Genomic DNA, 50,386 nt, shown 5'->3' on the forward strand with positions numbered 1-50,386 from the left:
CGGCCTGCGCCGGAGCACGACTGTGCATCAGCCCCGTGGAATCAGACTCGCGCGGAACGGACGCGTTCGCGAACGACAGCCAAGAAAAAGGGCGCTCCCCGCAACCGGGAAGCGCCCTCGATCTCGTCCAAACCTGAACGGTTTGGAAGCCGATTACTTGACGTCGGTCTCGTTGTCGGCGTTCTCTTCCGCCGCATCGGCCTTGGCGTGCATGTTGTCGGCAGCGTTCTCGAGCATCGCTTCAGTCGACTCGTTGGTGGCGTTGTCAGCCATCGCTTCGAGGTTGTCGGCCTGCGCTTCGATGTTGTCGGCGACCGCTTCCGCGTTCGACTCGTTCATCTCGGCCTGCTTCGAGTTGCACGCCGCGAGCGACATCAGGCCGGCAGCAGCGGCGACGATGAGAACCTTCTTCATGTATTGCTCCCAAGCAAAATTTCGGTCGCGGACCGGCCTGATTGCCGACGCGAATTTGCCGCATTACCGACGCTGGCTCCCGCGTCAACGCTCAAATTGGTCGGCTCGTCGCAGATTGCTACCGTTGAACGGATCGATTTAGGGCCTTACCGTGCCGGCGCGACGCGGCCGATCGTTTCGGGTGCGTCCGCAACGATCGCCAACATCGCGGTCCATGCCGCTACGTTTTGACGCAATTTCGCCGGGTCGACCTTGTCCAGCGTGTCGTCCGGCGTGTGGTGCAGATTGAAGTAATCGAGCCCTGATTGGTTGAGGTCGATTGCTGCAACGCCCTTCGCCATGATCGGCCCGACATCGGCGCCGTCGCTGGCCTTGCCCGGCCCCTTGGCGATACCGAGCGGGGCGAGCGCGGTCGCCAATCGGTCGCCGACCGCCTTTGCGCTGTCGGGCAGATTGGTTTCGAATCGCCAGATGCGGTCTGCGCCGAAGTCGCTTTCGGCCGCGGCGACGTGATTGTCCGTGCCATGCGCCTCGGCATAGGCGCGGCCGCCGAACACCCCGACCTCTTCTGCGCCGAACCAGACGACACGGATCGTCCGGCGCGGGGTGCCGGCGTCCATGATGCGCTTGGCGGCGGCGGCGGTGATCGCGACGCCGGTCGCATCGTCGATCGCGCCGGTGCCGAGATCCCAGCTGTCGAGGTGCCCGCCGACCAGCACGATCCCGGCCGACGGGTCGCTGCCGGGGACCTCGGCGATAACGTTGCCTGATTCCTTGATCCCGGTCTGACGCGGCGTCAGGGTAAGCTTGATGCGGACGGGTTCACCGCGCTTCAGCACGCGCTCCAGCTGCTCGGCATCGGGGATCGACAGGGCGGCGGCGGGGATCGCTTTCACGCCTTCGGGGAAGTTGGTGCCCCCGGCGTGCGGGTTACGGTGATAATCGGTGCCGATCGAGCGGATGAGCATGGCCGCCGCGCCTTTCTTCGCCGCCAGCGCCGGCCCCGAGCGACGCACGCCGCCGAAATAGCCATAGGACGATCCGTCCTGGGTCGGCATCATCGCATGGCTGACGAAGGCGATCTTGCCCTTCAGGCTTCCGTCGGGTGCGGCGTTCAGGTCGGCCAACGTCGGGAAATAGACGACTTCCGCGGTCATGCCCGTCGCCGGCGTCGCGCCCGAATTGCCGAGTGCGGTCAGATAGAGCTTCTGCGGGAAGGGTGCGACGATCTCCGCCGTCTCTTCGCCGCGGACCCAGACCGGCATCTTGAACGGCTCGATCCGGACGTTCTTGAAGCCGAGCGTGGTCAGCTTCCTGACCGCCCAGGCGCGCGCCCGTGCCTCCGCCTCCGTACCCGCCAATCGCGGGCCGATTTCGGTCGTCAGCCCTTCGGTGATGTCCCACGCGATGTCGTCCTTCAGCGCGGCGTCGCGCAGCTGGGCGGCGTCCATCGTCTGGGCGGCGGCGGGGAGGGGAAGGGCGAGGGCGGCGACGGCCGCGAGCAGGAGGCGCTTGGTCATGGCGCGAGTGGTAGGCGCGTTGCCAATCGCGCGTCCAGCCATTACATCGCAAGCGAAATTTCCCGCATTCAAAGCTCTCGAACGGAGACCCCAGGTGGCCGCCCAATACGCGTTTGTCATGAAGGACATGACGAAGACCTTCCCCGGTGCGCAAAAGCCGGTGCTGAGCAACATCAACCTGCAATTCTATCAGGGCGCCAAGATCGGCATCGTCGGCCCGAACGGCGCCGGCAAGTCGACGCTGATGAAGATCATGGCCGGCGTCGACACGGATTTCACCGGTGAAGCCTGGCCGGGCGAGAACATCACCGTCGGCTATCTGGAGCAGGAGCCGCAGCTCGATCCGTCGAAGACGGTGCTGGAGAACGTCAAGGACGGCGCGCGTGAAGTCGCCGACATGGTCGATCGCTTCAATGCGATCTCGGCCGAGATGGGCGATCCGAAGGACGACACCGACTTCGACGCGCTGATGGAGGAGATGGGCGAGCTTCAGGGCAAGATCGACGCGGTCGATGGCTGGACGCTCGACAACCAGCTCGAGGTCGCGATGGAAGCTTTGCGCTGCCCGCCGTCGGACTGGTCGGTCGAGAACCTGTCGGGCGGTGAACGCCGCCGCGTCGCACTGACCCGGCTGCTGATCCAGAAGCCGTCGATCCTGCTGCTCGACGAGCCGACCAACCACCTCGATGCCGAAAGCGTCAGCTGGCTGGAGCATCACCTGAAGGAATATGCCGGCGCGGTGCTGATGATCACCCACGACCGCTACTTCCTCGACAATGTCGTTGGCTGGATCCTCGAAATCGACCGCGGCAAGTATTTCCCCTACGAGGGCAATTACTCGACCTATCTGGAAAAGAAGGCCAAGCGCCTGGAGCAGGAGGATCGCGAAGAGAGCGGTCGCCAAGCTGCGATCCGCAACGAGCTGGAGTGGATCCGCCAGGGTCCGAAGGGCCGCCAGACCAAATCGAAGGCGCGTATCGCCAAGTTCGACCAGCTGGTTGAGGCGCAGCAGAATCGCACGCCGGGCAAGGCGCAGATCGTCATCCAAGTGCCCGAGCGGCTGGGCGGCAAGGTCATCGAGGTCACCGACGTCAGCAAGGCCTATGGCGACAAGCTGCTGTTCGAGAACCTGAGCTTCACGCTGCCGGCCGGCGGCATCGTCGGGGTGATCGGGCCGAACGGCGCGGGCAAGTCGACGTTGTTCAAGCTGATCACCGGCCAGGAACAGCCCGACACCGGCAAGATCGACATGGGTTCGACCGTCCGCCTGGGCTATGTCGACCAGAGCCGCGATCACCTGAACGACAAGAACAATGTCTGGCAGGAAATCTCCGACGGTCTCGATTACATGAAGATCAACGGCCACGACCAGTCGACCCGCGCCTATGTCGGGGCGTTCAACTTCAAGGGCCAGGACCAACAGAAGAACGTCGGCAAGCTGTCGGGCGGTGAGCGCAACCGCGTCAACATCGCCAAGATGCTGAAGCGCGGCGGTAACGTGCTGCTGCTCGACGAACCGACCAACGATCTCGACGTCGAGACGCTGGGCGCGCTGGAGGAAGCGATCGAGAATTTCGCGGGCTGCGCCGTGGTCATCAGCCACGATCGCTTCTTCCTCGATCGTCTGGCGACGCACATCCTGGCGTTCGAGGGCAACAGCCACGTCGAATGGTTCGAGGGCAACTTCGAAGCCTATGAGGAGGACAAGCGTCGGCGTCTGGGTGACGCTGCGGATCGTCCGACTGCGCTCGCCTACAAGAAGTTGACGCGTTGAAGCATTACCGCCGGCTGCCCGATTGCAGGCAGTCGGCGGTCTGCCTTATGGCGTGAACCGCTTGGTGAAGCCCTTCACCGGGCGTTCCTCGACGGGAAAGGCGGACAGGTCATCGACGCGGGCCAGTTGCGGGCCTTCGCGACATTTGGACAGGAATTCGTCGATCACGGCGGCGTCGGCATCCGCCAGCAGTTCGACGCGACCGTCGTTCAGGTTGCGGACCCAACCCTTGACCCCGAGTCGCTGCGCTTGGCGGACGACATAATCGCGGTAACCGACCTGTTGCACGCGTCCGCTCACCAGCACGCGCTGCATCACACCCATAGACTTATCCCTGATACCCGAGAACGGCCCCGCGCCGTCCGACTTCGCGTCATGTGTGATAGTCGGTAAGGCCAACGGTGGACGAGCCACCCGACGCGATTTCATCGCAGATGGGACAAGGTTCGGCGCAGGTTGTTGCGTGTGCGCGTTCGATAGATTGTCCGGTCTATCAAACTGTTAGCACCCCTCAGGCCACGATGGGAGACAGTCGCGGGCCATCATGCCCGGCGACTTCGGCCAGGCGGGCCGGTTCGCAAATCTCCAGATAGCGCTCGGCGATCGCGACATGGGCAGCGACCGCTGCCGGCTCCATGCTTCTCTGCGCGAGTTCCAGCTGCGCCTCGGCACGGCGCTGATAATAATCGAAATCCACAGACACAGACGCGTTCGCCACGACACACTCCACACGAGCAAGTGCGTAACGACCGCACCTGCAACCTTAAAGCCAACCCTTTCGTCAGCCGCTCGAACAGCTAGCCCCGAATTATGACAACGTGCCGACAGGCCGAAGGCTCCCGGCTCTGGCCGAATCCACGGCTGATCACGATCAATCGTCTGTCAGGGCGGCATCACCACCATCGGTGTCCCGGTTCGATGGTTCGGCGACGCCGAGATCGCTTGCCCTGGAATCGGTTGCGTGCTCGGTGCTGTCGGGATTGTGATCAGCGCTATCGATCATGTCGCGATCTTCGGGTTCACGAGCGGTGTCGCTGCGGGTGTCGGTCATGACTCTCTCCTATGAAAAGAGAAAATGAGCGAGTGATCGGACACGTTCCGTCACGTCGACGGATAATCGATCGCCATCACCTCATATTCACGCTCACCGGCGGGCAGCATCACGCGGCGAACGTCGCCCACCGCCGCGCCGCGCAAGGCCCGCGCGATCGGGGAATTCCAGCCGACGCGGCCGGCGCCGGCCTCCGCCTCATCGTCGCCGACGAAGGTCAGCGTCCGGTGATTGTCATCCTCGTCGGCGATCGTCGCGGTCGCGCCGAACCAGATGCGGGTCCGATCTTCCTGTTGCGCAGGGTCGACGACCTTCGCCGCCTTCATCCGTTTCGACAGAAAGCCCAGGCGCCGATCGATTTCGCGCAGGCGCTTTCGGCCATAGATATAGTCGCCGTTTTCCGACCGATCACCATTGCCCGCGGCCCAGGCGATCGTGTCGACGAGCTTCGGTCGCTCGACCGCGAACAGCGCCTCATATTCGCGGCGAAGTGCGGCGTAACCGGCAGGCGTAATGTAGTTCGGGCGATTCATGCCGCCCGCCTCTATCACCCGGGCGTACGCTTGCCGAGATACCAGCTGAGGTTCGCAGGGCCTCGCGACCTGGCACGATCCGGGTTCATCAGGTCATAGACGACCGCATTCTCCAACACGCGCTGGACATAGTTCTTCGTCTCGAAGAACGGGATCGCCTCGACCCATTCGATCACGTCGACCTGCCCGGTCCGCGGGTCGCCATTGGCCCGGAGCCACTTGTTCACATTGCCCGGCCCGGCGTTGTAGGCGGCGACAGCCAGGGGATAGCTGCCGTAGAGCGCGTACATCTTCTCGAAATAATGCGAGCCGAGTTGGATGTTATAGTCGGTGTTGACGTTGAGCTGCGACGGATCATAGCCGAGCCCGAGCTTGCCGGCGACGTCGCGCGCGGTGCCGGGCATCAGTTGCATCAGGCCGCGTGCGCCGGCGTGGCTGACGGCGTTTCGGTCGAACTGGCTTTCCTGCCGCGCGATCGCGTGAACCATCGTCCAGCTGTCGTTAGCGGCGGCGGGGACGCGGACGCTGGGATAGCCGGCGGCGGTATAGTCGCTGAGACCATTTTGCAGCGCACTCTTGCCGACCAGCACGCCCAGGTCGGGCCGATTGATCTGGGCGGCTAATTCGGTCGCCAAGGCATGGTCGATATCGGTCGTCGCATCGGTTGCGATCTGCCGGATGAACATGCCCTGCTCGCGCGCATTGCCCTGTTGCCCGAGCAGCCGCGCGGCGCGCACGACCTCCCGGTTAGCGAAGGCAGCGCGGGCTGCCGGATCGATTGTCGCGGTGTTGACGGGGGTCGGGCGGCGCAGGGCCTGACCGAGCCGTTCGCTGGCGAGTTGTCCGTAGTAAAGGTCGCCGAAACCCGCCGCTCGGGCATAATAGGCTTGGGCGCTGGCCTGATCACCGGCCGCTTCCGCGGCACGGCCGGCCCAATACAACCCCTTCGACTGCGTCGTCGGCGTCTTCGACCCGCGGGAATAGCGATCGAACATCCCCACCGCATCGCGGGGCCGTCCGAGCTGCTTCATCGCGGTCGTGCCGGCGAGCCAGACGAGGCTGGTGTAATCGTCGCGCTCGCCAAGCGGGCGTGACGCGACATCGGTGCCGGGCAGGTATGCGTCGTCGACCTGCCGCGCGATGTCATAGGCGGTGGCATGCTGCCCATCCGCGGACGCTCCGCGGGCGTTGGTCAGCAGGACCTCGAACCATTTCTCGGCCGAACCCGGCGGGGTCGTGATCGCATGAGGGCGGGCAAGCTGAGCACGGGCGGTCGGACTACCGCCGCTGTCGCGGTACCAGTTGGCGCGATCAGCGAGGAAGCCGGCGTCGTTCTGCCCCGCCGCTTCGACCGCGCTCCCGCGGATGGCGGCATCGGGAGCTTTCGTCCGATAGGCGATCCGTGCGTCGAAGATCGCACGGGCGGCCGGGCTGGCGAACGCCAGCCAGCGCTGTGCCGACGTCGTCGCGCCCTGCCACAGCAGCATGTCGATCCGTGCGTCGTAATCGGCCGGGGACAGCGCGCCCGGGAACAGCGCGAGTATCTTGCTCTCGTCGGATGCGCGCAACACACCCATTCGCCACGCACGGCGAGCCTGTTCGGCCGTGCGCTCGCCCTGACCGCTTGCAGCCAGCGCTTCGGCATAGCGGACGCGACCCGCCGCGGTGATCGGGGGGAAGCGGTCGAAGAAGCGAAGCGCCTGCGCCGGCGATACGGAGGCATCGGCGACGGTTTCGGCAGCGGCGCGGCGGCTGGTTTCGCCTGGCCAGCCCGGATGGGCGAGCAGGAAGTCGGCATAGCTTGAGAACGGCAGATTGTCGGACTGCTGCAACCGCCGCCACTGATCGATCGTGTAGCTGAAGGGGTCGGTAATTACTGGCTGAACCGCCTGGGTCGAAGAGGGGAGGGGCTGAACGATCCCACTGCTAGGCAGCCGCGGCGGCCACGCCTGCTGCACCTGGGTGCCGACCCACGCGAGATGTGCCTGTCCCATCGTGGCAGCCATCGCCACACCCGATACGCCGGCGGCCAAGAGACCGCCCTTTGCCAACCACCCCAGCATGCTGGACATGATAGGCGATCCCGCCCTATCCGCCACCACGGGAAATCGCTCAGATAAGGCTGTTCGTCGCAATATGTTCTCCGGTTCCATTCCCGCGCTCGTCACGCCATTCCGTAACGGCAGCTTTGATGAGGATGCCTACCGCGACTTCGTTGAATGGCAGCTGACCGAGGGATCGTCCGCTGTCGTTCCCTGCGGGACGACCGGCGAATCCGCGACGCTGACGTTCGAGGAGCATTTCCACGTCGTGCGCACCTGCGTCGATCAGGTCAGGGGCCGCGTGCCGGTCATTGCCGGGGCGGGGTCGAACGACACCCAGGTTGCCATCAAGAACATCCGCACCGCCAAGGAAGCCGGCGCCGACGCCGCGCTGATGGTGCCGCCCTATTACAACCGCCCGAATCAGGACGGAATCTTCGCGCACTTCGAAGCCGTGGTGACGGCGTGCGACCTGCCGGTCGTCCTGTACAATGTGCCGGGGCGCACGGTCACGGACATCAAGCCCGAGACGGTCGTGCGTCTTGCGCGCGCATTCCCGCAGATCGTCGCGATCAAGGATGCGAGCGGCGACATGCCGCGCGTGTCGATGCATCGGGGCGGGGCGGGGCCGGATTTCGTCCAGCTGTCGGGCAATGACGACATGGCACTCGCCTTCAATGCGCTGGGCGGACGCGGGTGCATCTCGGTGACCGCCAATGTCGCGCCGCGTTTGTGCGCGGACATGCAGGCGGCGATGCTGGCAGGTGACTATGACAAGGCACTGGCAATCAACGATCTGCTGTATCCTCTGCACGCGGCTTTATTTAGCGACGCCTCGCCCGGTCCTGTTAAATACGCTCTTAACCGAATTCGTCCGAATGTTTCGGCCGACGTGCGACTGCCAATGACCCTTCCGTCAACGGAAAGCTGTAATACAGTCGCTCGTGCTTTGGACTTCGCCGGCATCAGTCAACAGTAATTTCGACCCGTTCGACGCAAATTGGAACATTTTGCGGTTGCGAAGGTTTTCGGCGCCTTTTAAGCAAAGGGGGTCGCCCAGTCAGCGACAAAGGGAGAATGACCATGCGTTTCACCAAGTCGATGGCGGTCCTGGCCGCTGCTATGGTCGTTGCTCAGCCGGTGGCTGCTTCGGCCGCGCGTCCCGTTGAGGCCGCGCAGAAGCTGTCGCTGAAGAATGCGGTTCCGGGCGACGCCCGCGCCAGCACGAAAGCAGGGAAGAACAAGGCGATCGGCGCCGGTCTCATCCTGCTGATCGTTGCCGGTGTCGTCGGCGTCATCGCGATTGCGACGTCGGGCTCGGACAGCAACTAAGCACTGCTGACCAACGCAAATTACGCCGCCGGCGGTCGTTCGCGATCGTCGGCGGTTTGCGTTTGGGGGCAGACGAACCGGTAAGCAGCCGCTTCCCTTGCGCCGCAGCCGCCCCTACATCGCCGTGACATGTCCCGCCCGAAACCAACCCAATTCGACAAGACGAAGATCGTCGCGGAGAATCGCCGCGCGCGATTCGAATATTTCATTGAGGATACCTACGAGGCCGGCATCGCGCTGACCGGGACCGAAGTGAAGTCGCTGCGATTCGGCGAAGGCTCGATCGCCGAGGCCTATGCCGAGGTCCGCGACGAGCAGGCGTGGCTGGTCAACGCCAATATTCCCGAGTTCAGCCACGGCAACCGCTTCAACCACGAACCGAAGCGCCCCCGTAAATTGCTCCTTCACGAACGCGAGATAAACCGGCTGCATGGCGCGGTCGCGCGGGACGGCATGACGCTCGTTCCGCTGACGGTCTATTTCAACGCACGCGGTCGCGCGAAGGTCGAACTTGCGCTGGCAAAGGGCAAAAAGGCGCATGACAAGCGGGACACCATCCGCGAACGCGACTGGAAACGTGAGCAGGGCCGCATCCTCCGCGATCGGGGCTAAGATGGGCGTCTGGAGCCGCTTTACCGCGTGGGCGCATCGCAACCTGCCGACGCGCGAGAGCATGGAGCAGAGCCGAATCCTGCGCCCGATCGCGCACCGGGTGCTGGCGCCGGCGCTGTGGCGCTTCACCCGTCGCAGCGTGCCGCGCGGCGTGGCGCTGGGCATGGTCACCGGCATCCTGATTCCGTTGGGACAGATTCCGGCGTCCGCCGTGCTGGCACTGCCGCTGCGCGCGAATATCCCGGCCGCGGTGTTGACGACATTCTTCACCAATCCCTTCACCACACCGATCCTGTGGGGGGCCGCCTATTGGGTCGGGCGCAAGGTGCTGCGGCTCGACGCAGCGGTTCCAGGCTCGCCGGTTCGCGATGCGGTTCGCGACAACATGGACTGGCTGCAATGGATTTATGCCGAGGCCGGCCCGGCGATCATCGTCGGTCTGCTGGTGCTCACTGTCGTCTTCGCCGTCATCGGCTATGCGCTGACCGCGCTCGGATGGCGGTGGTGGATCGCTGCCAAGTGGCGCAAACGTCACAATCGCGAGGGTTGAGGCTTACCTGAATTGACGAAGCCTATCAGTCGGTTACGAAGCGGTATCGCTCGACGTCCGTCGAGACTTCCCTTCCGGCTGAAAGGTCGCCCATGCGCTTCTCGCGTCTTGCTTCACTGATTCTCGCATCCTCGGTCGCGGTCACCGCCCTCTATGCCCAAGACGGCCCGCGCATCGGTACCTACGGCTTCGACACCAAGGGCATGGATACGTCGGTGAAGCCCGGCGCCGACTTTGACGGCTATGCCAGCGGCAATTGGGAAATGACGACGGAAATTCCTGCCGATCGCGCATCATGGGGCATGTTTCATGTGCTGCAGGATCAGTCGCTGGAACAGACCCATGCGATCCTGGAGGAGGCGGCGAAGCGGCCAGGGACGAAAATCGGCGATTATTATACGTCCTACATGGACGAGGCGACGATCGCGAAGAAGGGCATCGCTCCGGTCAAACCGTGGCTGACGGCGCTGGCGAATGCGAAGGACAAGACCGCGTTGGTCGTCGAAGCGGGGAAGCTGCAACCCAAGGGTGTCGGCGGCTTGTTCTCGATGGGTGTCACTCAGGACAGCAAGGCGCCCGATACCTATATCGTGATGGCCGGCCAGTCGGGCCTGTCGCTGCCCGATCGCGACTTCTACCTGAAGGACGACGCCAAGCTGGCCGCGATCCGGACCGCCTATCAGGCGTATCTGGCGCAGCTGCTGACGCTGGCCGGCGAAGCGAATGCCGAGGCGCGCGCCGCGGGGGTCCTCGCGTTCGAAAAGTCGCTGGCAACCGCGCATTGGAGCCGGGTCGAGAGCCGCGACGCCGACAAGACCTATAACAAATGGACCTTCGCCGACTTCGAAGCGAAAGCGCCGGGGTACCCCTGGGCGCAGTGGCAGTCGGCGATGGGCGTGCCAAAACAGGCCGCCTATATCGTCCGCCAGCCGAGCGCGCTGACCGGAGAGGCGCAGGCGTTCGCGGCGGCCTCGCTGCCGGTCCTCAAGGACTATTACATGCTGCGCGTGCTGAAGGGCTATGCCAGCGTGCTGCCAAAGCCGTTCGAACAGGCCGATTTTGCCTTCACCGGCACCGTGCTGTCGGGCGTGCCGCAGCAGCAGCCACGTTGGAAGCGTGGCGTGTCGGCGACCAGCGGCGCGCTTGGCGAGGAAGTCGGCAAGCTCTACGTCGCGCGGTACTTCCCGCCCGCGTCCAAGGCGGAGATGGACAAGCTGGTCGTCAATGTCCGCGCGGCGATGCACGACCGCCTGGCCGGCCTGACGTGGATGGCGCCGGAAACCAAGCAGAAGGCGCTGGCCAAGCTCGCCGCCTTCACGCCGAAGATCGGCTATCCGACCAAGTGGCGCGATTATTCGTCGCTTGCGGTCAGCCGCGACGATCTGGTCGGCAATGTCGCGCGGTCGAGCGAATTCGAATTCCGTCGCGGCCTCGCCAAGCTGGGCAAGCCGATCGACCGGACCGAATGGTTCATGACGCCGATGACGATCAACGCCTATGCCAACCCGCCGATGAACGAGATCGTGTTCCCGGCAGCGATCCTGCAAGCGCCGTTCTTCGACGCGAAGGCCGACCCGGCGATCAACTATGGCGGCATCGGTGCGGTGATCGGTCACGAACTCAGCCATCATTTCGATGACCAGGGGCGGAAGTACGATCCGACGGGCAAGCTCGCCGAATGGTGGACTGCCGAAGACGTCGCGCGGTTCAAGACCTTTACCGACAAGCTGGTCGCGCAGTACAACCTGTACGAACCGCTGCCGGGCCAGCACGTCAACGGGTCGCTGACCCTGGGCGAGAATATCGCCGACCTCGCCGGCCTGACGGTCGCCTATGAAGCCTATCAGAAGTCGCTGAACGGCAAGCCCGCGCCTGTCATCGACGGCATGACCGGCGACCAGCGCTTCTATCTCGGCTGGGCGCAGGTGTGGCGCAGCAAGGAGCGGGAGCAGTCGCTGCGTCAGCAGTTGCTGACCGACCCGCACTCGCCGGGCGCCCAGCGCGTTGCGATGGTCCGCAACCTCGACCCCTGGTACGCCGCCTTCGGCGTGAAGGACGGCGATGCGCTGTTCCTCAGCCCCGCCGACCGCGTCCGCATTTGGTAAGAACAGCAGAGGCAATTTCCATGCGCACCCGCATTCTCATCCTCGCGTCCGCTGCGATCCTCGGCGCGACCGCGCTTCATGCCCAGCAGGAGGCGCCGACGCAGCCTGCTGCGACGCCGGCCAATCCGGATCGCCCGACCTACGGCAATTTCGGCTTCGATGAGGCTGGGATGGACCGATCGGCGCAGCCCGGCGACGACTTCAATGCCTTTGCCAATGGCGACTGGCTGAAGCGCACCGCGATCCCCGCCGACAAGTCGAGCTACGGCATGTTCAATGTGCTGTCCGACCAGTCGGAATTGCGCACGCGCGGGCTGATCGAGGAACAGGCCAAGACACCGAATTCGAAGATCGGGGCGGCCTATAACGCCTACCTCGATACCGCGACGATCGAGAAGAAGGGACTGACCCCGGTCAAGCCGTGGCTCGACCGGATCAAGGGCGTGTCGGACAAGGCGGGCTACGTCCGCCTGCTCGCGGAGGCCGATCGCAACGGCGTGTCGGTGCCGTTCAACGCCGGGGTCGGCGCGGATGCCAAGGATCCGAACACCTATACCGTCAGCATCAGCCAGGGCGGGCTCGGCATGCCCGACCGCGACTATTATCTGAGCGCGGACCCCAAGCTTGCCGCGGTCAAGACCGCCTATCAGGCCCATATCGCGCGGATGTTCACGCTGGCCGGCGAGCCGAATGCAGAGGCGCGCGCGAAGGCGATCGTCGATTTCGAAACGCAGATCGCGGGCAAGCACTGGACCCGCATCCAGAGCCGCGACGCCGACAAGAGCTATAACAAGATGACCGTGGCGGAGCTGGCGACGCTTGCGCCCGGCTTCGACTTCGCGACCTATCTGAACGCCGCAGGCCTGAAGTCGCCGACCGTTATCGTGCGTCAGCCGAGTGCTTTGACCGGCATGGCGGCGATCATCGGTGCAGCCCCGATCGCGGTGCTCAAGGATCAGCTGCTGATCCGCTCGCTCGACGGCTATGCGTCGGTACTGCCGTTCGCATTCGACAAGGAGCGGTTCGCCTTCTTCGGGACCACGCTGACCGGCGTACCGCAGCAGCAGGAACGGTGGAAGCGCGCGGTCGGCTTCACGCAAGGCGCACTGACCGACGACATCGCCAAATTATATGTCGCACGTTACTTCCCGCCCGAGACGAAGGCGGCCGCCGACGCGCTGGTGAAGAACGTCATCACCGCGATGAAGGCGCGCGTCGCCAAGCTCGACTGGATGACGCCGGAAACGCGGACGAAGGCCGTAGCAAAGCTCGACGCGTTCACGCCGCGGATCGGCTATCCCGACAAGTGGCGCGATTATTCGTCGCTGCGGATCGTTCCGGGTGACGCCTTCGGTAACGAACTGCGCTCGGCACAGTGGCGGCACGACTATAATATCGGCAAGCTCGGCAAGCCGGTGTACCGCTGGGAATGGGGCATGACCCCGATGACGGTGAACGCGCAGGCGAACCCGACGCTGGTTGCGATCACCTTCCCGGCCGCGATCCTCCAGCCGCCGTTCTTCGACCCGAAGGCAGACCCGGCAGTCAACTACGGCGGGATCGGCGCAGTCATCGGTCACGAGATCAGCCACCATTTCGACGATCAGGGGTCGAAGTTCGATATCACCGGCAAGCTGACCCAGTGGTGGACGCCCGCCGACGTGGCGGCCTTCAAGCAACGGACCGATGCGCTGGTCGCGCAATATGACGCCTATGAGCCGCTTCCCGGCTTCCATGTGAAGGGTGGGCTGACGCTGGGCGAGAATACCGCCGACCTGGCCGGGCTAAGTGCCGCCTATGATGCCTACCGGCTGTCGCTGGGCGGCAAGGCGGCGCCGGTGATCGACGGCTTCACCGGCGACCAGCGCTTCTATCTCGGCTGGGCGCAGGTCTGGCGGCGCAATTATCGTGAGGCGGCCCTGCGGAACCAGCTGTTGACCGATCCGCACTCGCCGTCCGAGCAACGCGTGTGGGTCGTCCGCAACCTCGATCCATGGTATGCGGCGTTCGCGCCCAAGCCGGGCCAGAAGCTGTATCTGACGCCCGAACAGCGCGTTCGCATCTGGTGATTTGCATCGGGGCCGCGGCAGGTGACGCGCGCGGCCCTTGACGCTCGGGGCGGCGGGCGGACATGGGTGGTTAATGGCTTCCATCGCCGGCGTGTCCGTCCCTGTCGTTCCCTCGCACTGGCGCGTCCTGGCGGTCGCCATCGGCTGCGGCATCGTCGCTGCCCTGGTCATCCTCTGGTTCGTGGGCCTTCCGATCGTCGCCGCGGGCTTTGCGGCAGCGACGCTGGTCATCACCGGCGTACTGATCGCAGCGCGGCTCCTGTTTCCGCGCAAGGACGTACGGTCGGGAGAGCCGGACTGGACCGTCGCCAATGCGATCGCTGCCGTCGCCAGCGATGCGGTCGCCCTGACCGATCGCGCCGGGCGACTGGCCTGCGCCAACGATCGCTACGACCAGCTTTTCCGCGGCTACCCGACACCACCCAATCTGCCGATCGACGCGGGCGATACCGAGCGGCTGGGCAGCGCGGGCCGGACCGCCTGGCGTGACGGCGAGGCGACGGCTTCGGTCGTCGCGGGCGGCACGCGCGTCGATGTCACCATCCATCGCATCGGCGACACGATGCTGCTGTGGCGCTTCGCAGCCCGCGACAGCGCCGATGTCGTCACCACTGCGATCGAACTGCTGTCCGGCCCGCAGGGCGACCGGCTGGGCGAGGCGGGCATCATGGCGGCCCTGCTATCGCCCGATGGTCGCGTGCGGATCGCCAACCGCGTCCTGCGGATGCGCGCGATGGGGCATGACGAGGGCGCGATCGAGGGACGGGACTTCGCCCGCTTCCTGATCACCGACGCCGGCGGCATGGTCCGATTCGAACGTGAGGGACTGTCGGGCAATCCGTTGCGGGTGGTGGAAATCCCCCTGCTGGAGAGCCATGACGCGCCAATGCTGATCGCGCTGCTCGACGAAGAGGTGCCGATCCCAGTGCCAGCGATCGGTTCCAGCGCGGCGAGCCACGTCCGCAGCCTGGTTGCCCTGATGCCGGTGCCGCTGGCGCTGGTCGATCGCGACGGTCGCTTCGTCCATATGAACGACGCCTTCCAGCGCGCGGCGTCGATCGATGCAGCCGCGCCGCCGCTCTACCCCGGTGATCTGGTGGTGCGCGAGGACAAGGGGGCGCTGGCCGATGCGATCCGCCGCTTCGCCGGGGGCGGGGGCTATGCGACGCAGCTTGCCGTACGCTTCAATGAAAAGCCGGACGAGGCCGTCCATATCTCTTTGACCGGAGCGCGCGGGCTCGGCGACGCCGCCGTGTTGATGGGGATCAAGGGCAACAGCGAGGAAGGGCGCCTCAAGAACCAGGTGGCGCAGGCGACGAAGATGCAGGCGGTCGGGCAGCTGGCCGGCGGCGTCGCGCATGACTTCAACAACATCCTGACCGCGATCATCGGCCACTGCGACCTGATGCTGATGCGCCATACGCCTGGCGACAGCGACTACGACGATATCCAGCAGATCAAGACCAACTCGAACCGCGCAGCCGGACTGACACGCCAGTTGCTCGCCTTTTCGCGCCAGCAGACGCTCCGGCCGCAGGTGTTGCAGCTGCCCGACGTCATTTCCGAAGTCTCGAACCTGCTGAAGCGCCTGCTGGGCGAGACGCTGGAGCTGGTCGTGCAGCATGGGCGGAACCTTGGCCCGGTGCGCGCCGATCCGGGGCAGCTGGAGCAGGTGGTCGTCAATTTGGCGGTGAACGCGCGTGATGCGATGCTCTCCAGTCACCCTAACGGCGGGGGTGTGCTGACGATCGAAACCCGATCCGTAACGGCAGCCGATGTCCGGCGGTTGAAGAACGACATCCTCCCCGCCGGCGACTATACCGCATTGCGGATCTCGGACACCGGCACCGGCATTCCCGCAGACGTCCTGCCGAAGATCTTCGAACCCTTCTTCACGACCAAGGAAGTGGGGAAGGGGACCGGGCTGGGCCTGTCGACCGTCTACGGCATCGTGAAACAATCGGGCGGCTATATCTTCGCCGAGAACATCCCGAAGGCGGGGGCGCTGTTCACCATCTACCTGCCGGTCCACTCCAGCGCCGCGGGTGCGGTGACGCAGAAGGTGCCGCCGAAACCAAAAAGCGGCGAGACATGGGGGTCGGGGACGATCCTGCTGGTCGAGGACGAGGACATGGTCCGCGCGGTCGCCGAGCGCGCGCTGACCCGGCAGGGCTATACCGTGCGCACGGCCGAAAATGGCGAGGTAGCGCTCGAAGTGCTGGGCGACGGACCTGCGCCCGACCTGCTCATTTCCGACGTCGTCATGCCGACGATGGACGGGCCGACGATGGCGCGGCGGGTGCGGGCGCGGTTCCCGCAGGTCCCGATCCTGTTCATGTCGGGCTATGCCGAGGAACAGCTGCGCAAGTCGATCGACCTCGATAACGTCGCGTTTCTGCCGAAGCCCTTTTCGGTTCAGCAGCTTGCGGAAGCCGCGCGCGACGCTCTGGCGACGAAATAGCACTTGGCCGTCGGCAAATTGTTCGCCAAAGGGCAAGGCATGTCAGAACGGCAGCGTATCCTTATCGTCGAAGACGAGCCCCTTATCGCCATGATGCTCGAGGATTTTCTCGACGCACTCGACAAGGACGTCGCAGGCACTGCGGAGAGTGTTCCGGCGGCCCTTGAGCTGGTCGGGGCGGGCGGCATCGATGCCGCGATCCTCGACGTGAACCTGCGCGGCGGCGAACAAAGTTGGCCGGTCGCGGACGCATTGGCGACGGCCGGGGTGCCCTTCATTCTGGCGACCGGCGGCGGCGACGGCGCGATCGCCGACGCGCACAAGGGCCGGCCGGTGCTGGCCAAGCCGTTCACGATGGACGGCATCGAAAAGGCGCTGGCCGCGCTTTAAGGTTTATCGGAGTGACGGACCCATCCTGCGTTTTGGTGCAGGTCTGAGCCATTGCAGGCGAAGCTGCGACATCCGCGCACCGGGCACGGCGAATGACGGTCCGCGCCAAGCGTGGTGAAGCGACTATCGGCTCACCCGTTCCGTTCGTGCTGAGCGAAGGCGAAGCACTTGAGTCCCATGCCCTTCGACTTCGCTCAGAGCGGCCGGATCGGTTCGTAGGCTCGACGCTACAAGAGGAGGACGTAAGGGCCGCGTCTTCTTTTCTATCTGCGCATAACCGGTGAGCGACTGTCTCGAGACTCACCGCACTCCACAGAATAGAATTCCGCGACCGCGGGCCTATGATGGCCGAGGCAGGAGCCTACGCCCGCAGGCGCTCGATCGCCTGCGCCAGCGACACATACAGCTTGCCCATATCGGACGACAGCAAGGTCACACCCATCGGTGACCCGTCACGCTGCGTCAGGATCTGGCGCAGCATCGCCTCGAAGTCGTGGATGTAGCGGTTGACGTGTTCCCGGAAGTCGGGGTCCTCAGCGTGCAGGCGCGCGATTTCGCGCGCTTCGCCGGCGTCGAGCAGGCGAACGGCGCGGCGGGTGAAGACGCCGCGGTCGCCCTTCAGATAGGCGGACCAGGCACTGTCGCTTACCTCATGCGAGAACGCCTTGGTGATGTCGATCGACGCCGAATTCAGCGCTTCGATCAGCAGCGACACGCGTCGCGCGAAATTGTCCTGATTGTTGGCTTCGCGCTCGGCGCGTTCGGCGTCGATCCGCGCTTCGATCGTCGCGGTCGATTCGGCGATCGTCATCAATTGCTGCGAGAGGCGTTCCGATGCCTGCACGGCCGCCTCGACCGCCGTTTCGGACGCGTCGCGCAGCTCCGCGAGCGGTTGCGGCAAGGCGCGGGCAAAGGCGCGGCGCACGGCATCGGCACTGGCCGTCTCGATTGCCGTGGCGGCATCCGGGATAACGTCGGTCAGGACCGTTCGCGCGCTGTCCGCGGCGCGATCGGCAGTTTCGCGAATGCGCGACAGGGCGTCGACCAGCTGGGGCGCGGCATCCTCGGCGAAACGGCGAGTCTTGGCGATGGCGTCGCCGACGACGCTGTCCATCGTCAGCGCCTTGTCCTGGCCGATGTCCAGCGCCTCGGTCAGCGTCGCCGTGATTTCCGCCAGCTTTTCGCGCTCGGTCGTGACGAGCGCGTTGACGGCCTCCACCGCGACATGCGTGCTTTCAGCAGCCGTCACGAGGGCGAGCAATTCGGGCTTCGCCGCACCGACAAGTTGGCGTGTCTCGACGATCCGGCGGTCGAGCCGGGCGATGGCGTCCGGCAGCGTCTCGTCCAGTTCGCGGGCCGACAAGTCGAGCGCGACCAGCAGTTCCTCTGTCGTCCCGATCAGGGCGCGGGCCGTCACGTCGCCGACCCGCATCGATTCGGTCATCGCCTCCGTCGACGAGGACAACGCGCTGATCGAAGCCGCAAGCGCCTGGCTCTTTGCAAGTCCCGCCGCATGCAAACGATCGAGCTGTTCGGCCGCGCCGTCCACGTTCAGCACCAGGCTGTCGAACAGCGCGTCGCTGTGCGTGCGTTCGGCATCGAGGCGTTGGCTGATCCGTTCGACCACAGCCTCGACCGCGGACAATCGGCCCTGCAGCGCCTCGGCGCCGTCCCGCCCCGTCTTCTCCAGTGCGGCCTGGCTTGCGGCGATCATCGCCAGCATGGCCTCGCCTTGCGCGGCAATGCCTTTGCGAGCCTCGTCGATCGCTTCGGCGGCTCGATCGAGCACGGCGTCGACCGATTCGCCCATATGCGCGGTCGCGCTGTCCAGCCGGCTCGCGGCGGCTTCGGTGGCGACCTCGGTCCGCTGGACATGGGCCGACAGCCGTGCGGCGGCGCCCGAGGCGATATCCTCCGCACTCCGCCCACGCTCGGCCAGTGCCGACAGCTGGGTGTCGAGCGACGCGGCGTGAGTCGCCGCGTTCAGCGCCACCGAATTGATCGACTGCGCCATCCCGGTCCACTGCGAATGCGCCTTGGGCAGCGCATCGAAGACGTTGGCGAGAGAGCGTTCGGCATTGTTCGAGGCGTCGATGATCGTTGCGCAGAGATTTTCGAGCAGTTTCGCTTCGGTCGTGATCTGAGCACCGAGCGACTGCACGCGATCGGATGTTGCATCTCCGATGCGGGTCAGGATTTGCGCCTGTTCGGCCAGCAACTCGCGGTTGGCGCTGATTCGGCTGCCCAGTTCCGCGACCGTTCGCTCCAGACTTGCCGCTTCGGCACGCATTGCGCGGGCGGTCGCGCCAAAGCGATGCGCCTCGGCACGGCTTGTGCGGAGCGCCAGCAGGCATAGGACTGCGACCAATGTCGGTACGACGCACAGCGCGGCGGCAAACTGGACGAACGCAACCGGCGGCAGCGGGAACGCATCCCGCGCGAACCCCAGCATCGTCCCAATCCACGCGACCGACACCAGGCCGCCGAACACCGGCATCGCCCAACCGAAGCGTGGCGGATCGATGGTATCGAGCGCCTGATCCGGAGCGTCGACGTAAGATGATTCAGTGTGGGTGATGGCCGGAAAGTCCTGAGCCAGTTCATCGCCCGTTGCCGGACGCAGACCGATGATGCGCGAACCCCCGTTCATGAATGGCACACCTATCACGAAATGCGGAGGATGACAGGGGGTGTCGCAATGGTCCGTTAAGTACGGTGCGTTAGGGACCGGGATATGGCCTATGATCCCGGTGCAATCGATGCGACTCTGGCGGCGGCAGTGGGGGATGACCCCGCGCTGATCGCCGAACTGCGTGAAGTCTTCATGGAAAGCGCGAAGGCCAATGTGACCGCGCTGACCCGGTCGGACGGCAACAGCGAATGGGTCGCCCAGGCGCTGCGTTTGAAGGGGCTGGCGGCCAGCTTTGGCGCGGTGCGCCTGATGGCGCTGGCGGGTGAGGCGGCGAATGCGCCGGCCGGCGACGTCGAGACGCTTCGAAAGCTGCGTCGCGCGATCGAGCGGCTGTAACTCAGGTCTTCCGCCCAAGCTCCCGCATCGCCTCGTCGAGGCCTGAAAGCGTCAGCGGGTACATCCGGTCGTTCAACAACTCCCGGATCATCCCCGTCGATTGCGAATAACCCCAATGCTCCGCCGGCGTGGGGTTCAACCAGACGGTCGCAGGATAGGTCGTCGTCAGGCGCTTGAGCCAGACCGCACCGGCCTCCTCGTTCATATGCTCGACCGAGCCGCCTGGATGCGTGATCTCATACGGGCTCATCGCCGCATCGCCGACCAGGACGACCTTATAGTCGTGGCCGTATTTGTGAAGCACGTCCCACGTCGGCGTGCGCTCGGTGAAGCGGCGACAATTGTCCTTCCACACGCCTTCGTAGAGGCAGTTGTGAAAGTAGAAGAATTCGAGGTTCTTGAATTCGGCCGTCGCAGCCGAGAACAGTTCCTCGCATAGCTTTATGAACGGGTCCATCGACCCGCCGACGTCGAGGAACAACAGCAGCTTCACGGCATTGTGCCGCTCCGGCCGCATGCGGACGTCGAGCCACCCCTGTTTTGCGGTTCCCTCGATCGTCCCGTCGATATCCAGCTCATCGGCCGCGCCTTCACGCGCGAAGCGGCGCAGGCGTCGCAGCGCCACCTTGATGTTGCGCGTGCCCAGTTCCCGCGTGTTGTCGAGGTTCCTGAATTCCCGCTGGTCCCAGACCTTGATCGCGCGCTTGTGCCGGCTCTCTCCGCCGATGCGGACGCCTTCAGGATTATAGCCTGAGTTGCCATAGGGCGACGTACCGCCGGTACCGACCCATTTGTTGCCGCCCTGATGCCGGCCCTGCTGTTCCTCGAGCCGCTTCTTCAGCGTCTCCATGATCTCGTCCCACGAACCGAGCGATTCGATCTTCGCCATCTCTTCGGGCGACAAAAATTTCTCGGCGACGGCCTTCAGCCAGTCTTCGGGAATGTCCGCGCCCTCGACGCCGACGCTGGTGGCGATGCCGCGAAAGACCTTGGCGAAGACCTGGTCGAAGCGGTCGAGCAAGCCTTCGTCCTTCACGAAGGTCGCGCGGGCGAGATAGTAGAATGCCTCCGGCGTCTGTTCGATCACGTCGCGGTCAAGTGCTTCCAGCAGAAGCAGATGTTCCTTGAGGCTCGCGGGAATGCCGGCGGCGCGGAGCTCATCGAGGAAGGCGAGGAACATCCCCGCATCTAGGGACCGGCCGGTCGGTAAGTCCAGTGCGCTACTGCGCGTAGGCGTCGATCAGTGATCCGACATAATCAGGCTGGCGGGCACTCAGCTGCGGCGTGCTTGCGCCTTTGGGGCCGTAGATGAAGCCGTGGACCGCGTATGTCGATCCACCGAGGCCGGTCACGCCCTTGTACCACACGCGAACCTGCGACCAGTCGTTGTCGGGGGAAACGTCGAAGAGCGTCACGTCCTGCTCGACGAAGCCGCGGCGGCCGTCCTCACGCGACCAGTTGGCGTGGGTGAGCATCAGCACGCGCTTCTCGACAATGCGGCTGACGACGGCGACATGGCCGAGGCGAAGCTTGTCGGATCGGGCAAAGGCGACGACCGCACCGATGCGTGGGGCATGGCCGCGCGGATAGCGGCCCTCGGCCTGGTCCCACCATGTCCAGGCATCGCCGTAGATCTGCACGCCCGACGCGGCACGGGCGAAGGGCACGCACTGGCCGACATAATCGAGGATCGATGCGGCAGCGGGCAGGGGCGCCGCGAAAAGCGCCAGGATGAGGCCGAACCGCCGGGACGCTGTGACGAACATTTCCGGGAATGTATCAGCGATATGATTGCCAGAGGGTTAGCGAGAACACACCAAATTCAATCATCTCACGCGAGGCTATGCCCTACCGACCCTGCCGTCGCGCCATGAAGGCCAGACGTTCGAACAGCATCACATCCTGCTCGTTCTTGAGGAGCGCGCCGTGAAGCGGCGGAATCGCTTTGGTCGGGTCGCGGTTCTGGAGGACGTCCAGCGGCATGTCTTCGTGCAGCAGCAGCTTCAGCCAGTCGAGCAGTTCGCTGGTCGACGGCTTCTTCTTCAGCCCCGGCACGTCGCGCAGTTCGTAGAAGACATCCATCGCGCGCGACACGAGCAGCTTCTGGATGCCGGGAAAGTGGACGTCGACGATGGCCTGCATCGTCTCCCGGTCGGGGAATTTGATGTAGTGGAAGAAACACCGACGAAGGAACGCGTCGGGCAGATCCTTTTCGTTGTTCGATGTGATGACGACAATCGGCCGCTCGACCGCGCGGACCGTCTCCTTCGTCTCGTAGACATGGAATTCCATGCGATCGAGTTCCTGGAGCAGGTCGTTCGGAAATTCGATGTCCGCCTTGTCAATCTCGTCGATCAGCAGGACGGGCAATTCGGGGCTGGTGAACGCCTCCCATAATTTCCCGCGGCGGATGTAATTGCCGATATCGTGGACGCGCGGATCGCCGAGCTGGCCGTCGCGCAGGCGGGCGACCGCATCATATTCGTACAGGCCCTGCTGCGCCTTCGTCGTCGACTTGACGTTCCACTCGATCAGCGGCGCGCCGACCGCCTTGGCGATCTCCTGCGCCAGCACGGTCTTGCCGGTGCCGGGCTCGCCCTTGACCAGCAGGGGCCGCCGGAGCGTGACAGCGGCATTGACCGCAACCTTCAGGTCATCGGTCGCAACGTAATTCTGGGTACCATCGAAGCGCATGGGGATGGCGTAGCGGGTCGTCGGCGACCCGCCAAGCCGTCAGGCGTCGTTCCGTGCCGCCGCACGCGCTTCGAGCAGCTGCCACAGCGCATGATGCTGCGCGAGAAGCTGCTGCGATCCGAACAGCATCGCCCGTTCGAACGCAGCCGTTCCGGCGAATTGCGTGACCAGTGCGGCAGCATCGTCCGTGGATGGCAGCGTCGATGGCGAAAGATCGAGGCCGAGGCGGACCGCAACGGCGTCGAGCACGTTGCGAATCGCCGCCCAGTCGATGATCAGCGCGAGCGCTGCGCCGATCGGGCAACCGGGACGATCGGAGGCGGCGAGCATGTCGAGCGCATGACGCTGCGCCGCGATCGCGGCTTCGGTTTCGGCCTGGCCTGGGGTGCTCGGGAGGGGGCCGACCGCGGCGACCAGTCGAACGAGCATGGCCCGCTCGCCAGCGAAGGCGTCCGCCGCCTTGATCAGCCACGGTTCGGTGCCGGGAGTCAGGGGGCGGGCCGCGGCCGCATCGACCAGTCCCGGCTGCCGACCATGCAGCAGGCAGAGACAATGGACGAAGTCGGCGAGATCACGCGTCGCAGCGTCAGGAGCGAGAAGCGATGCGCCATAGGCTTCGGCGCCGGTTCCATCCGCGTCGACGAGTGACGTCACCGCGCTCCATGCCGCGACGGCCCGTTCGCTTTCTACCGCTTCCAGAATCATCGACCTTCACCACCTTGCTCGAACGCGTCGACGACTGCCGACACATTTGACCTTGCATGAAAGCCTATACCGAACCGCGTAAAGATGAGGTTGATGGGCGATTAACTTGATGTGGGTAACGCGGCCGCGTCCAAAGAGATGGTGGCGATGACCGCGTCCTCGGACATTCGCAGCAGCTTTCCGGAGATCGCCACCCGAACCGGCACAGCCCGCACGGACGAGGTTAGCAGTCGCGCCGAAGTAATGCCGTTCGCCATCGAATCGATCGCGCGGTCCAGAGCCGCATCGACGAAGGCATGGGTAGCTGGGTCGAACAATGTCGGCAATCGCACGTGGCGACACGCCTCGGGCGGCAGTCCCGTCATGGCTTCGAATGCGCTCGATACATCCGTGACATAGCCACGCGGATTCATCCGCACCCACGCGGTCGTGCCGATCAAACCAAGCATCTCGTCGACAATACGGGCATGCGCCTGGGCCAGAGCCAGCGCCTGTGGAGCCGTCTGGTCGCGGCCGATGATGCAGACACCATCCTGAAACGGATAGATCGCCACATCGACCTTGCGTTCGCCATGGTCACCCAGGCGTAGATGCAGGCGTTCGACCTGGCCGCTGGCCAATGTCACGTCTGCCGCACGAAGGAGGAAGGGGCGGACTGCCTCCGGAACGATATCCGCCAAGGGCAGGCCCTGCCAATCCGCTCGACCTATCCGCTGCCGCGCCAGCGCATTGGTGCCGTTCACCATGAGAGCCTGATCGGTGACCACCACACTTGCGTCGATCATCTCGAGCAAGGTCGCCATTGCGGCATCGTTCGTCCCGCCCGGCGCCTTTGCTGCGGAGAGAGCATCGATGAAATCCACCGATGTCAGGACGAGCTTCGGTTTGCCGTGATGGTGGATGTAGACCGGCGTATTCATGGCACGATCGCGCCACGCGCCGAAATGACGCACCAGATCCGATGCCGTCACAGCCTGCATGATCGTCGAACCACTCCCGGAAGTCACATCGCGTGCCGAATGGCTCAGGCGCGTGATTATCTTATCGAAAGAGGAATTTGGGACCGATAGCTGACAAACTCAAGTCCAAAAGGAACCATCGTGGCTCTAACGCGACGACGTCCGGAAGCTAAAGGAGCGTCGTGGTAGTCCCCACGACGCCCCATCACTTCGTCTGACCCTGTGCAGCGCAGAGATGCGTTACTGATCGAGGAACGACCGCATCTTCCGGCTACGGCTCGGATGTTTCAGCTTTCTCAGCGCCTTTGCCTCGATCTGGCGGATACGTTCACGCGTCACCGAGAATTGCTGGCCGACCTCTTCCAGCGTGTGATCGGTGTTCATGCCGATGCCGAAGCGCATACGCAGCACGCGCTCCTCGCGCGGCGTGAGCGAGGCGAGGACGCGGGTGACCGTTTCCTTGAGGTTCGCCTGGATCGCAGCATCGACCGGGATGACCGCGTTCTTGTCCTCGATGAAGTCGCCTAGATGCGAATCCTCCTCGTCGCCGATCGGCGTTTCGAGCGAAATCGGCTCCTTGGCGATCTTCATCACCTTGCGCACCTTCTCCAGCGGCATAGAGAGGCGCTCCGCCATTTCCTCCGGTGTCGGTTCGCGGCCCTGCTCGTGCAGGAACTGGCGGCTCGTGCGGACCAGCTTGTTGATCGTCTCGATCATATGGACCGGGATGCGGATGGTCCGCGCCTGGTCGGCGATCGAGCGGGTGATCGCCTGACGGATCCACCACGTCGCATAGGTGCTGAACTTGTAGCCGCGCCGATACTCGAACTTGTCGACCGCCTTCATCAGGCCGATGTTGCCCTCCTGGATCAGATCCAGGAACTGCAGGCCGCGGTTCGTGTATTTCTTCGCGATCGAAATCACGAGGCGCAGGTTGGCCTCGACCATCTCCTTCTTGGCGATCCGCGCCTCGCGCTCGCCCTTCTGCACCATGTTGACGATGCGACGGAACTCGCTGAGCGCCATGCCGGTCTGCTGCGCGATCTCAGAGATTTCGGTGCGGATACGGTCGACCGCAGCGCCTTCGTTGGCGGCGAAGGCGGCCCATTTTTTGTCGGTCTTGGCGTTGGCGGACAGGAAATTCTCGTCGAGCTCATGGTCGACATAGGCGTCGAGGAAGCTCTTGCGCGGCACCTTGTGGCGCTCGGCCAGACGCAGCATCTGGCCGCCGAGCGCGGTCAGGCGGCGATTGAAGCTGTAGAGCTGGTCGACGAGATATTCGATCTTCGCCTGATGGAACTGGACGCTCTCCACCTCGGCCGTCAGCTCTTCGCGAAGCTTGTGATATTTGCGCTCTTCGGCCGCGGACAATTCGCCGCCGGCGGCCATCGCGTCGAGCCGCTGCTCCTGGATCTTGCCGAACTTCTTGTAGATCGACGTGATGTTGGCGAACTTCTCGAGCGCCTGCGGCTTGAGCGTCTCTTCCATCTGCGCGAGGCTGAGGGTGTTGTCCTCTTCCTCGTCATCGCTCGGGCGCGGCGCACGACGCTCGGTCATGTCGTCGTCGTCGCCATCAGCGGAGGCTTCCTCGGGCTCTTCCTCTTCCTTGAAGCTGGCGCCCGCGGTCTTCTCGCTGATCTCGCCCGAATCATCGTCCTCGGCGCCCTCGACCTGTTCGGCGGACGGCCCCTTGGACAGCATCGCGTCGAGATCGAGGATCTCGCGCAGCTGCATCGTGCCTTCGTTGAGCGCCGTCGACCAGCCGATGATCGCGTTGAAGGTGATCGGCGATTCGCACAGCCCCAGGATCATCGTGTCGCGGCCGGCCTCGATCCGCTTGGCGATCGCGATCTCGCCTTCGCGCGACAGCAGCTCGACCGCTCCCATCTCACGCAGGTACATGCGGACGGGATCGTCGGTGCGATCGACCGTCTCCTTCTTCTTGGCGACTTCGAACGTCTGGCTGCCGTCGGAACCGTCGTCGGACGATTCGGCATCGTCGGACGAATCTTCTTCCTGCGCAGGCTCATCTTCGCCGGCCTCGTCGTTTTCGACGACGTTGATGCCCATGTCGTTCAGCGCGGACATGACGTCCTCGATCTGCTCGCTGGACATCTGGTCCTGCGGCAGCATCTCGTTCAGCTGGTCAACAGTGATGTAGCCGCGCTTCTTGGCGCGCGCGACGAGCTTCTTGAGCGACCCTTCGTTCAGGTCGATCAGCGGGGCGTCACCCGTGTCGATCGTCATGTCGTCGCCGCCGCTGTTGCCGCCGCCGTTGGACTTAGCCATCAATTACCCTCAGCTCAGATGGCGGCTATTTTACCGCCATTGATAGATTTTCCCGGCGACTGCAAGGATCGCACGGCCAATTTGGACGTTCGCGACGTTCGACTGGTTGCGAATGGGGCGATTATTTCGTCCGGACAGCCGCCGATATGGGTCGGCGACACGCCAGGATCAAGCGGCCGTCCGGAACTGGTCGACCCACTCGGCGAGCCGGGACCGAGCATCGTCGATCGCCCTAAGCTTTTCCTGCTGCTGGTTGAAATTATGCTCAGTCAGGTCGCGTTCGATATCTGCATTGACCAGCGCCGCTGCTCGTCTCGCCAGTTGCTCTTCGATAAGTAAATCAATTAGGCGATCAAGGTCGCCGCGAGCCTCGGGGAAAACGTCGCGCTGAAAATAAAATGTAAACGCGAGGTCATCCAAGTAAGAACGGGGCTCAATGTCCAAGTTAAATGTTGTCGCCAAAATATCATGCGTGATTTCTGCTATTTCAGACGGTGACGCATGAAAAGCGATCTCTACAAGTCGGTCGCGTAGCTCAATAAGGTTGCGAGAACCCAGCGGCAGATCGACGACATCCTCGATGCGTGCCTTGAGCACTTCGGGATAGCGCATTAGCCCCAGGAGGACGGCGCGCTGGATCGTGTAGGCGAGGCCCTTGCGCGGGCGCTGTACCGGCTCCGATGCGGCCTGGACGACGGAAAAACGCTGCGCCTTGCTGCCGAACACGCCGTAGAAACGCTCGCGGAACGCGTCTCGGTACTGAGATTTCAGGATCGGATCGGCGATCGTGTCGGCGATCTGATTGAGCCGGTGCAGCAGGCTGCCGCGCTCGTCCGGCCCCGCCATCGGCGAGATCGCGCCGAATTCGCTCACCCAAAGAAACTCGTCGAGCGACCGCGCGCGGTTCAATATGCCCTCGAACGCCTTGCGCCCGCCCGCACCGATCACATCGTCGGGGTCGAGCCCCTGGGGCAGGGTGGCGAAGGCCAGGCTCTTGCCCGGTTTCAGGAGCGGAAGTGCCCGTTGCGCGGCGCGGATCGCGGCCTTTTGCCCCGCGGTATCGCCGTCGAAGCACAGGATGGGCACGTCGGCCATCTGCCACAGCCGCTCGATCTGATGCTCTGTCAGCGCAGTGCCGAGCGGGGCGACAGCCTCGTCGATCCCGCCCTGCGCCAGCGCGATCACGTCCATATAGCCCTCGACCACGATCACGCGGCCCGACTTGCGCGCGGCGGGCAGGGCACGGTCGATGTTGTAGAGCGTCCGCCCCTTGTCGAAGAGGGGCGTCTCCGGCGAATTCAGATATTTCGGCTCGCCCTCGCCGATGATGCGCCCGCCGAACGCGATCACGCGTCCGCGCGCATCGCGGATCGGGATCATCAACCGCCCGCGGAATCGGTCATAGGGCGCCTTGCCGTCCACGGCGATCAGCAGGCCGGCCTCGACCAGCATGGGATCGCCATAGTCCTTCAGCGCGTCCTTCAGCTTGCCGCGCGAATCAGGCGCGAAGCCAATGCCAAAGGCGGTGGCTATCTCGGGCTTCACGCCGCGCTTTTCCAGAACAGAGCGCGCGTCGCCCCCGGCGATGCCTTGAAGCTGGCTCGTGAACCAGCCGGCCGCATCGGCCATCGCTTCGACCAGCCCCTTAGCGCGCTCGGCCTTTTCTGCGGCCTTGCGATCCATCGCCGGCATGTCGAGCCCGGCGGCCTGGGCCAACTCCTTAACCGCGTCGATGAACGGCAGACCGCGATTGTCGGTCAGCCAGCGAATCGCGTCCCCATGCGCGCCGCAGCCGAAGCAGTGATAGAAGCCCTTGTCGTCGTTGACGTAGAAGGACGGGCTCTTCTCGTTGTGGAAGGGGCAGCAGGCGCGAAATTCGCGGCCGGCCTTTTGCAGTTTCGTCGTCTTGCCGATCAGGCTCGACAAGGTCGTGCGGTGACGCAGTTCGTCTAGGAAGGCGGGCGAGAGACTCACCCGCCTTCCTTATCTCATCCAATGCCCCGGGGGGAAGGGTTCAGGCGAGCGCGGCCTTCACCAATCCACTTGCCTTGGCCATGTCCAGGTTCGCGGCGTGGCGCGTCTTCAGCTCCGCCATCACGCGGCCCATGTCCTTCATGCCCGATGCGCCAATCTCGGTCTTGATCGCCTCGATCGCCGCGGTCGTCTCTTCATCCGACAGCACCGCCGGCAGGAAGCGTTCGATCACCGCGACTTCGGCCGCTTCCGCCGCCGCGAGTTCGGGGCGGCCGCCCTTTTCGTACATCTCGATCGATTCGCGGCGCTGCTTCACCATCTTCTGCAGCACTTCGACCACCAGCGCGTCGTCGCTGTCCGGCGCCTTGCCGGTACGCGCTTCGATGTCGCGGTTCTTGATCGCGGCCTGGATCAGGCTGATCGCGTTGCGGGAATCCTTGTCGCCGGCCTTCATGGCGGCGATCTGGGCGGCTTTGATGTCGTCACGAATCATGGGAGAAGCCCATACCGCCGGTTGACGGATGGGGCGAGGGGGCGTAGCCGCCGCGACTTAGCGACATTGCTGCAAACCAAACCGGAGTGCCCGCCGATCATGGCCGACGCCACCTTTTCGCACGTCCCCGATGGAGCCACGGGCGTTCTCGTCCTGGCAAGCGGAGAGGTGATCTGGGGCCGAGGCTTCGGCGCCGAGGGCCAGGCGGTCGGCGAAGTGTGCTTCCACACCGCGATGACCGGCTATCAGGAGATCATGACCGACCCGTCGTTCGCGGGCCAGATGATCTGCTTCACCTTTCCACACATCGGCAATGTCGGCGCGAACCCCGACGACGTGGAGGCCGATAACCCCCACGCGCTGGGCATGATCGTGCGCGAGGACGTGACCGCGCCGTCGAACTTCCGCTCGGCCGAACATCTCGATCACTGGATGAAGAAGCACGCGCGGATCGGCTTGTCGGGCATCGACACCCGCGCACTGACCCGCCGCATCCGCGTCGGCGGCGCGCCCAACGGCGTGATCGCGCATTCGGCCACGGGTGACTTCGACATTGCGCTGCTTCAGCAGATGGCGCGCGAGTGGCCGGGGCTGGAGGGCATGGACCTCGCCAAGGCCGTGACGCGCGAAACGCATGGCGGCTGGGGCGAGGATCGCGCTGGCGGCGTGTGGCGGCTGGGCTTCGGGTACGGCGCGGCGGACGAAGGGCAGCGCCCGCACGTCGTTGCGATCGATTACGGCAGCAAGCACAACATCTTCCGCAATCTTGTTCAGGCCGGTGCGAAGGTGTCGGTGGTGCCGGCGACGGCGACCTACGACGAGATCATGGCGCTGAACCCCGACGGCATCTTCCTGTCGAACGGCCCCGGCGATCCCGCCGCGACCGGTGAGTACGCAGTGCCTGTGATCCAGCAGCTGCTGGCTACGACCAAGCCGCTGTTCGGCATCTGCCTGGGCCACCAGCTGCTCGCGCTCGCGGTCGGCGCACGCACGACCAAGATGTTCCAAGGCCACCGCGGCGCCAACCACCCGGTCAAGCGGCTGAAGGATGGCGCGGTCGAAATCACGTCGATGAACCACGGCTTCGCGGTCGAACGCGACAGTCTGCCCACCAACGCGCGCGAGACGCATGTGTCGCTGTTCGACGGCAGCAACGCCGGGCTGGAACTGACCGACCGCAAGGCGTTCTCGGTCCAGTACCACCCCGAGGCGAGCCCGGGACCGCAGGATAGCTTCTATCTGTTCGAGCGGTTTGTGGGTTCGCTGAAGTGACCCTTTCTCCCGGTTCAACCGTGGCGGGTGAGGCCGATCAATGGATGCTGTTCGAAAGGATGAGCACGGACGGTTATCCGTTGATCATCCTCGTACGCAACGGGGACCCCGTCGTCAGCGAAGCGCTAAAAGCTGGCTTGCTCTCGGTAGTATCGTGCAAGGCGGACTCCAGCATCTTTTTTGATAATGGACTGCCACAATACACAGACCGGATCTATCCCATAGAAGACAAGCTGGCTCATGAGCTCGAAAGATGTAATTTCGCCGTCTTTCATGTTGCGAGCGTCTCTGGCGAAGGTCAACGACGTTTAATTTATGCGCATGCTGAGCCTGTCGATTTCGAGAGGATGCTCAAATCGGTGAAGGTTGAAGGGTATTCATTTAGCACTGATACGCCTCTCGACCATAGCGACCTCATCGACCTCATCACTCCGTCCGCTACCGACCGGCAGTTAAGTGGGGATATGAGCGTAATTTCAAACCTTAGTAAGAACGGTGACGACGGCACGGCGGCGCGAAAGACAGATTTTTGGTTCTACGGGGCCACCAATGCTCTCGAGGCACTGATCGCAGATCTCACCCCATGGGGATTTGCGATCGATCATTGGCTTGATGAGGCAGAGGGAGTGGTACTGACAACTAACACCGCCGTTGATCTGGATAGTTTCAAAAGCCTGACGCCGGTTCTTGTCGCTACAGCAGAAACGCACGGTGTAAAGTATGATGGGTGGGAGACGTTCGTTGTGAGCCCGGAAGCCCCGGAACCTGACCCAATCGCGACGCCGCAGCCAAAATCTCTGTTAAGCAAATTATTTGGGGCCAAGAAGAACTGACATGCCCAAACGCACCGACATCTCCTCCATCCTCGTCATTGGCGCGGGTCCGATCATCATCGGGCAGGCGTGCGAGTTCGATTATTCGGGCACGCAGGCGATCAAGGCGCTGAAGGAAGAGGGCTATCGCATCGTCCTCGTGAACAGCAATCCGGCGACGATCATGACCGACCCGGACCTGGCCGACGCGACCTATGTCGAGCCGATCACGCCCGAAGTCGTCGCCAAGATCATCGAGAAGGAGCGGCCCGACGCCGTCCTGCCGACGATGGGCGGGCAGACCGCGCTCAACACCGCGCTGGCGCTGTTCCATGACGGCACGCTGGAGAAGTTCGGCGTCACGATGATCGGCGCCGATGCCGAAGCGATCGACAAGGCCGAGGACCGCCAGAAGTTCAAGGAAGCGATGACCAAGATCGGGCTGGAAAGCGCCCGCTCGGCCATCGCCCACACGCTGGAAGAGGCGCTGGAGGGGCTGGAATATACCGGGCTGCCCGCCGTCATCCGTCCGAGCTTCACGCTGGGCGGCACCGGCGGTGGCATTGCGTACAACCGCGAGGAGTTCGTCGAGATCGTCCGCAAGGGCCTCGATCTGTCGCCGACCACCGAAGTGCTGATCGAGGAATCGCTCCTCGGGTGGAAAGAGTATGAGATGGAGGTCGTGCGGGACCGCAACGACAACGCCATCATCGTCTGCTCGATCGAGAATATCGACCCGATGGGCGTCCACACGGGCGACTCGATCACCGTCGCGCCGGCGCTGACGCTGACCGACAAGGAATATCAGATCATGCGCAATGCATCGATCGCGGTACTCCGGGAAATCGGTGTCGAAACGGGCGGTTCGAACGTGCAGTTCTCGGTCAATCCGAAGGACGGCCGCCTGATCGTCATCGAGATGAATCCGCGCGTTAGCCGATCGTCGGCGCTGGCGTCCAAGGCCACCGGCTTCCCGATCGCGAAGGTCGCGGCGAAGCTAGCGGTCGGCTACACGCTCGATGAAATCACCAACGACATCACCGGCGCGACGCCGGCGTCGTTCGAGCCGACGATCGATTATGTCGTCACCAAGATCCCGCGCTTCGCCTTCGAGAAGTTCAAGGGTGCCGAAGCGACGCTGGGCACGGCGATGAAGTCGGTCGGCGAGGTCATGGCAATCGGCCGCAACATCCACGAATCGATGCAGAAGGCGCTGCGCGGGCTGGAAACCGGCCTGTCGGGTTTCAACACCGTCGACCGGATTGCCGGCCGCCCGCGCGAGGAGATCGAAGCGGCACTGGCCGTCGCGACGCCCGACCGGTTGCTGGTCGCGGCACAAGCGCTGCGGGAAGGCTTTACGGTCGCCGAAATCCACGCGATCGCGAAGTTCGATCCGTGGTTTCTGGAGCGGATCGCCGAGATCGTCGAGGCGGAAAAGGAAGTCTGCGCCAACGGGCTGCCCATCGAAGCCGCCGGTATGCGCCGCTTGAAGGCGATGGGCTTCAGCGACAAGCGGCTCGCGTGGCTCGCGCTCCAATCGGCCAATCTGCGCGGCATGCAGCGCGGCATCGCGCGCGGTTCCGGGCTGATCCACGAGGCGGTCAAGGCGATGACCGGTGGCGTGACCGAGGACGAGGTGCGCGAGCACCGGCTGAAGCTGGGCGTGCGTCCGGTCTTCAAGCGGATCGACACCTGCGCGGCCGAATTCGACGCCAAGACGCCGTATATGTATTCGACCTACGAAGCGCCGAGCTTCGGCGAGCCAGAGAATGAGGCGATGCCGTCCGATCGGCGCAAGATCGTCATCCTGGGCGGCGGTCCGAACCGGATCGGGCAGGGGATCGAGTTCGATTACTGCTGCTGCCATGCCTGTTTCGCGCTGGCCGACGCGGGCTTCGAGACGATCATGGTTAACTGCAACCCGGAGACGGTCAGCACCGACTATGACACGTCGGACCGTCTCTATTTCGAGCCGCTGACCGCCGAGGACGTGCTGGAAATCCTGCATGTCGAACAGCAATCGGGCGAGCTGGTCGGCGTGATCGTCCAGTTCGGCGGGCAGACGCCGCTGAACCTCGCCAAGGCGCTGGAGGATGCCGGTATCCCGATCCTGGGTACCAGCCCGGACGCGATCGACCTGGCCGAGGACCGGGAGCGCTTCGCCGCGCTCGTCGCCAAGCTGGGCCTGAAGCAGCCGGCCAACGGCATCGCACGCAGCCGCGAGGAAGCGATCGCGGTGGCCGAACGCATCGGCTACCCGGTGCTGATGCGCCCGAGCTATGTGCTCGGCGGACGCGCGATGGAGGTGGTCGATACCGTCGCTCAACTCGACAACTATATCCAGACCGCGGTGCAGGTGTCGGGCGATTCGCCGGTGCTGATCGACAGCTATCTGCGCGACGCGATCGAGGTCGATGTCGATGCGATCTGCGACGGGGCCGACGTGGTCGTCGCGGGCGTCATGCAGCACATCGAGGAAGCCGGCGTCCATTCGGGCGACAGTGCCTGCACCCTGCCGCCGTACAGCCTGCCTGCGGACGTGATCGCCGAGATCGAGCGTCAGGCCGACAGCCTCGCGCGTGCGCTAGGCGTCGTCGGGCTGATGAACATCCAGTTCGCGGTAAAGGACGGCGTCGTCTACCTCATCGAGGTGAACCCGCGGGCCAGCCGCACGGTGCCGTTCGTCGCCAAGGCGGTGGGATCGCCGATCGCCAAGATCGCATCGCGCGTGATGGCGGGCGAGAAGCTGGTCGACCTGCCCAAGATCAACAAGGCGGACGGGCATATCGCCGTCAAGGAAGCGGTCTTCCCGTTCAACCGCTTCCCCGGCGTCGACCCGGTGCTCTCCCCGGAAATGAAGTCGACCGGCGAAGTCATGGGGATCGATCGCGACTTCGACATCGCCTTTGCCAAGGCCCAGCTCGGCGCAGGCGTCGTGCTGCCCAAAAGCGGCACCGTCTTCGTGAGCGTCAAGGACAGCGACAAGCCGGTGATCCTGCCCGGCGCCCGTATCCTGGCCGAACAGGGCTTCCACATCATCGCGACCGGCGGCACTGCCGATTATCTGCTGGCGAACGGTGTGACCGTGGAGCCGGTGCTGAAGGTCGCGCAGGGTCGCCCGAACATCGTCGATCGCATCCGCGACGGCGATGTGGCGATGGTGTTCAACACGACCGAGGGGTGGCAATCGCTGAAGGACAGCCAGGACATCCGCAAGTCGGCCCTGGCGCAAAAGGTGCCGTATTTCACCACGGCTTCGGCGTCCGTCGCGGCGGCGCGGTCGATCGCGGCGCTCAGCGGCGCCTCCCTTGAAGTACGTCCGCTACAGTCTTATTATTCGCAGTCGCACAACTGATCCCCACAAGCTGGTTGATGTGCGGGCGGGCTTTCAGGGAAGCCCGTCTGGGGAAAGGGGCGTTTGAAGGAATAGGACATGGCGACCGTCGAGAAGATGCCGATGCTGGCCGAGGGCTATGAGAAGCTCCACGCCGATCTGAAGCGTCTGAAAGAAGAGCGGCCGCAGATCGTGGACGCGATCGAGGAAGCGCGCGCCCACGGCGACTTGTCCGAAAACGCCGAATATCACGCGGCGAAGGAACGGCAGGGCCAGATCGAGGCGTCGATCGCCGATATCGAGGACAAGCTCAACCGCGCGCAGATCATCGACCCGAAGGACTTGTCGGGCGACAAGATCGTGTTCGGCGCGACCGTGACCCTGCTGGACGAGGACGACAAGCCGATCCGCTACCAGATCGTCGGCCAGACCGAGGCGGATGCGAAGACCGGCCGGATCAGTTACAACTCGCCGCTCGGCCGTGCCCTGATCGGGCGCCGCGTCGAGGACGAGGTCGAAGTGTCGGTGCCGGCGGGCGACCGCTATTATCTGGTCAACAAGATCGAGTTCATCTGATCCGCCGCGTTGTCCGGGCATCCGCGGCGACCGCGTGATCCCGGCGCCGCTCGATTGTACCGAGTGCCAAGGGCGAAGAGGGCTGCGTGAGATACTGGTATAGAGTAGCCCCGGCCACCGTGACGATCGCGGTGCTGACCGCTGCGATCAGCCTGTTTGTCATGATTTTCCGACTGAGCCAGTACACCGCGCTCGCCGCCGGCTTCATTCCGGCGCGTGCGAGCATGGGCTTCGCGGGCGAGGCGCCGGGGCTGGTTCCCAATATCCTGACGCCGCTGACGTCGACCGTGCTGCACGGGGGCCTGCTGCACCTGGCGTTCAACCTCGTCACGCTCGTCTTTTGCGGTGTCGGGGTCGAGCGTGCGCTGGGCGGGCGCGGGATGGTCGTGCTCTATGTGCTGGGCGCCTATGCCGCCTGCCTAGCGCAATGGGCGGTGGGGCCTGGATCGCCGGTGCCGATGATCGGCGCGAGCGGCGCCGCTTCCGCGATCGTGGGCGCCTATGCGTTGCTCTATGGACGGCAGCGGACGAAGGACGTCGGGCCGATCCCGGCGTGGCTGCTGCATGTGCTGTGGCTGCTGGCCGCGTGGACGCTGCTCAATCTCGCGATGGGGGTGCTGAGCCTGCAGGCGGGGATGCCGATCGCAGCAGCCGCGCATATCGGCGGGTTCATCCTGGGCGTCGCGCTCTGCCGCCCCCTGCTTCTCTGGCGGTGGCGAAAGGCCTGAAGCGGTGCCGGGCGCCTCTCCGTAAGCGCCCGACCTCGATCCGGACTTTAGGCGGGAACGAAGCTGTCGCCGTCCTCCAGCACGCGGAGTTTGCCGTCGGCGAGGGCGAAGACTGCGCCGTGAATGCTGAGGGTGCCGTCGTCCAGAGCCTTCTGCACGAACGGGAAGGTCTTGAGGTTGGCGATCGAGACGCGCACGCCTTCCTGCTCGAGCGCGGTCTGGCCAGCCTCGGAAACGCCATGCTCCGACACGACCTTCTCCCGCGCGTCATCGAGCAGGCCGATCCATTCGGCGACGAAGCCACCTTCGCCGGGCTTGGCATCGGCCAGGCTCTGCGTCAGCGCTGCATTCACGCCGCCGCAGGCACCGTGTCCGAGAACCAGGATTTCCTCGACCTGCAGCTTGGTCACTGCGAATTCCAGTGCGGCCGACACGCCGTGTAGACCGCCTGAGGCATCGAACGGCGGCACCAATGCTGCCACGTTGCGCACCACGAACACCTCGCCGGGGCGTGAGCCGAAGATCGTCGCGGGATCGACGCGGCTGTCGGAGCAGGCGATGATCATCACCTTCGGGCTCTGACCGGTCGCGAGTTCGCTCCAGCGCTCACGTTCCTCCAGCCATTCGCCGCCGCGGAACCGGTAATAGCCGTCGACCAGATCGGAGAAGTGGGTCATCGAATTCCTCTATCGGTTGGCGGCCCGCAGGCCGTCTGCGCCATGCAACCTAAATCGATCCTTTCGGTTCCACCATTGTCGGATTGGACCGGCATGGCTATCTCGCAGCCCATGAACGAGATGAGTCCGCTCCCCCGGCCGGAACGCCAGCGCAAGCCCGACTGGATCCGCGTCAAGGCTCCGACCAGCGCCGGTTTCGCAGCTACCCGCGCGCTGATGCGGTCGAAAAGCCTGACGACCGTCTGCGAGGAGGCGGCGTGCCCCAACATCGGCGAATGCTGGTCGAAGAAGCACGCGACCGTCATGATCCTGGGCGACACCTGCACCCGCGCCTGCGCCTTCTGCAACGTGAAGACCGGCATGCCGCGCAAGGTCGACGTGAACGAGCCGAACAACGTCGCGGATGCCGCGGCGCAGATGGGGCTGAACCACATCGTCATCACCTCGGTCGACCGCGACGACCTGCCCGATGGCGGCGCGTCGCAGTTCGTGAAGGTGATTGAGGCGGTGCGCGCCGCCAACCCAACTACGACGATCGAGATCCTGACACCCGACTTCCGCAACAAGCATGAGGCGGCGGTCGAGGCGATCGTTGCGGCACGCCCCGACGTGTACAATCACAATCTGGAAACGGTGCCGCGGCTCTATCCGACGATCCGGCCGGGTGCGCGTTATTATGCGTCGCTGCGGTTGCTCGAGTCGGTGAAGAAGCTCGATCCGTCGATCTTCACCAAGTCCGGCATCATGCTGGGCCTGGGCGAGGAACGGCTGGAGGTCCATCAAGTGATGGACGACATGCGCAGCGCCGACATCGATTTCCTGACGATGGGCCAATACCTCCAGCCAACCCCGCGCCATGCCAAGGTGCAGGATTTCGTGACGCCGGCCGCGTTCGACGCCTATGCCGCGATCGGTCGCGCGAAGGGGTTTTTGCTGGTCGCCTCGTCACCGTTGACGCGGTCGAGCTATCACGCGGGAGACGACTTCGCCAAGATGCGCGCCAATCGCGAAGCGAAGCTGGGAAGGGTCGTGGCGTGATCCAATTTCCTCTCCTGCAAGGGGAGGTGGCGCGCGCCAGCGCGACGGAGGGGTGTCACCCTTTCCGGATAACGCGTCACCCCTCCGTCAGCGTTGCGCGCTGCCACCTCCCCTTGCAGGGGAGGATTTAGCATGCCCAAGCATTCTGAAACCCGGCATCTGCCCTACACGCCCGAGCAGATGTTCGACCTGGTCGCCGATGTTCGCGCCTATGCCGAATTCCTGCCGTGGGTGACCGCGATCCGCGTGCGATCGAATAGCGACACCGAAATGGTCGCCGACATGATCGTTGGGTTCAAGGGCCTGCGTGAGAGCTTCACGTCGCGCGTGGAGAAGGAACGGCCGGATCGCATCCGGGTCGAATATGTCGACGGACCACTCCAGCATCTGACGAACGACTGGAAGTTCCGCCCGGATGGGGCGGGGGGATGCCTGGTCGATTTCTGCGTCGACTTCGCCTTCAAGAACCGAATGTTCGAGATGATCGCGGGGCAGGTCTTCGACCGCGCATTGCGTCGGATGATCGGTGCGTTCGAGGAACGCGCGGCGAAGCTCTATGGCGACTCCGCGACCGGCTCGTCGGCTTCCGGCAGCAACAGTTCGAGCGCGCACAGCGCGGCCTGAAGCCGGACACCGCCGCGACCGAGATCGCCGAACTGGCGCGTGTCGGCCACGACCTGATCGGGATTGCCGCCGCGCTCGGCCCGCGCGAACACGACGGTGCCGACGGGCTTCGTCTCGCTGCCGCCGCCTGGGCCGGCAACCCCGGTAATGGCCACCGCGACATCGGCGTTCGTCTTCGCGAGCGCATTCTGCGCCATCTGCCACGCCGTCGCGACCGACACCGCGCCGAATGTCTCGAGCACATCACCCGAGACCTTCAGCATCGCGGTCTTCGCCTCGTTGGCGTAGGTCACGAAGGCGCCTTCGAACACGTCCGACGACCCCGGCACCTCGGTCAGCGCCACGGCGACCAGGCCGCCGGTGCAGCTCTCGGCAGTGGCGATACGGCGACCGGCCGCCCGGTTCGCCTCGACGACGCGCGCGGCAAGTTCGACCAGCCGATCGGGCAGGACGGTGTCCCGGCGGTCGCTCATGGACGAGCCTCGCGCGGGCAAAGCACCAAGTCCGCCTTGCGGCCCGACTTCGGCCGTGCCGCGCCCGACATGTCGAGCAGCGTGACGACCAGTGCGGCGGTGTTCTTCGCCGGCAGCGGATCGATCAATGTCAGCACGCGATCGATGTTCGGACAGTCCTTGGCCTTCACTTCCTTCGCCAGCAGCGGTGCGACCATCGACGTCACCATCGGGCGGGCAAGCTCGCTGTCGACCATCTGGCCACCCTGCGGCCCGAGCAGCTTGCGCAAACCCTCCTTGGCGCGCGGCCACGCGGCGTCACTCTCTGCGCTATATTTCGCGGTCAAGGACGCCACCGAGCGGCGGAGCAGGGCGTTCGCCGGCAGGACGGGCGCACAGGTCGCCGCAACGCTGCCGATCATGGCGGGGGCGAGCGCGAGGAACAGCGCCTCGGCATCCGGCTGCGGGATGCAAGCCGTTGTCTGGGCCTGGGCCGTGGTCGCGCTGAGCAGGGCGGTAGCGGCGAGAAGCGGGCGGAAGATCATGTCGGTTACTTTCCGGGTACGCGGATGGTGGCGACGGCCTGGGCAGCGATGCCCTCGCCCCGCCCGGTGAAGCCCAGGCGTTCGGTCGTCGTCGCCTTTACGCTTACCTGGTCGGCGTCGAGCCGCAAGATGTCGGCGATCCGTATACGAATGGGTTCACGGTGCGGACCGATCTTGGGCGCCTCGCAAATGATCGTCAGGTCGACGAAATCGATGATCCCGCCGCGCGCCGCGACCAGCGCGGCGGCATGGGCGAGGAACTGGTCGGACGCCGCCCCTTTCCACTGCGGATCGCTGGGCGGAAAGTGGCTGCCGATGTCGCCGGCCGCGATGGTCCCGAGCAGTGCATCGGTGATGGCGTGGAGCGCGACGTCGGCGTCGCTATGGCCCGACAGGCCCTTGTCATGGGGGATGAGCACGCCACCGAGCCACAATTCCTCGCCCGCTTCCAGACGGTGAACGTCGTAGCCGCTGGCGCTTCGCGAGATCATCGTCGCCCCCCGGTTGCGCTCGGCCGCAGCGAAATCGGCGGGGTGGGTCACTTTATCGAGCATTATATCACCTTCGACGGTTACGACCGTCCCTCCATGCGCGCGCAGGACTTGTGCGTCATCCGTCGCTTGGCGCGCCTCGTCCCACGCCGCATGGGCGGCACGGATCGCACTCAGCCGGAACGCCTGCGGCGTCTGGACCCTGACCACATTCGAACGGTCGATGGTATCGCTCAGCGTTTCATAGGCGCGGGCGATCGTGTCCGCGACGGCGAGCACGGGAACCGCACCCGGCGCCTCGTCCAGGGCGGCGAGCAGGCGATCGATCACCTCTGCCGACAGGAAAGGGCGGGCCGCGTCGTGGATGAGGACGCGGTCGGCGCTCTTAATCGCCGCGAGTCCGGCCAAGACCGACTCGCGGCGCGTGGCACCGCCGATGACGTAATGCGCGTCGCCGATCGCGGCCTTCAGCGCCTCTTCCTGCCCGGCGCCGATAACCACGACGACCTCGCCGATCGCGGGATGGTGCGACAGCGCGGCGTGGCTGTGCGCGACCATCGGTTTGCCGGCGAGGGATGCGAATTGCTTCGGCCGGTCACCGCCCGCACGCTCGCCCTTGCCGGCGGCGACGATGATGGCGGCGGTGCGGGGAGGGGACATGGTGTGCCTCGAATAAAACCGTTCGCCCTGAGCCTGTCGAAGGGCCGTACTTCGATACGCCCACTGGTCGCTCGCGGCATGAAGAACGGTGCCTAGACAAGCTCAGCACGAACGGGGTGAGTTGGCGGCTCCCTAACGCGTCGCTGCGATGGCCGCCAGCCTTGCCGCACACGCGCCTTTCCGCTATGCGCTGCCTAAATTTCAGGCACTTCTTATGCGCATTACACCGATCGACATCGGTCCGGTTCGGATCGACACGCCCGTCTTTCTGGCGCCGATGACCGGCGTCACCGACCTGCCGTTCCGCCGCGTCGTCCGCGGGTACGGATCGGGTCTGAACGTTACCGAAATGGTCGCTAGCCAGGCGGCGATCCGCGAGACGCGCCAATCGCTGCAGAAATTCGCCTGGGACCCGATCGAGGACCCCGTGTCGATGCAGCTGGTCGGCTGCACGCCTTACGAGATGGGAGAGGCGGCCAAGCTGAGCGAGGATCGCGGCGCGGCGATCGTCGACATCAACATGGGCTGCCCGGTGCGCAAGGTGACGAACGGCGACGCCGGTTCGGCGCTGATGCGTGATTTGCCGCTGGCGACCGACCTGATCAAGGCGGTGGTCGGCGCAGTGAAGGTCCCCGTCACGCTCAAGATGCGGATGGGCTGGGATCATTCGAGCCTGAACGCTCCCGAGTTGTCGCGCATCGCCGAGGACCTCGGCGTCAAGCTGATCACCGTCCACGGTCGCACGCGCAACCAGATGTACAAGGGCTCGGCTGACTGGGCCTTCGTACGCAGCGTGAAAGAGGCGGTCAGCGTGCCCGTGATCGTCAACGGCGACATTTGCTCGCCCGAAGACGCGCGCGCGGCGCTCGAACAGTCAGGCGCGGACGGCGTGATGATCGGGCGCGGTGCCTATGGGAAGCCTTGGCTGCTGCGTCAGGTGATGGACGCGCTGGAAGGGCGCGATCCGCGGCCGGAGCCGGGCCTGGACGAGCAGTATCGCCTGATCATCGGCCATTATGACGACATGCTGTCGCTCTATGGCGAGCACACCGGCGTTGCCATGGCACGCAAGCACCTCGGCTGGTACACGCGTGGTCTGCATGGGTCGGCCGAATTCCGCAATTCGGTGAACAAGGTCGGCGAATCGGCGACCGTCAAGGCGATGCTGGCGGAATTCTACGCCCCCTGGACGAACCGCGCCGCCGCGTGACGCCGTTGCCGCCGCCCGGTTTCGATGAGTTGTTTGCGGCGATGCCGGTGGCGATGCTCGTCATCGACCCGGCGGGCCGGATCGCCCTGGCGAATGCGGCTTGCGAGACGCTGCTCAACTTTTCCGAACGCGCGATGCGGGGGCAGGATGTCGATGCCTTCGTCCGCTTCGATCAGGCTTTCGCCGATCGTCGCAAGGGTCGGACGTTCGCCGCCTATGACGCCGACATCGGGCTGGGCCGGATCGGCCGCGTGCGCGCCGATCTGGTCGAGTGCGATATTCCCGACCGATCGGGATGGACGATCATGACGTTGCGGGTCGTGCCGGGCGGGCGCGGGCCGGATCGTACCGCCAATGCCCGCGCGGCGATCGGCGCCGCGGCGATGCTGGCCCATGAGATCAAGAACCCGCTGTCGGGCATCCGCGGCGCCGCGCAATTGTTAGGCGACGGCGGCGGGGCGGGGGCGCTGACCACACTCATCACGACGGAGGTCGACCGCATCGCATCGCTGATCGACCGGATGCAGGACTTTACCGACACCCGCCCACCGCAACTCGAAGCGCACAACGTCTACCCCCTGCTCGACCATGTGCGAGAGGTGGCGCGGGCGGGGTTCGCCCAGGACATCGCGATCGACGAGCGGTTCGATCCCTCGCTGCCGCCGGCCTTGGTCGATGCGGGCGCACTGACGCAGATCCTGCTGAACCTCGTCAAGAATGCCGCGGAGGCGGTCGAGGGAGCGGAGGATCGACGTATCCTGCTCGCCACGGCTTATCGTCACGGAATGGCGGCGAGCCCGGCACCGGGGCGTCCGCGCGTCCCCCTGCCGATAGAGATCAGCATCATCGACACCGGTCCCGGCGCCCCGCCGGACATCGCCGAGCACCTTTTCGAGCCTTTCGTCTCGGGCAAGGCGGAAGGGCGGGGGCTGGGCCTGCCGCTCGTCGCCAAGCTGGTCCGCGACATGGGCGGGATCGTGACCTATGCCCGCGAGGGCGAACCGCGGCGGACGGTGTTCCGCCTGCTGCTGCAAAGGGCGAAGACATGACCGCAGCCGGCCGCATCCTGGTGGTCGACGACGATGCCGCGATCCGTACGGTCGTGGGGGAGGCCCTGCGCCGCAAGGGATACGAGGTCGCGACCGTCGCCTCGCTGAGCGATCTGCGCACGGCACTGGCGAAGGGCTTGCCCGACGTTTTGGTAACTGACGTCGTCCTGCCCGATGGCGATGGGCTTGATCTGGTCCCGCAGATTCTGGCCGAGCATCCCGCATTGCCGATCATCGTCCTGTCGGCACGTAACACATTGTCGACCGCGGTCCGGGCGACGGAGGCTGGAGCCTTCGATTACCTGCCCAAACCCTTCGACCTCGATGTCCTGGCCCAGGCCGTTGCGGGAGGCCTTGCGCGGGCACGGCGGGGGAGCGAGGCTGCGACAGAGGATGTCGACGATTCGCTGCCGCTGATCGGTCGATCGCCCGCGATGCAGGGCGTCTATCGCGTCATCGCGCGCGTCGTTTCCAACGACCTGACCGTTCTCGTGTCGGGCGAGTCTGGAACCGGCAAGGAGCTTGTCGCGCGCGCGATCCATGATCTCGGCCCGCGGCGCGGCGCGCCCTTCGTCGCGCTGAACATGGCGGCGATCCCGCGCGAGCTGATCGAGGCGGAGCTGTTCGGCCACGAACGCGGCGCATTTACCGGAGCCGCATCGCGCGTCGCGGGCAAGTTCGAGCAGGCCGCCGGCGGGACGTTGTTCCTCGATGAGATCGGCGACATGCCGATGGATGCGCAGACCCGGCTGCTGCGTGTCCTCCAGTCGGGCGAGTTCACGACGGTCGGCGGGTCGCGCACGATCCGCGCCGACGTGCGGATCGTCGCGGCGACCAACAAGGACCTGGCTGCCCAGGTCGCCGGCGGCGGCTTTCGCGAAGACCTGTTCTACCGCCTCAACGTCGTGCCGATCGCGCTGCCCGCGCTGCGGGAGCGGCGGCAGGACATAGCTTTGCTAGCGCGCCATTTCCTCGATCGCGCGGCAGAGGACGGTTTGCCGCACAAGCGCATTGATGAGGGTGCGATCGCGCTGCTCGAAGCGCATGGCTGGCCCGGAAACGTGCGCGAGCTCGAGAACCTGATGCGCCGTCTGGCCGCGCTCAGTCGCGACGAATGGATCGGCGCCCAAGACATTCAGGCGATGCTGAAGGTCGCGGCCGTCGACGGCATGGCGGCGGGTACGCCTGGCCTGAAGGCGGCCGTTCTGGCTCGATTGACGGAGATCGAGGGGGAACGGGCCGGCGCTTTGGACGACGGGACGCTCTACGATCGGATCATCGCCGAGGTCGAACGCCCGCTGATCGTAGCGATGCTCGAACGCCATGGCGGCAATCAGTTGCGGGCGGCACGGGCGATGGGAATAAACCGCAACACGCTGCGCAAGCGCTTGGATGACCTGGCGATCGACATGCCCGAAGGGCGCCGCCCGGGCCGGGACGTCGACGGAGAATAACGTAGCGACCAAATTATGTGTTTTCTCGGCAACACCAACGGTGTAGGCGCGCAACGATGACTGTTGCGGCGGTGCCGATCGACGAGCCTGCGGCGCCCCTTCGGCGCTTCGCTGTCACGCCTGCGATAGAATTCGGCGTCATCGCCGTGATGATCGCCGTGGCGGTGGCCAGTTGGCGGATCATCGCGGCGACCAGTGCATCCAAATCCCTGTTCAGTCCGACGATGGCGGCGGCGCTCCTAACCGCCAATCTCATCCCGGCGGTCATGCTGATCGTCCTGATCGGCCGGCGCATCGCCATTCGGCGCGCCGCGCGTGCATCAATCGCGGGGAAGGGGCGGCTTCACGTCCGCCTGGTGGCCGTCTTCTCGCTGATGGCGAGCATTCCGATCGTGCTGACGGTCGTCGCAGCGTCGATGATGTTCCAGTCGGGCGTACAGCTCTGGGGCTCCGAACGCGCGGTCGGCGCCTTCAACAGCACGCTCGCGCTGGCCAAGCAGGGGCAGGACGTCGTCGTCGAACGCTGGACCGACGAAGCGCTGTCGATGGCGCAGGATATTCGGCGCTTCTACCCGACGATCCCGGCGGAATCCGTGTCGTTCCAGCAGTATTTCCTGCAACAGACGCTCTATCGTAACCTCTTCCATTCCCTGCTTTTTCGCATCGTCGACGGTCGCACGATCGAGCCGATCTACGGATATGAGGTGCCGGAAGCCGATGTCTTTGCCCGACAGGTATCCGGTCGCGCACTGAACGTGCTGCGCGACAAGGATCGCTACATCGATTTCGATACAAAGCTGGTCTGGGTGGTGACGCCGGTCGATCGCGCCCGGAACATCTTCCTCTATGTCGCGACCCCGAACAACGTCGACTTCCTCAACAAGCAGAGCAAGGACGCCGTCGATCTGCTGTCGGACTATTCCTCGCTCCAGTCCCGCGCCCGCCTGCTTCAATTGCAATTCAACGCCGTCCTCTTCGGCGTGGCTCTGTTGATCGTCGCTCTGGCAACATGGATCGCGCTGGCCGTGGCGGACCGGTTGGTGCGCCCGATCGACGAACTGGTGAATGCCGCCGAAAAGGTGGCCGGCGGCGATCTCGGCACCCGCGTGCCGGTCGGGCCGGTCTCCGATGAAGTCAGCGTGCTGGCCGACGCGTTCAATCGCATGACCGGTCGGCTCCAGGCACAGACCGGCGCTCTAGTCGACGCCAACGCGGAGTCGGAGAGCCGCCGGGTGCTGATCGAGGCCGTGATGTCGGGTGTCACCGCCGGGGTCGTCGCGGTCGGCGACGAGCGGACGGTGCGACTGGTGAACAGTTCGGCGCTTGCCCTGATCGCGCCGGGCGCCAATGTCGTCGGCCAGCCGCTTGCCACAATTTCGCCCGAGCTCGACGCGCTGCTCGCCAGTGGCGCGCGCGAAGGGGTGGTGCAGATCAGCGCGAGCGGCGAGGCGCGGACGCTGGCGGTGAAGATCACGCGGGATGACGACGGCAACGTCTTGACCTTCGACGACATCACCCAGCAGCTGATCGACCAGCGTCGCGCCGCCTGGTCCGACGTCGCGCGCCGAATCGCGCACGAGATCAAGAACCCGCTCACCCCGATCCAGCTCGCGGCGGAGCGCCTGCAACGCCGCTACGGCAAGCTGGCACCGGAAGGCGACACGACATTCGGGCGACTGACCGATACGATTGTCCGACAGGTCGGTGACTTACGGCGGATGGTCGACGAATTCTCCTCCTTCGCCCGGATGCCCAAGCCGGTCTTCCGGGAGGAATCACTGGTCGATCTCGCGCGGCAGGCGGTCTTCCTGCACGAGGTCGCGCACCCTGCGATCCGCTTCGCACTGATCTATCAGGACCCGGCGCCCAACCTCGTGTGCGACCGACGCCAGATCGGCCAGGCGCTCACCAACCTCGTCAAGAACGCGGTGGAGGCGATCGAGGCGCGGGTGGGCGACGACGTCCCCGCGGGGGAGATTACGGTCGCTTTGACCGCTGGCCGCGCCGTCGGCGTCCAGATCGCCGACAACGGCATCGGCCTGCCGGTCGAGCGCGATCGCATCGTCGAGCCCTACATGACCACGCGCGCCCGCGGCACCGGCCTGGGCCTGGCGATCGTCAAGAAGATCGTCGAGGAGCATTTCGGAACGATGCACTTCACCGACCGCCCCGGTGGCGGCACCGTCGTGACGCTGGCGTTCGACGCGACGACCCTGTCCAGTCTGGTCGACCCCAACGCGCCGGACGACTCCTCCGACCCCAGCCCTGCCATGCTTACGCGTAATCGGATGACCCCATGAGTATCGATATCCTCGTCGTCGACGACGAATATGACATCCGCGAACTGGTCGCCGGCGTGCTGGAGGACGAGGGCTACGACACGCGCCTCGCCGCCGATAGCGATGCCGCGCTGGAGGCGATTGCTACGCGGCGGCCGAGCCTGGTGCTGCTGGACGTCTGGCTGCAGGGCTCCCGCCTCGATGGGCTCGATCTGCTCGACGAGATCAAGCGGCGTGACCCGTCAATCCCGGTTCTGGTAATTTCGGGCCACGGCAATATCGACACCGCCGTCGCCGCGATCCGTCGGGGTGCGTCGGACTTCATCGAGAAGCCCTTCGAGGCGGAGCGGCTGCTGCTGCTGGTCGAACGCGCGACAGAAACCGAACGGCTGCGGCGCGAGATCGCATCGCTGCGGGCGTCGGTCGGCCGTGAGGACGACCTGACCGGCAGTTCGACCGCGATCAATGCCGTCCGCGCCACGCTGAAGCGGGTCGCCTCGACCGGCAGCCGCGTGCTCATCTCAGGCGGGGCCGGTGTCGGCAAGGAAGTCGCCGCGCGGCTGCTGCATGGCTGGTCGGGCCGTGCCACGGCGCCGTTTGTGATCGTCAGCGCGGCGCGAATGACGCCGGAGCGGGTCGAGGAGGAATTGTTCGGCGTGGAGGAGGGGGGCGACCTCGTCCGGCCTGGCCTGCTCGAACAGGCGCATGGGGGCACGTTGTTCCTCGACGAGATCGCCGACATGCCGATCGCGACCCAAGCGCGCATTCTACGCGTGTTGACCGATCAGAGCTTCACGCGCGTCGGTGGCACGCGGGTCGTCAAGGTCGATGTCCGCGTCGTATCGGCGACCGCGCGCGACTTGCAGGATGAGATCGCCGAAGGGCGGTTTCGCGAGGATCTCTATTACCGCCTCAACGTCGTGCCGGTCGTCATCCCGGCACTGGCCGAGCGACGCGAGGACATCCCGGCGCTCGTCGAGCATTTCGTCGCGCATTATGCCTCCGAACGCCGCGTGCCGACGCCGGAAGTTGCCCCCGACGCGATGGTTGCGCTGCAAAGCTATGAATGGCCCGGCAACGTCCGCCAGCTGCGCAACGTCGTCGAGCGAACGATCATCCTCGCGCCGGGCAACCGCATCGGCCGCATCGACCTGGATCTGCTGCCGCCCGAGGTCCTCGGCCGCGGCGAAGGGGAGGGCGGTGGCTCCGCGGCGATCATGGGTGCGCCGCTCCGGGAGGCCCGCGAAAGCTTCGAACGCGAATATCTCCGAATCCAGATTCGCCGGTTCTCCGGGAATATCAGCCGGACGGCGAGCTTCATTGGAATGGAGCGATCGGCGCTGCACCGCAAGCTGAAGCTGCTCGGCATCACTGAAACCCGCGAGGACTGAGGCCGGACCGTTCGCGATTGGGCGAGGGGTGTCGGCGCCGCAAAACTGGACGTGGAACAACCCGCCGCCTAGATTGTCCTAGCCGGATGCCGAGGGGGCACGCGGAAACGATGCCGGTTCAGCGGCACACAGCGGGCAAATCCCGCCAAAAACAAGGATGTATCATGGCCGAAAAGCAGACCTCGCTTCAGGACCTGTTCCTCAACGCGCTCCGCAAGTCGAAGACCCCGGTGACGATGTTCCTCGTCAAGGGCGTCAAGTTGCAGGGGATCGTGACGTGGTTCGACAATTTCTCCGTCCTGCTGCGCCGTGACGGCCAGTCGCAACTAATTTACAAGCATGCCATCTCGACGATCATGCCGTCCGGGCCGCTGGATGTCGCCGGTATCGTCGAGACGATCGGTGAATCGACGTCCAAGAACCCGGGATTGCAGGAAATCTTCCTCAACGCCGTGCGCAAGCAGGATGAGAGCGTCACGATGTTCCTTGTGAACGGCGTGATGCTCCAGGGCGGGATCGCCGCGTTCGACCTGTTCTGCATGCTGCTCCAGCGCGAGGGCATGGCCCAGCTCGTGTACAAACATGCCGTATCGACGATCCAGCCGGCCAATCCGCTGAACCTGGCCGACGAACAGGCGTCCGAAGAGGCCTGATGTCGACAGGATTCGATCGCGACCAGGAGGATTTCGCCCGCGGCGCGCGAGCGGTCGTCGTGCTGCCCGATCAGGGCGGGACGGCGCGCGACGCCGATGCGCGTCTGGCCGAGACCGCCGGTCTTGCACTCGCCATCGGCGTCGAGGTTGCGCACAAGATCGCCTATCGCGTCCGTGCGCCAAAACCAGCGACGCTGATCGGCAGCGGTCAGGTCGAGCAGCTGGCCGACGTCGTAAAGGCGGATGACCTGAGCCTCGCCGTGTTCGATGCGAATTTGACGCCCGTGCAGCAGCGCAATCTGGAGACGGCGCTGGGCTGCAAGGTGATCGACCGCACCGGCCTCATCCTCGAAATCTTCGGCGAGCGTGCCCGCACCGCGGAAGGGCGGCTGCAGGTCGAACTCGCCCACCTCGATTATCAGGCCGGTCGGCTGGTGCGCAGCTGGACCCACCTCGAACGGCAGCGCGGCGGCTTCGGCTTCCTGGGTGGTCCGGGAGAGACGCAGATCGAGGCCGATCGTCGCCTGATCCGCGACCGCATGGCCCGACTAAGGCGCGAGCTCGACCAGGTCAGCCGCACTCGCGGCCTGCACCGGGAACGGCGCCAACGTGCGCCCTGGCCGGTGATCGCGCTGGTCGGCTATACCAATGCCGGCAAATCGACGCTGTTCAACCGTCTGAGCGGCAGCGACGTGATGGCCGAGAATCTGCTGTTCGCGACACTCGACCCGACGCTGCGCCAAATCGCGTTGCCGGGCATCGACAAGGCGATCCTTTCGGACACCGTGGGCTTCGTGTCCGAACTACCGACCCAACTGGTTGCGGCGTTCAAGGCGACACTGGAAGAGGTGGTTTCGGCCGACCTCCTTGTCCACGTCCGCGACGTCGCGCACCCTGACAGTGCAGCGCAGAAGGCGGATGTCGAAGGCGTTCTGGCGGAGATCGGCGTCGAGGAGACGACCCCGCGGATCGAGGCTTGGAACAAGCTCGACCTGATCGCGGGTGACGCGCGTGAGGATTTGCTGGTCGAAGCACACCGGCGGGACGACGTCGTCGCCATTTCGGCGCTGACCGGGGAGGGGGTCGACGATCTGCTCGGCACCATCTCGGCGCTGCTGACGGCTGGGCACCAGCGCTATTCGATCACGCTGGATGCCGCCGACGGGGCGGGGGCGGCCTGGCTGCATCAGCACGGTCATGTGCTCGACCAGTCCGTTAAGGAGGATCGCGCAGTCTACGACGTACGGCTAGCGCCCAAGGACTATGATCGGTTTCTGGCGCGAGAGACAGCCGAAGGCGATTGAGACGCCAACCGCATCAGTTCGAACGCTTTTCCGCTGCCTTCACGTCGCGCCATAGCGCCTCCTGCTCATCGAGCGACAGGGTCGGAAATGCGTCCCCGGCCGCTGCCTCCATCGCCCGGAAGCGACGCTCGAACTTCGCATTGGCCGCTCGCAAAGCCGTCTCGGGATCGATACCCAGCTTGCGCGCCCAATTGACCACAGCCAGCAGCAGGTCGCCGACTTCCTCGGCGCGCTCCTCATCCGATGCGGCCTCGACTTCGGCAAGCTCCTCATCGACCTTCGCGCGGGCGCCGGCTGGATCCGGCCAGTCGAAGCCGGTCCGGGCCGCCCGCTTCTGCAACTTCTCGGCGCGCGACAACGCAGGCAGGTTCAAGGCCACACCGGCCAGTGCGCTGGGGTCTGCCTTCGCGGCGCGCTCCTCGGCCTTGATCGTCTCCCACAGATGATGGCCGCCTTCGTCGGCGTCTCCAAAGATGTGGGGATGCCGGCGCTCCATCTTGTCGCTGATCGCAGCGACGACGTCGGTCAGGGCGAAGTGACCGGCTTCCTCGGCGATCCGCGCGTGGAACACGACCTGAAGCAGCAGATCGCCGAGCTCGTCTTTCAATTCCGCGATATCGCCACGCGCGATCGCATCAGCGACCTCATAGGCTTCCTCGATCGTGTAAGGCGCGATCGACTCGAACGTCTGGACCGTGTCCCATTCGCAGCCGGTCTGGGGATCGCGGAGGCGGGCCATGATGGTTACCAAGCGCTCGATCATTGCCCACCCTTGTTGCTGCCGGTTAGAAAAGACACATTCTTCGCCAATTAGAAATGACACACGGTTGTTAGCAGCGGGG

Annotated in this window: 45 protein-coding genes; 24 read left to right on the top strand and 21 right to left on the bottom strand. The window is 64.9% G+C overall.

The window, feature by feature from the left end; translation table 11 throughout:
- Nucleotides 1-153: 153 nt before the first annotated feature.
- The gene (locus ACFSC3_RS06705) at nucleotides 154-414 is read right to left on the bottom strand and encodes a hypothetical protein (protein ID WP_380939610.1); all 261 of its coding nucleotides are present in this window, start codon (nucleotides 412-414) and stop codon (nucleotides 154-156) included.
- Nucleotides 415-560: 146 nt separating this feature from the next.
- Nucleotides 561-1,934, bottom strand: coding sequence for a M20/M25/M40 family metallo-hydrolase (locus ACFSC3_RS06710; protein WP_380939611.1), 1,374 nt, complete (start codon nucleotides 1,932-1,934; stop codon nucleotides 561-563).
- Nucleotides 1,935-2,028: 94 nt separating this feature from the next.
- On the opposite strand from ACFSC3_RS06710, the gene ettA reads away from it, so the two are divergent.
- Nucleotides 2,029-3,708 (top strand): energy-dependent translational throttle protein EttA, encoded by a 1,680-nt coding sequence (gene ettA, locus ACFSC3_RS06715; protein ID WP_380939612.1) that lies wholly within the window; start codon nucleotides 2,029-2,031, stop codon nucleotides 3,706-3,708.
- Nucleotides 3,709-3,753: 45 nt separating this feature from the next.
- Here ettA and ACFSC3_RS06720 read toward each other — a convergent pair whose 3' ends face one another.
- The 5 genes from ACFSC3_RS06720 to ACFSC3_RS06740 form a co-directional block, all read right to left on the bottom strand.
- A complete protein-coding gene (locus tag ACFSC3_RS06720; protein ID WP_380939613.1) occupies nucleotides 3,754-4,032 on the bottom strand; it encodes an acylphosphatase in 279 nt (92 codons plus the stop codon).
- A gap of 187 nt (nucleotides 4,033-4,219) precedes the next feature.
- Nucleotides 4,220-4,426 (bottom strand): hypothetical protein, encoded by a 207-nt coding sequence (locus tag ACFSC3_RS06725; protein WP_380939614.1) that lies wholly within the window; start codon nucleotides 4,424-4,426, stop codon nucleotides 4,220-4,222.
- 153 nt (nucleotides 4,427-4,579) lie between these two features.
- Complete coding sequence (locus ACFSC3_RS06730; protein ID WP_380939615.1) at nucleotides 4,580-4,759, bottom strand: hypothetical protein; 180 nt, start codon at nucleotides 4,757-4,759, stop codon at nucleotides 4,580-4,582.
- A 50-nt stretch (nucleotides 4,760-4,809) separates the two neighbouring features.
- Nucleotides 4,810-5,292, bottom strand: a complete 483-nt coding sequence (gene greB, locus ACFSC3_RS06735; RefSeq protein ID WP_380939616.1) for a transcription elongation factor GreB — start codon at nucleotides 5,290-5,292, stop codon at nucleotides 4,810-4,812.
- Nucleotides 5,293-5,306: 14 nt separating this feature from the next.
- Entirely contained in the window at nucleotides 5,307-7,355 is a 2,049-nt protein-coding gene (locus tag ACFSC3_RS06740) for a lytic transglycosylase domain-containing protein (RefSeq protein WP_380939687.1), read from the bottom strand.
- A gap of 73 nt (nucleotides 7,356-7,428) precedes the next feature.
- On the opposite strand from ACFSC3_RS06740, the gene dapA reads away from it, so the two are divergent.
- From dapA to ACFSC3_RS06780, 8 genes are all read left to right on the top strand, one after another.
- Entirely contained in the window at nucleotides 7,429-8,313 is an 885-nt protein-coding gene (gene dapA / locus ACFSC3_RS06745; protein WP_380939688.1) for a 4-hydroxy-tetrahydrodipicolinate synthase, read from the top strand.
- Nucleotides 8,314-8,411: 98 nt separating this feature from the next.
- Nucleotides 8,412-8,666: a hypothetical protein gene (locus tag ACFSC3_RS06750; RefSeq protein WP_380939617.1), complete on the top strand. Its 255-nt coding sequence runs from the start codon at nucleotides 8,412-8,414 to the stop codon at nucleotides 8,664-8,666.
- Nucleotides 8,667-8,795: 129 nt separating this feature from the next.
- Nucleotides 8,796-9,278 (top strand): SsrA-binding protein SmpB, encoded by a 483-nt coding sequence (gene smpB, locus ACFSC3_RS06755; protein WP_380939618.1) that lies wholly within the window; start codon nucleotides 8,796-8,798, stop codon nucleotides 9,276-9,278.
- A 1-nt stretch (nucleotide 9,279) separates the two neighbouring features.
- A complete protein-coding gene (locus ACFSC3_RS06760; protein WP_380939619.1) occupies nucleotides 9,280-9,828 on the top strand; it encodes a DUF2062 domain-containing protein in 549 nt (182 codons plus the stop codon).
- 92 nt (nucleotides 9,829-9,920) lie between these two features.
- Nucleotides 9,921-11,933: a M13 family metallopeptidase gene (locus ACFSC3_RS06765; RefSeq protein ID WP_380939620.1), complete on the top strand. Its 2,013-nt coding sequence runs from the start codon at nucleotides 9,921-9,923 to the stop codon at nucleotides 11,931-11,933.
- A gap of 20 nt (nucleotides 11,934-11,953) precedes the next feature.
- Nucleotides 11,954-14,002: a M13 family metallopeptidase gene (locus tag ACFSC3_RS06770; protein ID WP_380939621.1), complete on the top strand. Its 2,049-nt coding sequence runs from the start codon at nucleotides 11,954-11,956 to the stop codon at nucleotides 14,000-14,002.
- A gap of 73 nt (nucleotides 14,003-14,075) precedes the next feature.
- Nucleotides 14,076-16,463 (top strand): hybrid sensor histidine kinase/response regulator, encoded by a 2,388-nt coding sequence (locus ACFSC3_RS06775; protein ID WP_380939622.1) that lies wholly within the window; start codon nucleotides 14,076-14,078, stop codon nucleotides 16,461-16,463.
- A gap of 39 nt (nucleotides 16,464-16,502) precedes the next feature.
- Nucleotides 16,503-16,853: a response regulator gene (locus ACFSC3_RS06780; RefSeq protein WP_380939623.1), complete on the top strand. Its 351-nt coding sequence runs from the start codon at nucleotides 16,503-16,505 to the stop codon at nucleotides 16,851-16,853.
- A 361-nt stretch (nucleotides 16,854-17,214) separates the two neighbouring features.
- On the opposite strand, the gene ACFSC3_RS06785 is transcribed toward ACFSC3_RS06780, so the two are convergent.
- The gene (locus tag ACFSC3_RS06785; RefSeq protein WP_380939624.1) at nucleotides 17,215-19,503 is read right to left on the bottom strand and encodes a hypothetical protein; all 2,289 of its coding nucleotides are present in this window, start codon (nucleotides 19,501-19,503) and stop codon (nucleotides 17,215-17,217) included.
- An 84-nt stretch (nucleotides 19,504-19,587) separates the two neighbouring features.
- Between ACFSC3_RS06785 and ACFSC3_RS06790 the strand changes: the two genes are divergently transcribed.
- Entirely contained in the window at nucleotides 19,588-19,881 is a 294-nt protein-coding gene (locus tag ACFSC3_RS06790) for an Hpt domain-containing protein (RefSeq protein ID WP_380939625.1), read from the top strand.
- A 1-nt stretch (nucleotide 19,882) separates the two neighbouring features.
- Here ACFSC3_RS06790 and ACFSC3_RS06795 read toward each other — a convergent pair whose 3' ends face one another.
- The 8 genes from ACFSC3_RS06795 to ACFSC3_RS06830 all read right to left on the bottom strand — a co-directional run bounded on the left by ACFSC3_RS06795 (nucleotide 19,883) and on the right by ACFSC3_RS06830 (nucleotide 28,995).
- Nucleotides 19,883-21,061, bottom strand: a complete 1,179-nt coding sequence (locus tag ACFSC3_RS06795) for a vWA domain-containing protein (RefSeq protein WP_380939626.1) — start codon at nucleotides 21,059-21,061, stop codon at nucleotides 19,883-19,885.
- 40 nt (nucleotides 21,062-21,101) lie between these two features.
- Nucleotides 21,102-21,647 (bottom strand): CHAP domain-containing protein, encoded by a 546-nt coding sequence (locus ACFSC3_RS06800; protein ID WP_380939627.1) that lies wholly within the window; start codon nucleotides 21,645-21,647, stop codon nucleotides 21,102-21,104.
- 82 nt (nucleotides 21,648-21,729) lie between these two features.
- The gene (locus ACFSC3_RS06805; protein WP_380939628.1) at nucleotides 21,730-22,575 is read right to left on the bottom strand and encodes an AAA family ATPase; all 846 of its coding nucleotides are present in this window, start codon (nucleotides 22,573-22,575) and stop codon (nucleotides 21,730-21,732) included.
- Nucleotides 22,576-22,614: 39 nt separating this feature from the next.
- Nucleotides 22,615-23,280: a DUF6975 family protein gene (locus ACFSC3_RS06810; RefSeq protein WP_380939629.1), complete on the bottom strand. Its 666-nt coding sequence runs from the start codon at nucleotides 23,278-23,280 to the stop codon at nucleotides 22,615-22,617.
- Between the two features lie 101 nt (nucleotides 23,281-23,381).
- A complete protein-coding gene (locus ACFSC3_RS06815; RefSeq protein WP_380939630.1) occupies nucleotides 23,382-24,251 on the bottom strand; it encodes a hypothetical protein in 870 nt (289 codons plus the stop codon).
- A gap of 228 nt (nucleotides 24,252-24,479) precedes the next feature.
- Nucleotides 24,480-26,528, bottom strand: coding sequence for an RNA polymerase sigma factor RpoD (gene rpoD, locus ACFSC3_RS06820; protein ID WP_380939631.1), 2,049 nt, complete (start codon nucleotides 26,526-26,528; stop codon nucleotides 24,480-24,482).
- A gap of 168 nt (nucleotides 26,529-26,696) precedes the next feature.
- Complete coding sequence (gene dnaG, locus ACFSC3_RS06825) at nucleotides 26,697-28,502, bottom strand: DNA primase (protein WP_380939632.1); 1,806 nt, start codon at nucleotides 28,500-28,502, stop codon at nucleotides 26,697-26,699.
- A 40-nt stretch (nucleotides 28,503-28,542) separates the two neighbouring features.
- Complete coding sequence (locus tag ACFSC3_RS06830) at nucleotides 28,543-28,995, bottom strand: GatB/YqeY domain-containing protein (RefSeq protein ID WP_380939633.1); 453 nt, start codon at nucleotides 28,993-28,995, stop codon at nucleotides 28,543-28,545.
- A gap of 99 nt (nucleotides 28,996-29,094) precedes the next feature.
- On the opposite strand from ACFSC3_RS06830, the gene carA reads away from it, so the two are divergent.
- From carA to ACFSC3_RS06855, 5 genes are all read left to right on the top strand, one after another.
- Nucleotides 29,095-30,267 (top strand): glutamine-hydrolyzing carbamoyl-phosphate synthase small subunit, encoded by a 1,173-nt coding sequence (gene carA, locus ACFSC3_RS06835; protein WP_380939634.1) that lies wholly within the window; start codon nucleotides 29,095-29,097, stop codon nucleotides 30,265-30,267.
- On the top strand, nucleotides 30,264-31,100 hold the full coding sequence (locus tag ACFSC3_RS06840; RefSeq protein ID WP_380939635.1) for a ribonuclease E inhibitor RraB: 837 nt from the start codon (nucleotides 30,264-30,266) through the stop codon (nucleotides 31,098-31,100). Before carA ends, ACFSC3_RS06840 begins: the two co-directional genes overlap by 4 nt.
- A gap of 1 nt (nucleotide 31,101) precedes the next feature.
- A complete protein-coding gene (gene carB / locus ACFSC3_RS06845; RefSeq protein WP_380939636.1) occupies nucleotides 31,102-34,434 on the top strand; it encodes a carbamoyl-phosphate synthase large subunit in 3,333 nt (1,110 codons plus the stop codon).
- A gap of 78 nt (nucleotides 34,435-34,512) precedes the next feature.
- Nucleotides 34,513-34,989, top strand: a complete 477-nt coding sequence (greA, locus tag ACFSC3_RS06850; RefSeq protein ID WP_380939637.1) for a transcription elongation factor GreA — start codon at nucleotides 34,513-34,515, stop codon at nucleotides 34,987-34,989.
- Between the two features lie 86 nt (nucleotides 34,990-35,075).
- Nucleotides 35,076-35,717, top strand: coding sequence for a rhomboid family intramembrane serine protease (locus ACFSC3_RS06855; protein WP_380939638.1), 642 nt, complete (start codon nucleotides 35,076-35,078; stop codon nucleotides 35,715-35,717).
- Nucleotides 35,718-35,764: 47 nt separating this feature from the next.
- Here the strand turns inward: ACFSC3_RS06855 and ACFSC3_RS06860 are convergent, their stop codons facing one another.
- Nucleotides 35,765-36,394, bottom strand: coding sequence for a carbonic anhydrase (locus ACFSC3_RS06860; RefSeq protein WP_380939639.1), 630 nt, complete (start codon nucleotides 36,392-36,394; stop codon nucleotides 35,765-35,767).
- Between the two features lie 111 nt (nucleotides 36,395-36,505).
- Here ACFSC3_RS06860 and lipA point away from each other — a divergent pair, with 111 nt between their 5' ends.
- Together lipA and ACFSC3_RS06870 are read left to right on the top strand one after the other, a co-directional pair.
- Complete coding sequence (gene lipA / locus ACFSC3_RS06865; RefSeq protein WP_380939640.1) at nucleotides 36,506-37,432, top strand: lipoyl synthase; 927 nt, start codon at nucleotides 36,506-36,508, stop codon at nucleotides 37,430-37,432.
- 132 nt (nucleotides 37,433-37,564) lie between these two features.
- The gene (locus ACFSC3_RS06870) at nucleotides 37,565-38,056 is read left to right on the top strand and encodes a type II toxin-antitoxin system RatA family toxin (protein ID WP_380939641.1); all 492 of its coding nucleotides are present in this window, start codon (nucleotides 37,565-37,567) and stop codon (nucleotides 38,054-38,056) included.
- Here the strand turns inward: ACFSC3_RS06870 and ACFSC3_RS06875 are convergent.
- Genes ACFSC3_RS06875 through ACFSC3_RS06885 form a run of 3 tightly spaced genes read right to left on the bottom strand, consistent with a single transcriptional unit; the run spans nucleotide 37,987 to nucleotide 40,204 of the window.
- A complete protein-coding gene (locus ACFSC3_RS06875; protein WP_380939642.1) occupies nucleotides 37,987-38,529 on the bottom strand; it encodes a CinA family protein in 543 nt (180 codons plus the stop codon). The two genes, ACFSC3_RS06870 and ACFSC3_RS06875, sit on opposite strands and share 70 nt — an antisense overlap.
- Complete coding sequence (locus ACFSC3_RS06880; RefSeq protein ID WP_380939643.1) at nucleotides 38,526-39,053, bottom strand: hypothetical protein; 528 nt, start codon at nucleotides 39,051-39,053, stop codon at nucleotides 38,526-38,528. Before ACFSC3_RS06880 ends, ACFSC3_RS06875 begins: the two co-directional genes overlap by 4 nt.
- Before the next feature lie 5 nt (nucleotides 39,054-39,058).
- On the bottom strand, nucleotides 39,059-40,204 hold the full coding sequence (locus ACFSC3_RS06885) for a bifunctional 2-C-methyl-D-erythritol 4-phosphate cytidylyltransferase/2-C-methyl-D-erythritol 2,4-cyclodiphosphate synthase (RefSeq protein WP_380939644.1): 1,146 nt from the start codon (nucleotides 40,202-40,204) through the stop codon (nucleotides 39,059-39,061).
- A 214-nt stretch (nucleotides 40,205-40,418) separates the two neighbouring features.
- Here ACFSC3_RS06885 and dusB point away from each other — a divergent pair, with 214 nt between their 5' ends.
- From dusB to hflX, 7 genes are all read left to right on the top strand, one after another.
- Nucleotides 40,419-41,414 carry a tRNA dihydrouridine synthase DusB gene (dusB, locus tag ACFSC3_RS06890; RefSeq protein WP_380939645.1) on the top strand — a complete coding sequence of 332 codons (996 nt, stop codon included), beginning with the start codon at nucleotides 40,419-40,421 and terminating at the stop codon, nucleotides 41,412-41,414.
- A complete protein-coding gene (locus ACFSC3_RS06895; RefSeq protein WP_380939646.1) occupies nucleotides 41,411-42,463 on the top strand; it encodes a two-component system sensor histidine kinase NtrB in 1,053 nt (350 codons plus the stop codon). The genes dusB and ACFSC3_RS06895 overlap by 4 nt, the downstream gene beginning before the upstream one ends.
- Nucleotides 42,460-43,917: a nitrogen regulation protein NR(I) gene (ntrC, locus tag ACFSC3_RS06900; protein WP_380939647.1), complete on the top strand. Its 1,458-nt coding sequence runs from the start codon at nucleotides 42,460-42,462 to the stop codon at nucleotides 43,915-43,917. The genes ACFSC3_RS06895 and ntrC overlap by 4 nt, the downstream gene beginning before the upstream one ends.
- A 56-nt stretch (nucleotides 43,918-43,973) precedes the next feature.
- Complete coding sequence (locus ACFSC3_RS06905) at nucleotides 43,974-46,217, top strand: sensor histidine kinase NtrY-like (protein ID WP_380939648.1); 2,244 nt, start codon at nucleotides 43,974-43,976, stop codon at nucleotides 46,215-46,217.
- A complete protein-coding gene (gene ntrX / locus ACFSC3_RS06910) occupies nucleotides 46,214-47,587 on the top strand; it encodes a nitrogen assimilation response regulator NtrX (protein WP_380939649.1) in 1,374 nt (457 codons plus the stop codon). The genes ACFSC3_RS06905 and ntrX overlap by 4 nt, the downstream gene beginning before the upstream one ends.
- Before the next feature lie 110 nt (nucleotides 47,588-47,697).
- Nucleotides 47,698-48,240 carry an RNA chaperone Hfq gene (gene hfq / locus ACFSC3_RS06915; protein WP_380939689.1) on the top strand — a complete coding sequence of 181 codons (543 nt, stop codon included), beginning with the start codon at nucleotides 47,698-47,700 and terminating at the stop codon, nucleotides 48,238-48,240.
- Nucleotides 48,240-49,544, top strand: coding sequence for a GTPase HflX (gene hflX / locus ACFSC3_RS06920; protein WP_380939650.1), 1,305 nt, complete (start codon nucleotides 48,240-48,242; stop codon nucleotides 49,542-49,544). The genes hfq and hflX overlap by 1 nt, the downstream gene beginning before the upstream one ends.
- 13 nt (nucleotides 49,545-49,557) lie before the next feature.
- On the opposite strand, the gene mazG is transcribed toward hflX, so the two are convergent.
- Nucleotides 49,558-50,307: a nucleoside triphosphate pyrophosphohydrolase gene (gene mazG, locus ACFSC3_RS06925; RefSeq protein ID WP_380939651.1), complete on the bottom strand. Its 750-nt coding sequence runs from the start codon at nucleotides 50,305-50,307 to the stop codon at nucleotides 49,558-49,560.
- Nucleotides 50,308-50,386 lie beyond the last annotated feature (79 nt).

Source organism: Sphingomonas floccifaciens (assembly GCF_042681125.1).
Lineage (GTDB): Bacteria > Pseudomonadota > Alphaproteobacteria > Sphingomonadales > Sphingomonadaceae > Sphingomonas > Sphingomonas floccifaciens.

Coding starts and splice junctions, on each gene's coding strand:
- ACFSC3_RS06705 (WP_380939610.1), bottom strand. CDS start 414: ATGAAGAAGGTTCTCATCGTCGCCGCTGCTGCCGGCCTGATGTCGCTC.
- ACFSC3_RS06710 (WP_380939611.1), bottom strand. CDS start 1,934: ATGACCAAGCGCCTCCTGCTCGCGGCCGTCGCCGCCCTCGCCCTTCCC.
- ACFSC3_RS06720 (WP_380939613.1), bottom strand. CDS start 4,032: ATGGGTGTGATGCAGCGCGTGCTGGTGAGCGGACGCGTGCAACAGGTC.
- ACFSC3_RS06730 (WP_380939615.1), bottom strand. CDS start 4,759: ATGACCGACACCCGCAGCGACACCGCTCGTGAACCCGAAGATCGCGAC.
- greB (WP_380939616.1), bottom strand. CDS start 5,292: ATGAATCGCCCGAACTACATTACGCCTGCCGGTTACGCCGCACTTCGC.
- ACFSC3_RS06740 (WP_380939687.1), bottom strand. CDS start 7,355: ATGCTGGGGTGGTTGGCAAAGGGCGGTCTCTTGGCCGCCGGCGTATCG.
- dapA (WP_380939688.1), top strand. CDS start 7,429: ATGTTCTCCGGTTCCATTCCCGCGCTCGTCACGCCATTCCGTAACGGC.
- ACFSC3_RS06750 (WP_380939617.1), top strand. CDS start 8,412: ATGACCATGCGTTTCACCAAGTCGATGGCGGTCCTGGCCGCTGCTATG.
- smpB (WP_380939618.1), top strand. CDS start 8,796: ATGTCCCGCCCGAAACCAACCCAATTCGACAAGACGAAGATCGTCGCG.
- ACFSC3_RS06760 (WP_380939619.1), top strand. CDS start 9,280: ATGGGCGTCTGGAGCCGCTTTACCGCGTGGGCGCATCGCAACCTGCCG.
- ACFSC3_RS06765 (WP_380939620.1), top strand. CDS start 9,921: ATGCGCTTCTCGCGTCTTGCTTCACTGATTCTCGCATCCTCGGTCGCG.
- ACFSC3_RS06770 (WP_380939621.1), top strand. CDS start 11,954: ATGCGCACCCGCATTCTCATCCTCGCGTCCGCTGCGATCCTCGGCGCG.
- ACFSC3_RS06775 (WP_380939622.1), top strand. CDS start 14,076: ATGGCTTCCATCGCCGGCGTGTCCGTCCCTGTCGTTCCCTCGCACTGG.
- ACFSC3_RS06780 (WP_380939623.1), top strand. CDS start 16,503: ATGTCAGAACGGCAGCGTATCCTTATCGTCGAAGACGAGCCCCTTATC.
- ACFSC3_RS06785 (WP_380939624.1), bottom strand. CDS start 19,503: ATGAACGGGGGTTCGCGCATCATCGGTCTGCGTCCGGCAACGGGCGAT.
- ACFSC3_RS06790 (WP_380939625.1), top strand. CDS start 19,588: ATGGCCTATGATCCCGGTGCAATCGATGCGACTCTGGCGGCGGCAGTG.
- ACFSC3_RS06795 (WP_380939626.1), bottom strand. CDS start 21,061: ATGTTCCTCGCCTTCCTCGATGAGCTCCGCGCCGCCGGCATTCCCGCG.
- ACFSC3_RS06800 (WP_380939627.1), bottom strand. CDS start 21,647: ATGTTCGTCACAGCGTCCCGGCGGTTCGGCCTCATCCTGGCGCTTTTC.
- ACFSC3_RS06805 (WP_380939628.1), bottom strand. CDS start 22,575: ATGCGCTTCGATGGTACCCAGAATTACGTTGCGACCGATGACCTGAAG.
- ACFSC3_RS06810 (WP_380939629.1), bottom strand. CDS start 23,280: ATGATTCTGGAAGCGGTAGAAAGCGAACGGGCCGTCGCGGCATGGAGC.
- rpoD (WP_380939631.1), bottom strand. CDS start 26,528: ATGGCTAAGTCCAACGGCGGCGGCAACAGCGGCGGCGACGACATGACG.
- ACFSC3_RS06830 (WP_380939633.1), bottom strand. CDS start 28,995: ATGATTCGTGACGACATCAAAGCCGCCCAGATCGCCGCCATGAAGGCC.
- carA (WP_380939634.1), top strand. CDS start 29,095: ATGGCCGACGCCACCTTTTCGCACGTCCCCGATGGAGCCACGGGCGTT.
- carB (WP_380939636.1), top strand. CDS start 31,102: ATGCCCAAACGCACCGACATCTCCTCCATCCTCGTCATTGGCGCGGGT.
- greA (WP_380939637.1), top strand. CDS start 34,513: ATGGCGACCGTCGAGAAGATGCCGATGCTGGCCGAGGGCTATGAGAAG.
- ACFSC3_RS06860 (WP_380939639.1), bottom strand. CDS start 36,394: ATGACCCACTTCTCCGATCTGGTCGACGGCTATTACCGGTTCCGCGGC.
- lipA (WP_380939640.1), top strand. CDS start 36,506: ATGAACGAGATGAGTCCGCTCCCCCGGCCGGAACGCCAGCGCAAGCCC.
- ACFSC3_RS06870 (WP_380939641.1), top strand. CDS start 37,565: ATGCCCAAGCATTCTGAAACCCGGCATCTGCCCTACACGCCCGAGCAG.
- ACFSC3_RS06875 (WP_380939642.1), bottom strand. CDS start 38,529: ATGAGCGACCGCCGGGACACCGTCCTGCCCGATCGGCTGGTCGAACTT.
- ACFSC3_RS06880 (WP_380939643.1), bottom strand. CDS start 39,053: ATGATCTTCCGCCCGCTTCTCGCCGCTACCGCCCTGCTCAGCGCGACC.
- ACFSC3_RS06885 (WP_380939644.1), bottom strand. CDS start 40,204: ATGTCCCCTCCCCGCACCGCCGCCATCATCGTCGCCGCCGGCAAGGGC.
- dusB (WP_380939645.1), top strand. CDS start 40,419: ATGCGCATTACACCGATCGACATCGGTCCGGTTCGGATCGACACGCCC.
- ntrC (WP_380939647.1), top strand. CDS start 42,460: ATGACCGCAGCCGGCCGCATCCTGGTGGTCGACGACGATGCCGCGATC.
- ACFSC3_RS06905 (WP_380939648.1), top strand. CDS start 43,974: ATGACTGTTGCGGCGGTGCCGATCGACGAGCCTGCGGCGCCCCTTCGG.
- ntrX (WP_380939649.1), top strand. CDS start 46,214: ATGAGTATCGATATCCTCGTCGTCGACGACGAATATGACATCCGCGAA.
- hfq (WP_380939689.1), top strand. CDS start 47,698: ATGCCGGTTCAGCGGCACACAGCGGGCAAATCCCGCCAAAAACAAGGA.
- hflX (WP_380939650.1), top strand. CDS start 48,240: ATGTCGACAGGATTCGATCGCGACCAGGAGGATTTCGCCCGCGGCGCG.
- mazG (WP_380939651.1), bottom strand. CDS start 50,307: ATGATCGAGCGCTTGGTAACCATCATGGCCCGCCTCCGCGATCCCCAG.